46 protein-coding genes (1 of these 46 running past the window's edge) are annotated in these 57,671 nt (G+C 44.0%); 25 read left to right on the forward strand and 21 right to left on the reverse strand.

All coding sequences use genetic code 11. The features are described 5' to 3' along the window. A partial coding sequence (locus Q5866_RS11365) for a hypothetical protein (protein WP_303180313.1) occupies positions 1–226 on the forward strand: 226 nt, incomplete at its 5' end. Between the two features lie 81 nt (positions 227–307). On the opposite strand, the gene Q5866_RS11370 is transcribed toward Q5866_RS11365, so the two are convergent. Both Q5866_RS11370 and Q5866_RS11375 read right to left on the reverse strand, forming a co-directional pair. Continuing rightward, positions 308–619, reverse strand: coding sequence for a hypothetical protein (locus Q5866_RS11370; RefSeq protein WP_099290444.1), 312 nt, complete (start codon positions 617–619; stop codon positions 308–310). Positions 620–715: 96 nt separating this feature from the next. Beyond that, positions 716–1,099, reverse strand: coding sequence for a hypothetical protein (locus tag Q5866_RS11375; protein WP_303180314.1), 384 nt, complete (start codon positions 1,097–1,099; stop codon positions 716–718). Positions 1,100–1,193: 94 nt separating this feature from the next. Between Q5866_RS11375 and Q5866_RS11380 the strand changes: the two genes are divergently transcribed. Beyond that, the gene (locus tag Q5866_RS11380) at positions 1,194–2,219 is read left to right on the forward strand and encodes an AraC family transcriptional regulator (RefSeq protein WP_303180316.1); all 1,026 of its coding nucleotides are present in this window, start codon (positions 1,194–1,196) and stop codon (positions 2,217–2,219) included. Positions 2,220–2,312: 93 nt separating this feature from the next. On the opposite strand, the gene Q5866_RS11385 is transcribed toward Q5866_RS11380, so the two are convergent. From Q5866_RS11385 to Q5866_RS11400, 4 genes are all read right to left on the reverse strand, one after another. Continuing rightward, positions 2,313–3,926 carry a PKD-like family lipoprotein gene (locus tag Q5866_RS11385; protein WP_303180317.1) on the reverse strand — a complete coding sequence of 538 codons (1,614 nt, stop codon included), beginning with the start codon at positions 3,924–3,926 and terminating at the stop codon, positions 2,313–2,315. A 17-nt stretch (positions 3,927–3,943) separates the two neighbouring features. After that, positions 3,944–4,777, reverse strand: coding sequence for a DUF4843 domain-containing protein (locus Q5866_RS11390; protein ID WP_303180319.1), 834 nt, complete (start codon positions 4,775–4,777; stop codon positions 3,944–3,946). 12 nt (positions 4,778–4,789) lie between these two features. Next, positions 4,790–6,160, reverse strand: coding sequence for a RagB/SusD family nutrient uptake outer membrane protein (locus Q5866_RS11395; RefSeq protein ID WP_303180321.1), 1,371 nt, complete (start codon positions 6,158–6,160; stop codon positions 4,790–4,792). A gap of 117 nt (positions 6,161–6,277) precedes the next feature. Beyond that, entirely contained in the window at positions 6,278–9,388 is a 3,111-nt protein-coding gene (locus tag Q5866_RS11400; protein ID WP_303180322.1) for a SusC/RagA family TonB-linked outer membrane protein, read from the reverse strand. Positions 9,389–9,749: 361 nt separating this feature from the next. On the opposite strand from Q5866_RS11400, the gene Q5866_RS11405 reads away from it, so the two are divergent. The 3 genes from Q5866_RS11405 to Q5866_RS11415 all read left to right on the forward strand — a co-directional run bounded on the left by Q5866_RS11405 (position 9,750) and on the right by Q5866_RS11415 (position 11,721). After that, positions 9,750–9,902, forward strand: a complete 153-nt coding sequence (locus tag Q5866_RS11405) for a helix-turn-helix domain-containing protein (RefSeq protein ID WP_303180383.1) — start codon at positions 9,750–9,752, stop codon at positions 9,900–9,902. A 357-nt stretch (positions 9,903–10,259) separates the two neighbouring features. Beyond that, positions 10,260–10,520 (forward strand): helix-turn-helix domain-containing protein, encoded by a 261-nt coding sequence (locus tag Q5866_RS11410; protein WP_303180323.1) that lies wholly within the window; start codon positions 10,260–10,262, stop codon positions 10,518–10,520. Between the two features lie 229 nt (positions 10,521–10,749). Then, positions 10,750–11,721, forward strand: coding sequence for a restriction endonuclease (locus tag Q5866_RS11415; RefSeq protein WP_303180324.1), 972 nt, complete (start codon positions 10,750–10,752; stop codon positions 11,719–11,721). An 892-nt stretch (positions 11,722–12,613) separates the two neighbouring features. Here the strand turns inward: Q5866_RS11415 and Q5866_RS11420 are convergent. The 4 genes from Q5866_RS11420 to Q5866_RS11435 are packed head-to-tail and all read right to left on the reverse strand — an operon-like array spanning position 12,614 to position 18,753. Beyond that, the gene (locus Q5866_RS11420; RefSeq protein WP_303180325.1) at positions 12,614–13,555 is read right to left on the reverse strand and encodes a hypothetical protein; all 942 of its coding nucleotides are present in this window, start codon (positions 13,553–13,555) and stop codon (positions 12,614–12,616) included. Continuing rightward, positions 13,552–16,809, reverse strand: coding sequence for a hypothetical protein (locus Q5866_RS11425; RefSeq protein ID WP_303180326.1), 3,258 nt, complete (start codon positions 16,807–16,809; stop codon positions 13,552–13,554). Before Q5866_RS11425 ends, Q5866_RS11420 begins: the two co-directional genes overlap by 4 nt. Then, on the reverse strand, positions 16,784–17,461 hold the full coding sequence (locus tag Q5866_RS11430; RefSeq protein WP_303180327.1) for a hypothetical protein: 678 nt from the start codon (positions 17,459–17,461) through the stop codon (positions 16,784–16,786). Before Q5866_RS11430 ends, Q5866_RS11425 begins: the two co-directional genes overlap by 26 nt. Further along, a complete protein-coding gene (locus Q5866_RS11435) occupies positions 17,434–18,753 on the reverse strand; it encodes a hypothetical protein (RefSeq protein ID WP_303180328.1) in 1,320 nt (439 codons plus the stop codon). Before Q5866_RS11435 ends, Q5866_RS11430 begins: the two co-directional genes overlap by 28 nt. Before the next feature lie 1,250 nt (positions 18,754–20,003). Between Q5866_RS11435 and Q5866_RS11440 the strand changes: the two genes are divergently transcribed. The 3 genes from Q5866_RS11440 (at position 20,004) to Q5866_RS11445 (ending at position 21,747) form a co-directional block, all read left to right on the forward strand. Further along, entirely contained in the window at positions 20,004–20,387 is a 384-nt protein-coding gene (locus tag Q5866_RS11440) for an ATP-binding protein (protein WP_368502032.1), read from the forward strand. A 41-nt stretch (positions 20,388–20,428) separates the two neighbouring features. Further along, on the forward strand, positions 20,429–20,560 hold the full coding sequence (locus tag Q5866_RS21075) for a hypothetical protein (protein ID WP_368502033.1): 132 nt from the start codon (positions 20,429–20,431) through the stop codon (positions 20,558–20,560). A gap of 143 nt (positions 20,561–20,703) precedes the next feature. Continuing rightward, entirely contained in the window at positions 20,704–21,747 is a 1,044-nt protein-coding gene (locus Q5866_RS11445) for an alcohol dehydrogenase (RefSeq protein ID WP_303180329.1), read from the forward strand. Between the two features lie 227 nt (positions 21,748–21,974). Here the strand turns inward: Q5866_RS11445 and Q5866_RS11450 are convergent, their stop codons facing one another. After that, positions 21,975–23,126 (reverse strand): bacteriophage abortive infection AbiH family protein, encoded by a 1,152-nt coding sequence (locus Q5866_RS11450; protein WP_303180330.1) that lies wholly within the window; start codon positions 23,124–23,126, stop codon positions 21,975–21,977. A gap of 256 nt (positions 23,127–23,382) precedes the next feature. Here Q5866_RS11450 and Q5866_RS21080 point away from each other — a divergent pair, with 256 nt between their 5' ends. The 3 genes from Q5866_RS21080 to Q5866_RS11460 all read left to right on the forward strand — a co-directional run bounded on the left by Q5866_RS21080 (position 23,383) and on the right by Q5866_RS11460 (position 26,456). Beyond that, positions 23,383–23,463 carry a Fic family protein gene (locus tag Q5866_RS21080; protein WP_366842434.1) on the forward strand — a complete coding sequence of 27 codons (81 nt, stop codon included), beginning with the start codon at positions 23,383–23,385 and terminating at the stop codon, positions 23,461–23,463. Between the two features lie 24 nt (positions 23,464–23,487). After that, positions 23,488–24,255: a LuxR C-terminal-related transcriptional regulator gene (locus tag Q5866_RS11455; RefSeq protein ID WP_303180331.1), complete on the forward strand. Its 768-nt coding sequence runs from the start codon at positions 23,488–23,490 to the stop codon at positions 24,253–24,255. Between the two features lie 101 nt (positions 24,256–24,356). Next, the gene (locus Q5866_RS11460) at positions 24,357–26,456 is read left to right on the forward strand and encodes a UvrD-helicase domain-containing protein (RefSeq protein ID WP_303180333.1); all 2,100 of its coding nucleotides are present in this window, start codon (positions 24,357–24,359) and stop codon (positions 26,454–26,456) included. Here the strand turns inward: Q5866_RS11460 and Q5866_RS11465 are convergent. Continuing rightward, entirely contained in the window at positions 26,407–26,883 is a 477-nt protein-coding gene (locus tag Q5866_RS11465) for a YbaK/EbsC family protein (protein WP_099290462.1), read from the reverse strand. The genes Q5866_RS11460 and Q5866_RS11465 overlap by 50 nt on opposite strands. Positions 26,884–26,973: 90 nt before the next feature. On the opposite strand from Q5866_RS11465, the gene Q5866_RS11470 reads away from it, so the two are divergent. Continuing rightward, positions 26,974–27,744 carry an N-acetyltransferase gene (locus Q5866_RS11470; protein ID WP_303180335.1) on the forward strand — a complete coding sequence of 257 codons (771 nt, stop codon included), beginning with the start codon at positions 26,974–26,976 and terminating at the stop codon, positions 27,742–27,744. 260 nt (positions 27,745–28,004) lie between these two features. Further along, on the forward strand, positions 28,005–29,300 hold the full coding sequence (locus Q5866_RS11475; RefSeq protein ID WP_303180336.1) for an MATE family efflux transporter: 1,296 nt from the start codon (positions 28,005–28,007) through the stop codon (positions 29,298–29,300). Positions 29,301–29,420: 120 nt separating this feature from the next. Here the strand turns inward: Q5866_RS11475 and Q5866_RS11480 are convergent, their stop codons facing one another. The 3 genes from Q5866_RS11480 to Q5866_RS11490 form a co-directional block, all read right to left on the reverse strand. After that, on the reverse strand, positions 29,421–29,786 hold the full coding sequence (locus Q5866_RS11480; protein WP_303180337.1) for a VOC family protein: 366 nt from the start codon (positions 29,784–29,786) through the stop codon (positions 29,421–29,423). Between the two features lie 94 nt (positions 29,787–29,880). Continuing rightward, a complete protein-coding gene (locus Q5866_RS11485; RefSeq protein WP_303180339.1) occupies positions 29,881–30,684 on the reverse strand; it encodes a helix-turn-helix domain-containing protein in 804 nt (267 codons plus the stop codon). A 78-nt stretch (positions 30,685–30,762) separates the two neighbouring features. Beyond that, complete coding sequence (locus Q5866_RS11490) at positions 30,763–31,074, reverse strand: hypothetical protein (protein WP_186978626.1); 312 nt, start codon at positions 31,072–31,074, stop codon at positions 30,763–30,765. 279 nt (positions 31,075–31,353) lie between these two features. Between Q5866_RS11490 and Q5866_RS11495 the strand changes: the two genes are divergently transcribed. From Q5866_RS11495 to Q5866_RS11550, 12 genes are all read left to right on the forward strand, one after another. Then, a complete protein-coding gene (locus Q5866_RS11495; protein WP_303180341.1) occupies positions 31,354–32,403 on the forward strand; it encodes a tyrosine-protein phosphatase in 1,050 nt (349 codons plus the stop codon). Between the two features lie 45 nt (positions 32,404–32,448). Then, positions 32,449–33,885 carry a bifunctional UDP-sugar hydrolase/5'-nucleotidase gene (locus tag Q5866_RS11500; RefSeq protein ID WP_303180343.1) on the forward strand — a complete coding sequence of 479 codons (1,437 nt, stop codon included), beginning with the start codon at positions 32,449–32,451 and terminating at the stop codon, positions 33,883–33,885. A gap of 364 nt (positions 33,886–34,249) precedes the next feature. Further along, on the forward strand, positions 34,250–35,938 hold the full coding sequence (locus tag Q5866_RS11505; protein WP_303180344.1) for a TldD/PmbA family protein: 1,689 nt from the start codon (positions 34,250–34,252) through the stop codon (positions 35,936–35,938). Positions 35,939–36,119: 181 nt separating this feature from the next. Continuing rightward, entirely contained in the window at positions 36,120–37,910 is a 1,791-nt protein-coding gene (locus tag Q5866_RS11510; RefSeq protein WP_303180346.1) for a metallopeptidase TldD-related protein, read from the forward strand. Positions 37,911–38,138: 228 nt separating this feature from the next. After that, on the forward strand, positions 38,139–38,696 hold the full coding sequence (locus Q5866_RS11515; protein ID WP_303180348.1) for an RNA polymerase sigma factor: 558 nt from the start codon (positions 38,139–38,141) through the stop codon (positions 38,694–38,696). Then, positions 38,693–39,283, forward strand: coding sequence for a Spy/CpxP family protein refolding chaperone (locus Q5866_RS11520; protein ID WP_303180349.1), 591 nt, complete (start codon positions 38,693–38,695; stop codon positions 39,281–39,283). The genes Q5866_RS11515 and Q5866_RS11520 overlap by 4 nt, the downstream gene beginning before the upstream one ends. Positions 39,284–39,355: 72 nt before the next feature. Further along, complete coding sequence (locus tag Q5866_RS11525) at positions 39,356–39,643, forward strand: hypothetical protein (protein WP_099290472.1); 288 nt, start codon at positions 39,356–39,358, stop codon at positions 39,641–39,643. 41 nt (positions 39,644–39,684) lie between these two features. Beyond that, a complete protein-coding gene (locus Q5866_RS11530) occupies positions 39,685–42,531 on the forward strand; it encodes a TonB-dependent receptor (protein ID WP_303180351.1) in 2,847 nt (948 codons plus the stop codon). Positions 42,532–42,543: 12 nt separating this feature from the next. Next, the gene (locus Q5866_RS11535; RefSeq protein ID WP_303180353.1) at positions 42,544–43,749 is read left to right on the forward strand and encodes a DUF4876 domain-containing protein; all 1,206 of its coding nucleotides are present in this window, start codon (positions 42,544–42,546) and stop codon (positions 43,747–43,749) included. Positions 43,750–43,775: 26 nt separating this feature from the next. After that, positions 43,776–45,353 carry a DUF6850 family outer membrane beta-barrel protein gene (locus Q5866_RS11540; protein ID WP_303180355.1) on the forward strand — a complete coding sequence of 526 codons (1,578 nt, stop codon included), beginning with the start codon at positions 43,776–43,778 and terminating at the stop codon, positions 45,351–45,353. A 23-nt stretch (positions 45,354–45,376) separates the two neighbouring features. After that, a complete protein-coding gene (locus tag Q5866_RS11545) occupies positions 45,377–47,317 on the forward strand; it encodes a 4Fe-4S binding protein (protein ID WP_303180356.1) in 1,941 nt (646 codons plus the stop codon). Positions 47,318–47,567: 250 nt separating this feature from the next. After that, positions 47,568–49,739, forward strand: coding sequence for a S46 family peptidase (locus Q5866_RS11550; RefSeq protein WP_303180358.1), 2,172 nt, complete (start codon positions 47,568–47,570; stop codon positions 49,737–49,739). Positions 49,740–49,998: 259 nt separating this feature from the next. On the opposite strand, the gene Q5866_RS11555 is transcribed toward Q5866_RS11550, so the two are convergent. The 6 genes from Q5866_RS11555 to Q5866_RS11580 all read right to left on the reverse strand — a co-directional run. After that, positions 49,999–52,653 carry a zinc-dependent metalloprotease gene (locus Q5866_RS11555; protein WP_303180360.1) on the reverse strand — a complete coding sequence of 885 codons (2,655 nt, stop codon included), beginning with the start codon at positions 52,651–52,653 and terminating at the stop codon, positions 49,999–50,001. Positions 52,654–52,719: 66 nt separating this feature from the next. Next, positions 52,720–53,805 (reverse strand): redoxin domain-containing protein, encoded by a 1,086-nt coding sequence (locus tag Q5866_RS11560; RefSeq protein WP_303180361.1) that lies wholly within the window; start codon positions 53,803–53,805, stop codon positions 52,720–52,722. Between the two features lie 5 nt (positions 53,806–53,810). Next, positions 53,811–54,914, reverse strand: a complete 1,104-nt coding sequence (locus tag Q5866_RS11565) for a TlpA disulfide reductase family protein (protein ID WP_303180363.1) — start codon at positions 54,912–54,914, stop codon at positions 53,811–53,813. 18 nt (positions 54,915–54,932) lie between these two features. Continuing rightward, positions 54,933–56,018, reverse strand: coding sequence for a peroxiredoxin (locus tag Q5866_RS11570; RefSeq protein ID WP_303180365.1), 1,086 nt, complete (start codon positions 56,016–56,018; stop codon positions 54,933–54,935). A gap of 6 nt (positions 56,019–56,024) precedes the next feature. Further along, positions 56,025–57,113 carry a TlpA disulfide reductase family protein gene (locus Q5866_RS11575; RefSeq protein ID WP_303180367.1) on the reverse strand — a complete coding sequence of 363 codons (1,089 nt, stop codon included), beginning with the start codon at positions 57,111–57,113 and terminating at the stop codon, positions 56,025–56,027. Next, positions 57,110–57,671 carry the 3' portion of a hypothetical protein gene (locus tag Q5866_RS11580; RefSeq protein ID WP_303180369.1) on the reverse strand. 398 nt of this gene lie beyond the right edge of the window, so the window shows 562 of its 960 coding nt (coding positions 399–960); its start codon lies off the right edge, out of view; it ends in the stop codon at positions 57,110–57,112. The genes Q5866_RS11575 and Q5866_RS11580 overlap by 4 nt, the downstream gene beginning before the upstream one ends.

Raw genomic sequence — 57,671 nt, forward strand, 5'->3', positions numbered from 1 at the left:
AGAGCAAAGGACTGAAAATCCTTGTGTCCCCGGTTCGATTCCTGGTGGCACCACAGAAAGAGAAAGAGTTACAAAAGTGACTCTCTTTTCTTTTATCCTTATTTTGTGCGATTTTCAATGGTTTTGTCAACCAATTTGTCAACCGAAATATCAACCTATTTTTTGCCGCACCCACCTCAATAACAAGACTTTATTAAAAAAGGACAATCGAAAAATCCATGAATGAAAGTTTGTTTCAATTACTGATTTTCCGATTGCCCCTTGTTTAAACCATGTTTAAACCGGAAACTAACCTAAGATTCCTACTTTAATCCCAAGAAGTAATCTCTCTCACTAAAAGAGGGTGATCCGACGAATTTTTCACGTTCACGATAATTTTCATCTGCTCGAAAAAACGCCTTATCTTCTCGTCAATTCCGGAAACATAAATCATCTTTATCCCGCATTCCGCGAGCCATTGGACGAAATAATTCACGTTCCAGTTTTTCACCTCTCTGTTTTTTATAGAAACAACCTTATCATCCTCTGTCGTAATCGTTGACACCTTTATCGCTTTTCCTTCTATATTTCCACTAAGGTGGCAAAGTTGGTTATCTTCTAAAAACAATGCTGCTTTCATTCTTTCCTTTTAATAAATTGTATATGTTATGTTATAAAAATCACACCACTCTATACGGATAAAGGAGCAAAAAGGTTTATTCTTTACACGTTAATCTCATTTATCATTTGGCGTGAAAAGTATATAATTACAGGCAGAAATTATAGTTATTAATAATCCCCAAGCAAACGGATTGTCAACCATAAAAACAACAGACACGATTCCATTGATAAGCACAAAAATACTTATCAACAAAATCGGGTAAGCAAGAAACGTATGTGTTACATTCTTGGGGAGTAATAGCAACAATAACCACCCACTCAAAACAAGGGAAGCCCCACACATCAAACTCATATATATCACGCTATTAAAATCACTTCTCGACAAGCACTCCAAGCCGTCTTGTACAAGTGGCGTGAATGTCGCAATCTCGTGTATAACTCCCAAACAGACTATCATGATGGATAAAATCTTACTCGCAGGTACCAATTCTATTTTCATATTTCAAGTTTAAAAAATGATAGAACAAATGTATATCGTATATCATTTGCATTATTGACAATAAAGCCATAATTTTGTCCAAAAGCGACAAAGCATGTATATATCGGCAGGTTTATTGAATATACTCATCAAGCAATTTCAAACGCCCACAGCGGAATTTTCCAAGTTATTCGCACAAAGAAAGTTTAACCAAGATACATTGCTAAACCCGACAACAAAAATTGACGCGAACATACTGGGATTATACTTGGAACACGTGGTAAAACAAAGCGGCAATAACAGAATAGGCTTAGAAACAGGATTTTTATTACCCTTTGTCTTAATCGGCAGTATGTACAATATTTATAACCGCAGTAAAAATGTCCGGGAGATTTTCGAGAATCCCGCACCTCTCGACCTCACGGCTAATGATATTCTAACCTACACGAACAGGGAGGACAACGATTATTTCTTTTTTGAAATATCAATGAATCGTGAATTCGCTCAACTATACCCGATAGCTTCCAGGCAATGGATGGAGATGCAATACGGCATTTCGCTTCAATACGCGTATAGTTTCACGGGAAGATATTTATATCCCTCGCGGGCTCACTCGATATACCCCAAGGAAGGCACGATTGACAAACTCGAAGAGTTTCTATATTGCCCGATAGAGTTTAATCAAGACAAACTATCTCTCGCTTTCAAGCGTTCGGTACTGGATTTACCCATCATTACAGGAAACAAATCATTATATCCCGTCTTCGAGGACTACATGCACGAGATAAAACAAATGGATACGGAGCAAAGCAATAGTTTGGCAAGAACAGTTCGCCGCTATCTCATGCATAACCTTTCAAATACCGATTTATCTTTCAAACGCGTGGCAGAAAAATTCAACATGAGTGAAAGAAACATGCAACGCAAATTAAAATCGGAAAGCACATCATACCAACAGATATTAAATAACCTACGAATGGATTTAGCCCAAGAATATATCAGGGAAAAAGTACCTTTCACAGAGATTGCTTTTTTACTAGGATTCGAGAGTCAAAGTGCATTCAACAAATTCTTTCATAAACAATTTCATACCACCCCCGGTCTTTACTCCGCCTCTTCCGTGTCCAGACAGAACGGATGACCTTCGGGGTCAAGCATCGTTCTGGAAGTTCTGAAAAACAGAGAGGGGAACGCACACGTTCCCCCCTCCCGAGCATAATAATCACCACGTCACCTATCGACGCTCACGATACACGACATCTTTTATTCGCGCGAAACCGTCATATTCCACCCGTTTCGTCACGGTATTATTCACCCCGTCAACCGGATAGAATCCTAACTTGCCCCCGTTATTATCCGGGGCATCCGTGTTATAGGAAGCAACCATCAGTTCATATTGCCGAGCCATAAACTCTTCGGACTGATTGTTCAACTGACCTAAAGAACATTGGCGATACAGGTTGAATTTCAACATCGTCACCACTTCACGCTCCCCCAAAGCAATCGTACTCATCGGGTAAGTCGTGTTTGTTCCCAAGTTATGCAAATACACCTTATTCCCCACGGCATAAAACATATACGGGAATTGGGAATGAAAAGCGAAAGCCGTTGCCTTATCAAAATCGGGAGCATCCATATTCTCGTACTTGACTTCCTGCACGAAACCGTTACCGGACATATTAATCCCGTAAACGCGACGCCTTCCCCCGCCATCTTGCAAGACCGCGTACACCAATCCGTTAGAATAACGGGTACTCTCCATATGTACCAACTCCATGCCCGTCTTGAAACTGAACAAGCCGTTTTCCGGATCAGGCAACGGGGTTAAAGTCTGCATCGCATCATCATCACTGTAATTGTATTTCCACCCCACGAACCTCCGGTTATCCGTGTCATACAGCAAAGCTGTCGATGCGTTCCCCGGACGAGCCATACTCACGCCGACACACGGGGCAACCCTGTATTCCGGTGCTTTTCCCCGTTCAGAAGTATTCACGGGATACTCGAAAGCTGCCCCGGCAGAACCCAGCACTTGCGCGTAAGCATTCCCTGCATCCGTCACGCAAAAGCAAGCCAAGGCTCCCGCCGTACTGCTGTTATTCACCGACGTGTAGCACACGACACGCTCATCCGCGGGAGGAATGATAAAATCAATATTATTGATATCCCACGAAACATCCGTCTTGAAGGTTTCCCGATCCAACTTATACGTGCCCTCACCCGTCATCACGTAGATCACGTCATTAGGACTCGCGAAAAGATTCGGGTAAAAACCGATACCTCTGGCATGCTTCAAATCCGGCAATCCCAACGGCGCCAACAAGTCATAAGCCGGGATAATCCGTTCCGCGGAAATAACCGAAATCATATCCATCCGCACACGTTCTTCCTCCCCCTCGTCACAAAGCACCATCCACCCCTCGTAGGTCGGGGACGACACCTTTATGTCGAAAGTAGCGGAAGCCTGTATTCCCGAACGCTTGTCCGTCACGGTAAACCACCCGATATACGTGTCCGCCACGAAAGCCGCCAACGTATCCAACTCCAGTGTTTTCGAGGGATTCAAATCCACCCATCTCTGCCCGGACACCATGACGCCCCCGGACTTTTTCTCGATCCTGTAACCGAATTCGAAATTAGTGTTATCCGCCCCGATCTCCCCTTCCAGCGAAGAAACGATCTTCGGTTTCACGACAATATGATCGGAATTTCCCAACACCTCAACCACCTCCGGGATATTCTCGATAGTTATTTCCGCCACCTCGTGGTACTCGTAATTTCCCTTATCGTCAAAACAAGCACAAAGGGAAAAAGCAAACAAAAACAATATAATACGATTCATTTTCATAACATCATTTTTTAATATTATTCATACCGGGAATAATCCACCGCGTAGGAAGGAGCAAGCTGCATATACTTCCCGTCCGAATCCGATACCGGAGTTCCGGCATCCGCTTGTTCCTGCAAATACTTCTGCACGGTCATGGCAAAAAAACTAAAACGACCGTACTGCACCTTAGCCCCGGCATACCCCGCGTTACTCCAATCTGCGGGAGTCAAACCGCAAGCCGCATTAACAACCAGATACTTCTTGGGAGTCCAGTCCCCGAAAAAGCTCCCCCCGAACATCGACCAGTAACTCGGTTCCGTGTACATCTCGCTCAACGAGAAAGCGAACACATCCCCGTGAATCATCTCACCCGTCGCCGTATAAGCACTCGTGTTCTTGTACTCCGGGAAATAACACTTGAAATACTCGTTATCCTCCAAGCGAAGAGCCAAACGCACCGTTCTCTCCATCAAATCATCCGTGCGGTAAAAACGCACCCGCACGGATGCCGTACTGGCTCCTGCCGGAACCACCACCGTATCCAGATCCAACTCGTAATGCTTTCCCTCCACGGCTGTCGTTCCCGCCTCGTCTACCACCACTTTGAAAGGACGGTCATAATCCGCCACCTTTCCCATCGTCCGCACGGTAGCCGCAAGCATCACGCTCTTTACCGAGGCTTGCGCCGACACGAACGAATAAGAAAGCGAATCCGCGTAAAACTCCGTGGTACTGCCGTAAATATAACTCGTCACCCGTTGGAAATAAATTCCGGCATCATCCGTGGTAAAAAACGGGATATCCTGCTTCTCGCAAGCGCTCAAAATAAAACACAATCCCGCACCCCATAATATATTTTTCCATTTCATAATCTTATCCTTTTAACGATTAGCAATTTCACCGGAAGGCATTGGCAGCACGTAACGTTCCTCCCTTGCCCCGTAAGTACTGGTATCATACCCGTTTTCGTCACTGTTTATATTAATATACAAACGCTTGTACATGAAAAAGATTTGTCCTTCCCCTATAAACTCCCGCAAATACTCTCCCCGCAACCGTTTCATGAAATCATCTTCCGAAACCGCCGTCAAATTCGGCAATCCCCTCCGCGCACGGGCTTGATTCAGCCACTCGTACCGTTCCGCCAACACGGGCTCACATTCCGCCGCGATATAATACACCTCACTCAAACGAATCAATGACATGAAAACAGCATAGAAATACTCCGTTTCCGTCGTCCCGCTAGGCTGGTCGATTCCCTTGTACTTGATAAGCACGTGTCCGCTCTCTCCCACCCCGGAAGCAATCTGCCACCACGTCTGGAAACGGTAATCCTGTGTTTCTCCCGCGAAAAGACTCGTGTTCACGAAATCTTTCCGGGGATGCAGGTAATTATTCCCTGCTTGTTCCGCGCTGAAATAACCGGTATAAATATCCTTCCTGTCTTTCTTGTAAATACCCGCCAGCACCTCCGTCGAGAACACCCGGTCGGGATTCGTCTGGTTTGCCAAAAGCTTGTTCGGGTCTACCGCGGGAAAATGTTCATCCACCCTCTTGTCCGTCAGTAACTTTCGGGCAGCAGCCAAAGCATTCGCCTGTTCTCCCGCGTACAAGTACACCCTTGCCTTCAACGCCTGAACGGCATAATAATTCATCCGCAACTGGCGATAACGCGAATACACGTCTTGCTCTTCCTCGAGGGAAGCCATAGGCCCCTCCGCGATAACCGGATCACTATCCGCCAACAAACCCTCCGCCTCGTCCAAATCCCGCAAAATCTTCTCGTGAATCACCGAATCGGCAGGCAACAACGGCAAGGCTACCACTTTCGACGACTCGTTATAAGGGATTGATTCCGCTTGCGGTTGGAGCTTATAGACCGGACCGAACAAACGCAACATATCAAAATGCAAAAAGGCTCGCACGGCAAGCATCTCCCCTTTCAGCACCCGCGATTCCACCGTCGACAACACCCCCTCGCTCTTGTCGATATTCTCCAGTACCACGTTACAATTCAATATCGTGTTATAAGCCGCCGTCCACGTGTTCGACAACTCCGTTTCCACCGAATTATCCGTGTAAGCAAACGTGCTCAACGCCGTCAAATACGTGTTCACCGACAGCGGCTGATAACGTTTCGATATCACATCCACCAACTCGTAAGAAAGATTCTTCCCGTAAAGAGCCGCGGACGCCATCTTATTGTAAATTCCGTTCACCGCTGTATAATACCCGCCTCTCGTGGCGAACAACTATTTCTCCGATTGCTTGTCCTTGGGTTGCACGTCCAGAAAATCGGCACACCCGACACTGCACGCCAACATCAACCCGCTCCAAATTATATTTCGTAATCTCATACTCATCTGTTATTAAAAATTAAACGAAAGTCCTGCCTCCATACTTCTCGCGAAGGGATACGCTATACCCCTCTCCGACCGAATCGTCGATGCCCGGAACACGTCACGCGCGGATGCCTGTATCTTCAAGCTACTCAACCCGAGCTTCTTGATCCACCCGTCATAGAACTCGTATCCCACGTAAACCGATTCCAGTGTCAACACGTTCTCCTTCTGCACGAAACGGGAAGACATCGGGGTACTCTCCGCGCTGGCGATATCCTTGAAACGCACCATATCCCCCACTTCCTGCCAACGCTCGTACAGCGCACGCTTGTCTTGATTCCGGTTCAAGGCACTCCTCGAGATATTCTCCACCTTGCTGTACAACGCCTCGTTGAACACGTCCGCCCCCATCTGGTAACGGAAATTCAGACTCACCGACAAACCTTTCCAGTTCAACGAGGTACCAAGCACCCCCTCCACGTCGGGACGGGTATTCCCGCAAATCACCTCGTCGTCATAGGAAAAATCATAAGTATAACTGCCATCCTTGGCATAAAACAACTCTTTCCCGTTCGAGGGATCAATCCCCGCGGACTTCACCGCCCAAATATCATCCGGGTCTGCCCCGTCATAATACCTCACCGTGTTCGCCCCCTTTCCACTGGCGTTCAACGTGGAAAGCTTATTCCCGATCTTGTCAATCTTGCTCTTCTGCGTCCTCACGTTAGCCCGAATCATCCACGAGAAGCGTTCCGCGAAATTCTGGAAAATATAGTACGACACCGAAGCCGTCAAACCTTGCGACACCTGCTCCCCGGCATTCGTCATGTACGTCGGCGTACCGGAAGAAAGCGGGGTACTCACCTTAATCAATAGCGGGTCTGTCACCTTGTAATAATAATCCGCCGTCAGGGAAAATCGCTTGTTGAACAACGTCACGTCCAACCCGATATTCTTGTCCACGGTAATCTGCCACTCCAAATCCGGGTTCCCGACCTGTGACAACACGGCTCCCAGCCCGAAATAGTTCATCGCCCCGTATTGAAACGAGTACGTCAGCAACGACTGTGCCGAATCAAAACTCTGGTTCCCCGGGTTTCCGATCGACGCCCTCAACTTCAACAAGTCTATCCATCCCACGTGATTCATGATAAACTTCTCCTTGTGCAAATTCCATCCCAGTCCCACCGACCACGTCGTGTTATACTTCCGGGAGGTACCGAAAACCGACGACCCGCTCGTGCGCAAACTGAAATCCATCAAATAGCGGTCGTCAAAAGAATACCCCGTGTTGAAATACCCGTTCACCGAGCGGGACACGGACTCGTAATAAGTGGGCGTTCCGTTTTCGGGGTAACCGTTCGAGAACGAAGGATAAGAAAAATCACCCTCCGGGAACCCTTGCGCCGAATACCCTTGCGTGAGCGACTTATTGCTAAAAACATTTCCACCCGCCACCAGATTCACCCGGTGTTTTCCCAACAACTTCGCGTAAGTAACACTCAATTCCCCCTCCACCTGATTCGTCCGGGTATTTGCCGAGCGGTATTCCCCCTTCTTGATGGCCTCCACGTCCTCGTACCGGGTATCATTCCGGGAATAAAACTTCTCCGTGTCGTCATTCCCGTAAGTAATCCCCAACCGGGCACGCACCCGCCACTCCGCCGTGGGGAAATATTCCGCCATGAAATAATTACTCAACGAGAGGTTCTTCCCTTCGTCCCGGCTATTCTGACTGGCGTTCCATAACGGGTTTGATGCCTTAAAGAAATCATTTTTCTCCAACCATTTATCCACCGTCCCCGAATCATTATACTTCTTGTAATAAGGATTCGCCGCCGCGTACTCGCTGAAAGCCACGATTGGGTTCTTGTAGTCGGTCGATGTCAACGAGAACTTATTCGAGAACTGGAATTTCGACACCCGGTAAATCAAATCGATATTACCGCTGATCACACTCCGGTCGGACTTTTCCATCACACCGGATATTCCGTTATATCCCGCTCCCAGCCCGAACAGGAAATTCCCTTCACCCCCTTGCACGTAAAGGGAATGTTTTTGGTTTACCCCCACCCGCAAAGGCTCAGCCAACCAATAGGTATCCACGCCACTCTCGATAGCCCTCAATTTCTCGTTATACAACTCGTTCATCTCCACCTCGCTTACCGCCGACCAAGATGCGGGTTCATACCTTCCCGCCAATCGTTCGAACTCCAACTTCTCCCTAGCGTTCATCAAATTATAACTCGACAAATCCGGCATCGACAGATTCATGTTCCCGTTATAACTTACCTGCAATTTCCCCGCTTCCGGCTTCACGGTTTCCACCACGATCACCCCGTTTGCCGCCTTCGACCCGTAAATGGCTGTCGAAGCCGCATCTTTCAGAATCGTGATCGACGCCACCCGGTTAATATCCAAGTCATTAATTGCCGCCAACGTCGACTCGAAACCGTCCAGTATAAAAAGCGGCTGATTCGGGTCGGCATCCAATTCATCCCTCAACCCCAACATACTCGACTTCCCCCGAATCTCCATGTTCGGCAACCTGTTCGGGTCTGAGCCGAACTGGTTATCCTCGATAATCGCGAAAGCCGGGTCTAACGTCTTCAGGCTTTGCAGCACATTCTGCGTTCCCATCGTCTTCAATTCTGCTGCCGAGTACGTGGACGCCGATCCCGTGAAACTCTCCTTCTTGCGGGTAAAGATTCCCGTCACCACCACGTCCGCCAGTTCCACCTCGTCCGCCTGCATCACGATCGAAAGTTCCTTCCTCACCTCCCCACTCTTTAACCGTGGCAACTTCACGCTCACCGTCTTCATCCCGATAAAAGAAACCACTAGAGTAGCCGTGTCCGCGGGCAGTAACAACTTGAACTTTCCATCCACATCCGTGGCTGTCCCCACCAGCGTCCCCGCCAAACGTACCGTGACTCCCGGCAAAGGCACACCTTTATCATTCGTCACTTTCCCCTTTACCTCCTTACTCTCCACGCCGGTTGAATCCCTCCCCCCGGCATTAGCCAACAGCGGGAATCCCAACAGCAAAACCATAAATAACCGGATAATCACGATTACCGCCATCTTCCGAGGTAGTAACTTTCGCTTAAAAACTTTCCTGTCATAAGTTTTTTTCATAACTTTGATTGTTAATTAATTAATAAAATTGATTTACACAAGGGGGTGATATTCAACGTTTCTCAGGCATAGAATACACCCTCTATTTTATTTTTCCGTTTGCACGATAGCAACATTCCATTCAAGAAGAATCTTTTAATCTACAATCATTCATAATTTCGTAATTTTTTTTCATTTCATTTGTTATTAGTTACATTATTATTTGCTTTATCTCTCGCTCGCCTCTATCATATAAGATAGAGCACTTATCACATTATATCCTTTTCTTTGTTATTATCATTTATGATAGGATAACATGAACGAAAAAAATCTAATTCTAAAAATTGGTCAAAAAATAAAGGAAATAAGACTTTCCAAATCTATGACACTGGATGATCTCGCCGCCGCATCCAACATGGATAACTCTAACGTTGCCAGACTGGAATCTGGTAATACCAATCCAACCATACGAACTCTTTATAAGATCAGCCAAGGACTAAAAATCAAATTGAAAGAGTTAGTTGATGTTGAATAGCCGACCTCCTTGTTCACGAACTCAATTATTTCCATTTTTTCCATAGGCACTCCTATTAAAATAGGCAGGAAAAGAAACGGTTCCGCCTGTCCCGTTGCATAACACCTCAAGGGCTGTGGGTGCATTAACACTCCATCACGGGGGTACGGAACCGCCGTATGGAGATAACAAGCATAAAAAATGCCTGCTATGCTGTGGCATGATTCCCCGCCCTTGAGTATGTTATGCATCACAAATATATAAACATTTTCACAAAAAACAAACACATTATTCCTTTATAGCTAAGAACAAGAAAATAGGCGCTGTAATCCCTATTCATTTTTCAAGCATAACATTTCCTTTATAAAATTCAGAACCATGAAAACTACATTAAATATTTACACTACCGAGAAGGTAAAGCAAATTAGAAAAGAAAAGAAATTTACACGTGAACAAGTAGATATTCAACTTAGTTTTTCTTCTGGAGCAAATTATATTTCACACATCGAAAATGGTACAGATAAATCTTACAATCTATACCATTCAAATGAACTCGCTAAAATTTTCAATTGTGACATCGCCAATTTCTTCCCTCCTCCCCAAGAAGCCAACAGTTTATTAGGAATATCGAGATACTAAAGAAAAAATGAGAAAAAGAAATAAGAGCCTTTTCTGCAAATAATAATTATTCTCCAAAAGATAAGAAAATAGCTATTTACGGGGAAAAAGTATTTTTTAGGTGTTTACCTTACCTAAAAACATTCCTTCCCAACAAAAAAAATGAAGTGAAATAAATTAACAAGTTTATAAATTTATATCTTTGTAGGGTTAATCTGAAAAATTTGAAATATTAATTTAGTATCTAATCATGAAAACCTTTTTTTCTGAAAAAGGTTCCCCAAAAAAAGAAACTCCTATGTCTATACCAAAACATGATGAAATAAGGCTACCTGCATTACAATTATTAGAAAATAGCGGAGAACTTAAAACAAAAGATTTTATACAACCACTATCACAATATTTTAATCTCTCAGATGAAGACATTAACCAAATGTATCCATCAGGAAATGGTTATATATTCTACGATCGGATTACTTGGGCATTAAGTTATCTTTATATGGCAAAACTGGTTGATAAACCCAAACGAGGTACCTATAAAATTACTTCAACAGGTAAAGACATTCTCAAAAAACCTGCCCAAATTAACGAGTATATCACTACAACTTTAAAAACTAAAAAAAAGAAACAAACAACTTCAGAACAACTTATGATAGAAAATACAGATGATAATCTTACCCCCCAAGAAAGATTAAGCAGTTCGTATGAAACTATCAAAGAAACACGATACAAAGAAATCCTAGAGATTACACTAAGTAAAAAACCTATTGAATTCGAACGCCTTGTTGTAAAACTTCTTCAACAAATGGGGTATGGTGGCGAAATAAAGGATGCCGGAGAAGTCACCAAAATTTCAAATGATGGAGGCATAGATGGAATTATTAAGGAAGATGTACTCGGCTTTGGACGAATTCATATCCAAGCTAAAAGATACAAAATAGATATACCCGTCTCTCGAGAAGATGTTCAAAAATTTGTTGGGGCATTAGCCGTAGCACAATCAAACAAGGGTGTTTTTATTACCACATCTTACTTTTCAAAAGGTGCCATTGAATATGTAAAAAACCTAAACGGAACAAATAACATAGTATTAATTGATGGGAAAAAATTAGCTGAATATATTTATAATTTTGGCTTAGGCATGCAAACAGAACAAATCATAGAATTAAAAAAATTAGACACTGATTTCTGGGATTCAATGCAAGATGATATTATTTCATAATAACAAAAGCTCACATTCAATAATAGGATTTCTAATGCAATTCAAGTTCTGTTGAAATGTGAAAAGTGCCTATCAAGCAGGTATACCTACCTTAGGTTTTGAAGAGCATCACAGATACATAAACATTTTTGCAATAAATAAACAAACACATTCACACTATCTAGCAGGATATCAAAAATTCAACTATTCTCTCATAAATACAAATCCAACAACATGCCTATTTTACAAGATACGTCAAAGATTAAAATCAAGCCAGAAAAGTCTTATTAATATTGAATAGCCTGTATTCATCTCTTGTTTAGCTACATATAAATCAATATTTAGCTCTCGAAAAACGCTTCAAAAGAACCTCTTCTCTTCAATTAAAACAAACAACATCCAATAATGAGTTCATTGTCATTCATAAATAAAATCTGGGAATTTTTACAGTAACCTATAGAGAACCCACCGTAATTCTACCCCAATAATACTATAGTCATACCCAACTTTCAGGCTTCCTCCATTTATCTTGTGGAGCTCCTATTATTTCCCATATAGAAATCCCGGAGTAAAACGATTCATACGCCGCATACAGGTTATGTCTTCCCTAAAACTTCGGTAGGACTACTATAGGATTTCAGTAGTGAAAATAAGGCATTTCAAAAATTTTACTTTTTTAAAAGAGCAGAACAGTCAATTCCTTCACTAATTACATTGACTATTTCAGAAATTCTTTTAACCAATCCATTTTCAGCAGCGGATTTTTTTCATGAGTTCTTCCGTGATAATTTAAACCCACAAGTGTAATATTCTCAATACACATTTTATGATCATATGGATTTCACAGATTGCAATAGTATCATAACTCTTAACAAAATCTTCACCTAATTCCATATAAGATCTTTTATTAAAACTATTCAATTAAAAGCATTTCAAGCAAATTATTTGACTCCTCTTCAATCCACTGATCCTTTGTTATCAGTTGGTTAATCAGGTCTATTTCTTTTGGTGTAAAATAACTTGGCTCTAACCCTGAAAAAGTTATTGAATGATTCCATTTACTATTATGATGTGGCGAATCAACAGGCAACCTGTTTTGAATATTGGAAGGATAAAGTAAAATGACCTCTTTCCCTTTTAATTTTAACATATCCTTTATCCGACAATAAATCTTTAAACCATCATAATCCCAATCACAGGAATAATATAAGGGCTTGCAGAATTTCTTTGGACTAATATATTGTATATTCGAGGTATTATTTCCTCCAACATACCAGAGTTCTATGTTGTGTTGACGAGCAATATTTGGAGTTTTTAGGAAATCAAGATTCTCGCAAAGCACTAAAAATTCAGGATTTAGACAATCAACTACAAATCTCCATTGTAGTACTTTCGGGTCTTCCGATGGGAAGTTTTCAATATTCAGTATTTTGAGAACCATCTTCTCTAATCCCGGACGATTTTCTAAATACTTAGACCCTCCATATTTGAATACTTCACCGGAAAACGTACGGCGAGTAGTTAATGATTTTCTCGCCTCTTCTCGCTGGTCTGCAATAAGCATTAAAGTTTGGATATCTCTTATCGTACATGTTTTTCGTCCATCTGCTTCTGGATCAATAGAAAGAAGAAAGTCTTCGTATTGCTGGAAATCTTGCAGAAAATTTCTCTCATAATAATTCTTGTATCCGTCAAAAGCCACAAAATAGTTGCTGTTACCATGTTGGTAACCGATAAGTTTCCGGCTAAGAAGATACTTTATTTGACTGTCGGATTTATTTCCTGCTGGAATTTTCTTTTGTATATATAATGTATTCATGGCTTTCAAAATCCGCCATGTTAAATTGCTTTTCATCCCTCAATTACTTCCTTTAGGTTGTCTTTAATATCTGTTCTACTACGAATTACCATTGGCGTATAGTTAATGTTTACATCAACATCCGAATTCCGGTGAAGAATATAGATAAATTGCTCATCATAGCGTCCCAGCGGATTAATGGCAAATGTTACAATTTGATAATCATATTCTTGAGCTATTTCGTATAACACATCAAAATTACTCCCCAACCCTTCGGCTTCATCAATGGGCATAAAACGAATTCCAATATCCTTGTTATAATCTTTGCTACCAACAATAGATAACCGTGCAATACACAGCAATGCAATAGCCGCATAAGTTTGTCCTGTACTTCCTTTATTTGACTTTCCACTTGAATCTTGCATCTCAAGACTCAGCTCCATATAAGAATTGGGGTTTAATAAATCATCGATAGTTACATCATTATTTCGATTGTCTGTCAATTCTTTGAATGCTTCTAGAATTTTTTCGTCGATTGATACAACTGAGGATAATTTATCGGCAATTGATATTTCAAATAAATTAAGTTGTTCTCCTGCTCTTCTCTTAAAAGCAGATAACCAATTTATAGGAAATTCTTTGACGGAATTCTTAACCAAGTTAAGTTTGTAATTTCCGCTGATTCGCTTTTTTCCTCCATTAAAGAAACGATTTATTTTACGTACAATATCTTCTTGTATACTGACAGCAGAATATACATCATCCAGTAAGTCTTCTATTTTCCGTATTTTTTTAGAATTTAAATCTCTATTTTTATCGTTAATTTGTTTTAGGTGCGTTTCTATTTTATTAATAACTTCTTCTTCGATTACCTTTTCGTGTCCAAAAATATTCGGGAGCAAATGGGCAACTAAGTCTACAAAATCTTTGCTTTCACCTTCGAACAGATGCGATTCACTCGCAATAAAGTCATTAACGATTCCCTCAAATTGAGCATCATAAGCACTCTTAGCTTTAATATACGTTTCTTTTTCTTGCTGAATTTGTTCCTGTGTTATTGAGTTCATGTTTTCTTCATCGGCAGGCAACTCCTGATAAAGAGATTTATAGGTTTCTTCTTCATATTGTAACTTAACTGCAAGTTCATCAAACGTCAATTTGTCATTTCTAAGAGATTCAATTAAATCTATACTTTTTTTCTGAATATCAAATTCTGTTGCGAAAGAATCGACTTTATCATCACTATCATAATAAAAGTTCAAATCGTAACTATACGACTGATTGATTGCAAACTGTTGAGCAATATCTGATAGTAACGTACCATCGTTTTGAATGCTACATAACAATTCTTCAGCTTTCTTGATTTTTATTGGTAACTTTTCCAGAATCGACTTACCTTCATTTTGTGCATCAACAGCCTCTTTATATTTTTGTTGAGCTTGTTTGTATTCCCTTTCAATGATATCTTTTCGTTTCAAACAATCCAAGTAAGATTGAAATCTTTCCATACTTATTTCTAGCAACTTTACTTCTTCATAATTTGCTAATTCATCTTTTTTCTGATATACCTCAATAGCTCTGGCTGCATTGGTTAGCTCTAATAAAATATCGTTTAGACAATAAAGTTGCTTCCGTTCATCTAGTAGTTGCTTCTTTTGTTGTTCAATATTTTGCGATTGTAATTCAAAATATTTATTTATTACATTAGGGTCAATCGTATTAAATCGCTGTTCGGAAACATATTCAACATATTCCCAAATTCCATTCAAGTCAATCCAGAATCCATTCTTTTTTTCTTCAACTTTAAGTCCGTTAAATAAAACAGAAGGTAAAGGCAAGTAACGTTCTCGCTTTATCGGATTTTCCGGCTGCTTACGTTTTAATGTTTGAAAATGCAGCACTAAACTTTCCTCTATTTTCGTCAACGGACGATGGAGTGAAATAGCCCATCGCACCAACGAATCAGGGTTATTGATATCAATATATTCTGACAAAAATTCAAGATTTTCCAAACTTGACTTTATTTCATTTATTCGCATTGTAAAATACTCATTACCACTTTTCATTCCTTTCATCCATTCAGATTTTTCAAAAAATGATTGTACATTGTTATCTAATAGTTTTGATGTAAATTCTTGAAGAATGGAATTCCGCTCTTTCATTTTCTGATAATCCTCATAAACTGTTTCAATCGCTTTTTCATCAATTTTTAAATCATCAATCAATTTTCGTGCATCACCCAATGTCGTATATAGCTGCTTAGCAGAAAATTGAGCATCTGACGTTCTTTGCACATCTTCATCAAGACTATTCTTTATTTTTCGTACTTGAATGATATCCTTCGTTGCAGCATTTATCAGCTGTTGTAAGCAATAAGAAGCTATTAGGATTTTTTCTGAATTTGCTGATATCTTACCTGATAAATGTTTATACTCTCCACGATGGAACAACAATTCTAATGTAAGATATTCTTGTCTCTTGCTATTTTTAGTTTCTAACAACAATTTTAAAGAACATATCCGTTGATATTTTCTTGTCAGTAAGTTAATGGCATCCAAATTTTGCCCGTAAGAAAGAATTGTTGCCTCAAGGTCTTTGACTATTTGAACATATTTATTGTATAATTCTTTTCCTTTTTCTTGCCCAAATAAAAAATCCAAAAGACTGTTACTTTCTTTTGTATTTAAAGTTTTTCCCCGAGAAAAAGACTGAATAATTTTTGCGTAATCACTCAATAACTTATCATTAGCAGATAAATCCAAAGGAAGGATATTGTTATCGAACAAAATACGATGATATGCACTAATCCGTTCCCATCTTTTGAATATCAATTGTTTTTCCTCCATAACTTCTGTCAATTCATCCAAATCAAAAATCATATTATCATTTTTGAAATCAGACGCTTTCAGCGGAATGTGCATTGGAAACAATTTTCCGTTTTCAATTTCTGTACTCGTTTGTATAATAAATGGCTTTGTATATTTGCTGGTACTTTCAAAATAGACTCCAATAACAACAAACTGTTCACTAGCGATTTCAATATTCAAGAATGCATAGCCTATATTGGTTCCTTTTCCAGGAGTAGTTAAAACTAATCCATCCGGGTCGCGCCTTTCTTTCAACGTCGCTGTTGCCGATTTGAAAGCTGTAGAACCGACAAATATCAATTGAAGTAAATCAGCAATAATACTTTTGCCTGAAGCACTATCTCCCATGAAATCAGTTCGTGTTGGATGAAACTCATAATCGTTTTCTTGATGGTGAATAAGACCTATAGTAGATAAGCTATGAATTCGTGGGTAATTTTTCATCTTGACTTTCTTTTAATATTTCGTCGATATTGTTGATATATGGAGCAAACTCACGTGTAAGCCTATGAAATGATGGTAATATCTCAAAGTTGTCACCATCCATTTCAATCCATTTTATTTTACTGAATTCATCAAAGGCATTTTTGATACAAGCATCTATTTTCTCATCATTAAATTGTGTTGCCTTTTCCTTCTTTGCTTTAGCCAATGTTTTTATTATACCGGGCTTCAAATCGGGATAATCAATCTTTATTATCCGTTGGAACTTACTCAACGAGTTAAGCTCAATATTGCAATCAATATAGTAAACCTTGTATAGAAGTAAACCGACAATAATATTTTCTTTTGACATGAGATGCTTATGGTTTGTCGGAATCCTATTCTTCAAATCAGGACAAAATTTGAGGTAATAATATGTTTCGGAATCACTACCTCCGTGTTCAAGTTCAAGTCCCCAAAATTCACGGTAATATTGCTCCAATGTCGGATAAAACCGTCGAAGATATAAATACAATTCTTTCTGTTTCCCATAATCCTGAATGTGCACTCCGTCTTTTAATGCAAAATCAAGCGAAGCAAAAAGTTCTTTGCCTTGTTTGCAATCCAAAAAAACATATGGATTCTTTATTTCTGTTTCATCCAAATATCCCATATCGTATATTTATATTTTTCTTCCTGAATCATTTTTCCCGGATTAATCATAACCTGCCAACCGTTGTGCCTATCATAATATTCTATTGCCTGATATATAATACTGACAGCCAATTGCAAATCTTCATTATGAAGTTCCAGTATCTTGAAAAAAATATCAGACAGATGGTATTCTTTGACATACCGGGATTCCCGTTTTATCTTTTCTAACCATTGATTAATATGGCTTTGCCTAACCAGCATCATGTTACTTTGTTGATATGCGGCAGCTTCCTTTATTGGGTCATTGATATATGAAGGTGATAGATTCCGTTTCCCGGTAAAGAGTTCATCTCGTCTTTCAATTATTACAAAATTCGAAGGAGAAAAACGGGTAACAAAACTTTCATTCACAATAGGAAATATTAATTCTCCAAGAACGACCTGACTTTTATCTAGTAAATGAGTTAGAAATTTTTCGACTTTTGTATCAAATAAATGGCGATTCAATGAACCAAAAAATTGTTGTATTTTAGGTTGTATTTTATCAATGCGGGAATCAACCATATTAAGCAAAGTCCTGACGCTTTCAAAGTAATTGATTACATCGGATACTTTGTCATCGATTTCAGCATTTTCTCTTGCCGGATGTACCATTAAAATTGACTTTATGCGGTCTATTTCACGAAATGCACCACGTAACTCCCCGTTTTGCTTACGTATTTCATCCAGTTTACTTTCAATATCTCGCAAAGCGACAACTAAAGAATTATTATTGTTCAGTTTGGCCTTTTCACTTAGTTCTGCAACTGACTTATCAATTTGTTGATTTAAATAATCTATCTGTTCTTTTAAGTACAATTTGGCTTTATCAAAATATGCTTCCAGCCAAATTGTCAAGTCTTTTTCCTCTGTGATATCTTTTAGATTTTCATACAAGTTCGCACAAGTAATTTCAATTACGGTAGGATTAAATCTGTTTGATAGCATCTTAAATACTTTGTCGCATAGGTAAGATGCATATTCTTTAAACGTATAAGTTTGGTTTTCCTCATCATACAACAGAAAAAATTCCTGCAAAGCCATGATTTGAGAATTATAATATTTCCATTCTTGCCGTTCTCTTTTTTCCTTGTTTATAGTACTTGCTTCATCAAATGCCTTCCGAATATCTTTTTCTTTAAATACTCCTTTGTCAAAATACCCGTTTCTCACTCTCTCATACAACCATATAATAGCCAATCCTTGCTCTTTTTTGGGAAAAAACAATTCATAAGTATTATCTATTGCAATATAATCAAAAATTGATAGCATAAACTTTTTACTTTATGCCACCAAAGTTACAATTTTTATTAATATTTACGCTAAACTACCAATGATAAATACAAAAACTTTATGTTTCATCAAATGATTAAAATATAAAGTGGATAATTGACTTAGTTATTCTCGTAATCTTTCGCCTCCACAAGTAAATGGGAAACAATAACAGCGAAATAACTAGGAAAGCATGAGAAATAACTTATGGAACATTAATAATATTTATAACAACTCCTTAGTGATAATACACACTCTCGCATAATTGATTATACATCCGTTTTATCTAACATATTTTAGGAGCAGTGAAGTTATGAAAGTATATAGTTTTCCCAACGCATAATATATCTTAGTACTACCAAGCAAGTAGTATGTATTTCCATGTAGTAAATCATTTTGATACTCTATCATAACAATATCCTCCAGTGTTATCTCAACACCCAATTATTCAAATGATTTAATCAGTTTTTCCGTATTACTTAATTGCTTCATATTCTTTATTGCTCATTCAATTCAGACAATCATTTTCTAAGTCTCAGGATATATCATTTATTACTTTTTGTTTATACACCACATCTTTGTATTTATTGATACTCATACCATAATTAATTAGAACAAATTTCTTCTGATTGCAATACTTACACTCTTTGTCATACGCCCAATATATCATACAATATATAAAATCGTCATTCTTATTTATTTTATGATAGGTTGACCAATATATTATTTCAAGATTATTGGCATAAAACGAGTATTCACATATTTTCCCATTATCCTCAGCATCCATTTTATCTTTGTGTAAACAGGAAAAACAGATAATCATATAGTTGTTTTCCTCTACATTTCATTTCTATAATGCACTATATTTGCAGCATAATAGAAACAAAATAAAGACATAACCTTCCTAAGATTTAATATACCACAAGATTTTCTGAATGAAGTTTTCTCCTTATCGTAAATTTATAGTATTTTTGAATAACAAATTCATCCTTGAACGAGAAATCTTATGCACCCAATTGGCATCACTAAAGAAGAAATACAGACAAGGCAATACCAGTAGACGATATTAATAATTCATTAAAATTAGAATATGCTCACCAAACAAGAAATACTTCAACTCCTAAACGACACAGAATGTCATAGAGTAGAGCGAACAATATCCAAGAACGATATGGATAAGTTCTGTCAGGCGATATGTGCTTTTTCCAATGACCTTTCAGGTGACGGAAAGAATGGTTACTTGATGATTGGTGCATACGACAATTCAATTTTATGAATATGACGATCGTATTGAAATACAAAATCCGGGAGGACTATATGGTAAAGTTAGCCCAATAAACTTTCCCAATGTAAGTGATTATAGAAACCCGTTCATTGCAGAAGCGATGAAGGTATTGGGGTACGTCAATCGCTTTAGTAGAGGAGTATATAGGGTTCAAAAAGAATTACAGGAAAATGGTTATGGAGAAGCAATATTTGATTTCTCTCTCCATACTGCTTTTAGGGTAGTTGAAAATGTATCGAAAAAATACTTTGAGGAAGGCTTTGGAACAGACACTCAAAAAACATCCAGAAAACATCCAGAAAACATCCAGAAAACATCCAGAAAAATAAAACAACCCAACAACAAATAATTGATGCAATCAAAGCAAATCCAACTATTACAAGAAAGGAATTGATTTACCTGTTAAACAGTACCGAGGGAAGTATAAAACACCACTTATCACAACTAACCAAAAAGGGCATAATTAAAAGAGAAGGCTCCGACCGAACGGGTAAATGGGTCGTGACTGAATATCAGCAATAATAGCTATTAACTCAAAAACTAACACCTTTTTCTTCTAATTCAGTACTCTAAAATCTCTCCTTCGAGATTAAAAAACTATATTTGAAACCTGAAAGAAAAATGCTTCTTATCAATTTTAATATCAAAGTATATATTACGATTAAATGTTAGCATACACATACATAAGCAAAGGGAACTTCAGATTCCAAGAGAAGCCGATACCTCAAATAAAAGATTCACGAGATGCTATCGTGCGTGTCACGCTTGGAAGTATTTGCACGAGTGATTTACACATCAAACACGGTAGTGTACCTCGTGCCGTACCGGGCATTACCGTTGGGCATGAAATGGTGGGTGTTGTAGAACAAACGGGAGCCGACGTTACTACCGTGAACCCCGGGGACAGAGTGGTCGTGAACGTGGAAACCTTCTGTGGAGAGTGTTTTTTCTGCAAAAAGGGATTCGTGAACAACTGTACCGACCCCAATGGCGGTTGGGCTTTGGGGTGCCGCATTGACGGCGGACAGGCTGAATACATTCGTGTTCCCTATGCTGACAGCGGACTCAACCGCATTCCCGATGCGGTAAGCGATGAACAGGCTCTTTTCGTGGGCGACGTGCTTGCCACCGGATTTTGGGCTACACGTATTTCGGAAATCACGGAAGACGATACCGTACTTGTCATTGGAGCCGGACCCACCGGAATATGTACCCTGCTTTGCGTGATGCTGAAGAAGCCAAAAAGAATTATTGTTTGCGAAAAGTCCCCGGAAAGGATTCAATTTATTTGGGAACACTATCCCGATGTACTGGTGACCGAACCGGAAAGATGCAAAGAATTCGTGCTTCAGCACAGTGACCACGGAGGGGCTGATGTCGTGTTGGAAGTAGCCGGAAGCGATGACACCTTCCGTATGGCATGGGAATACGCCCGCCCCAACGCCATCGTAACCGTGGTTGCTCTTTACGACAAACCGCAACTTCTACCTTTACCCGACATGTACGGTAAAAACCTTACTTTCAAGACCGGGGGCGTGGATGGTTGCGATTGCGCCGAGATTCTTCACTTGATAGAAGAAGGCAAGATTGATACCACCCCACTCGTCACACATCGGTTCCCCTTAAACAAAATAGAAGAAGCATATCGTGTTTTCGAGAATAAACTGGATGGTGTGATAAAAGTAGCGATAACAGGGAAAGAAAGTTGAAATTAAAAAGAGGATAGATTTTCACCTATCCTCATAACCATTCACAAGCAGTTTTCGAATGCCTGACGCACCTACCAACAACTCTGGTTTTCACAAAGAAGTCCCACAAAAGTAGAACTTCAAATACGCCTATACAGTAGAATCTCATCCAAAAGATGCAATTAACAAGTCACGTACCACCCAATCGTATTGGGGTTCATGGGATACGCGAATAGGCGCAAGACCAGTTAACGTTTTAAAACCGACATACTGAACAACTGGTCATTTTCCGCTTCGGGTATTTTCAGTTGTCGGCAAAATCTTTTAATTCTACATTTATCAGCATCAGTATGATAGCTAAATTTCCATTTCAAATCTTCCGGAGCAACCACATGGTCAAGAATAGCCCTAAAATAAGGTAAATCCACGTCGCCCAGAGAATGTCCAAGTACCGTTATCTCCTGCAATTCCCGCAATGACTTGAAAAATTCCAGATTCCGGTCTATAATCTCTCCGCATCGTTTCACGTTTTCTTTATAATAATCCTCCAAACGCTTTTCAATCAAATCTGCGGCATAATACCTGACAGGCAACCGCCATCTACCTTTTGCTTCATCTTCCGCAAAGAATGTCAAATACACCAACTTATCATTAGCGAAATACCTCCCGTTTTTCCCTTTCAAATTAGGACGATACCTTCTTTTGTTTCTATTTTTATGAATCCACTCGTCAAAAACCGCCTCAGCATTCTCCGCACGATGTCCCAGCACCAACTTTCCAAACTTTTGTCTTCGCTCTCCATGTATATACACAATTTGCTCCCGAGGAATACCATATTCAGTTTCAAGAAAAAGTGTATAATTGAAGTTCAAAAAAGCCGCATTTCCATCAAGTTGTAGCATTTTCTTCCTAAACCCTTTCTCGTAATGCACGGTATTAATCCAGCGATGGAAATGATACTGCATCTCGACAGAACACTCCTTTACAATATCGCTTACCCGCCCTATTAGTGCATCGAAATTCGCGTAAAAGCCACCTTCTTCCTCGTCCAACTCAGATAAATCCTCATCCACGAAGTCAAATACCCGTTCCCGATTCAACTCGCCGAGGTATCTCTCGAAATCATTCCACAAACATTTACAAGCCCACGTATTCCTCGGCGCGGGCAAAGCACGCCCGTATTGCAGGCAAAGCAAGTAGTCTTTTATCGACTTAAAATTATTCATCATCGACCTTGGTCCGAAAAAGAGTTCAAACATCTTTAGCGCAAAGTCATCATGCCTGATTAAATACCCCCTGAAATCCCAATAAGTGGATTTCGCCCCGTGGTATCGATCAAATCCATTTCCTATCACGTAAAGATGTCTGACAGGTTCTCCGTTAATCAAGTTCTCAAGCATAAAGACAAATATATTAAAACAAATTCAACTATTATAATGTTATCTTATAAAGTATTCGTTTTAGCAGATTCTTGTTCCTATTTTCTCTATACAGCATATAATTCAAAGATTTTTACGTAAATTTGTCTGTCATTCAATCATAACACAAAACTGTTCTATAAAACATGACTTCTGAAACAAACCGTATAGATTACCCCGCAAGTTACCCGCAAGTTACCCCGCAAGTCAAGGAACTTATTAAAATATTGGATGGGAAATGACAATCCCCAACAAACCCAACAGTAAGTCACAAAAATACCGTTTGACGCCAGTAGGCAAGCTATTAAAAGAATTGTAATATAAATCATTAAACAAAGTCATCATGAAATCAACCAACATCACCCGGGAAGAAATGTGGGCAAGGCAATGCCTTGCGGCAGAGGATATTGATTATGCCGTGTGGGAGCGGGATAAGGCGATGTTGCACCAAATGGAGAGAATCAGCCGAAGTTGTTCGTTCGTGGTGGATGTTTATAAAGGCAAATATGTATACGCTTCCTCGAATTTCACGGATTTATTAGGGTATGATAGTCGTAAAATCTGTACACTGGAAAGGCAGGGAGATTACTTGGAATCCCGGTTCCACCCGGATGATTTCCCTCAATTGGAAAAATTACAAATAAAACTAAGCCGGTTTATTTATAGCCTACCTCCCGAACAGCGGAATGACTATTGCAATATTTACAGTTTCCGGGTACGCAATGCCAAAGGACAATATACACGGGTAATCAGCAGACAACAGGTACTGGAACGTGAACGCACGGGAAAAGCGTGGTTGATCGTGGGGAATATGGATATCGCCCCCAACCAGAAAAAGCACGAACAAGTGGACTGCACGGTGCTCAATCTTAAAAACGGGGAGATATTTTCTCCGACTCTATTATCCCTGCCGCGAATTGACTTGACCGAGCGGGAAATAGAAATATTACACTTGATACAGAGAGGATTTCTGAGCAAGGAGATCGCTTACCAACTCGGCATCAGCATCCACACGGTGAATATTCACCGCCAGAATCTGCTTCGCAAACTAGGCGTGCAAAATTCTATCGAAGCAATCAATAAAGGATTGGATTTAGGGCTTTTAAAATAATTGCTATAAAAGATAGCTATAAATAACTATTTACCGCCTCATCCTGTTGAATTAACTTTGTACCTCTTTTCGTGCATTTTTATTTAACTAAGGAGAGGTATATGGTTTTCAACAAAACAGAAGAACAGGAAAAAGAGTATTTACGCCAGCTCATCGGTATCATCAACGATACAATAAACAACACGGACAAGTCGGTAAAGGAACACGTGGACACGTTGCAGGAGTACAAGGATTACATCTGGTCGAATAAAGACATCGATCCTCACGAGATACGTTCCATGCGGGAGAGTATTCTGCGGCATTTCGCGTCGGGTGAAAGCGTGATTGACAAGCGTCGGCGGCTAGGGAAGATTCTGGAAATTCCCTATTTCGGGCGGATAGATTTCAAAGAGAAAAAAGAGGGAAGCGAAACCATGCCCCTCTACATCGGGATACACACGTTCTATGATCCCAATCAAAAAATGAACTTGATTTATGACTGGCGGGCGCCCGTTTCGAGTATGTTTTACGATCACGAATTGGGGGAAGCGGCTTATTCTTCCCCGGCAGGAGAGATTAACGGGGAGATTTCGCTCAAACGGCAATACCGCATCCGGAACGGGAAGATGGAGTACATGCTCGAAAGTTCCCTGACCGTCCATGATGATATATTGCAAAAAGAGCTGAGCGCCAATACCGACGACAAAATGAAAAACATCGTTACCACGATTCAGCGGGAACAGAACCGGATTATCCGGAACGAGGAAGCCCCGGTACTTATCATACAGGGAGTTGCGGGGTCAGGAAAAACGTCTATCGCGCTACATCGCATCGCCTACCTGCTCTACGCCCAGAAAGGGGATATCTCTTCCAAGGACATATTAATCGTTTCGCCCAACAAGGTTTTTGCCGACTACATCTCCAACGTGCTTCCGGAACTCGGCGAAGAAACCGTACCCGAAACCAGCATGGAGCAAATTCTATCGGGGATTCTCGACAATAAATATAAATACCGGAATTTCTTCGAGCAGGTGACGGAATTGCTCGACAAACCCGCTCCGGACTTTATCGAGCGGATACGGTACAAGGCTTCTTTCGAGTTTATCTCGCGACTGGACAAGTTCATCCTGCACGTGGAGAATACCTATTTCAAAGCGACAGACGTACAACTCACCCGACTCGTCACGATTCCGGCTGAATTTATAGAGGAGCAGTTCCGCCGCTTCAACCGGTACCCCATGCGCCAACGGTTCGAAACGATGACGGATTACATTCTGGACATGATGAAGGTCAAATACGGTTTCACTGTAACCACCGCAGAAAAGAACCTGCTGAAGAAGGAAATACAAAAGATGTTCACCGGGAATAACGACCTTCAAGTGTACAAGGATTTCTTCGAGTGGAGCGGGCAACCCGATATGTTCAAGACACGGAAAAATCACACGCTGGAATACGCCGATTTGGCACCCTTGGCATACCTGCATATGGCACTGGACGGGAATACCGCCCGACACCGGGTGAAGCATCTCCTGATCGACGAGATGCAGGATTATTCACCCGTGCAGTACAAAGTACTCCAAAAACTATATCCCTGCCGGAAAACCGTTCTCGGCGACGCCTGCCAATCGGTAAACCCTTACGGTTCGTCCACAGCCGACATGATCCGGAAAGCGTTCATCACGGGAGAAGTAATGAAATTATGCAAAAGTTACCGTTCGACTTTCGAGATTACCGATTTCGCTCAAAAGATTCTGACAAACGAGGAACTGGAACCCGTGATACGACATGGCGAACACCCCGCAATCCTCCATTTCAAGAACATGGAAGAAGAAATATCCGGTATCGCGAACATCCTGTCAACCTTCAAGACCTCGAACCACAAATCACTGGGAATCATCTGCAAGACCGAGGCACAAGCCATGGAAATGACGGAAAAACTTAAAGCGTACACCTCCAATATCTATTTCCTCTCCAACCGGAGTTCCGCTTTCGCGAAAGGCATCATCGTCACGTCAGCCCACATGGCGAAGGGGTTGGAATTTGACGAAGTCATCGTTCCGCGGGTAGACGATAAAAACTACTCCACCCCCATCGACAAGAGCATGCTTTACGTCGCCGTGACACGGGCGATGCACAAATTGACTCTCACGTATCACGGGAAGCCGAGCGGGTTTATTCCTCCCTCCACCCCTTGCACACGTCAATCCAAGCCGTGTAGTTAGAGCAATCTTCCAACTCCTTGATTGACAATTCGACGGCACTGTTACTTGTTCCCGCCGCCGGATAGACTATGTCAAAGCGCTTGAGGGACACATCCAGATAAACTTTCGTTCCCGGGGGAATGGCAAACGGGCATACTCCACCGGGGGCGTGCCCGATATACTGTTCCACGGACTCTCCCGGTATCATCTTTGCCTTGTGATGAAAATTCTCCTTGTATTTTTTATTATCCACCTTGGCATCCCCGGCGGTAACGATTAAAATGGCTTCCTCCCCTGCCAGAAAAGACATGGTTTTAGCTATCCGTTCCGGCTCACACCCCACGGCGACAGCCGCTTCCTCGACGGTGGCACTCGATTGAGCCAATACCATTACCCGTTGTCCCAAACCGAGGGTGTCGAAATATTGTTTTACTTTTTCTAGTGACATAAGCGAACCTCTTTATTTTGCACGACAAAGATAAAAAAGCCATTGCATTATAGTATCTTTGCCGATAACAAAATCACGAAATACAAACTTATGGAACCACGATTCATCACCCTAACCCAAAAGAACATTGCCCAAGAACACATCTGTTGTGCCTTTTCCGACAAGAAATGCAAGGACAGCTACGAGCTGAAAAAGGAATGGCTGAAGAGAGAATTTGACAACGGGTACGTGTTCCGGCGACTCGATGAACGAGCGAAGGTTTTTATAGAATACTGCCCCGCGGAGAAAGCATGGCTCCCGGTAGATGCTCCCGGTTACCTGATGATCAACTGCCTTTGGGTTGCCGGACAATACAAGGGCAAAGGATATGCCAAAGCGTTGCTGCAATCCGCCATTGACGACGCCACGGCACAAGGCAAAACGGGATTGGTGACCGTGGTCGGAACCAAGAAATTTCATTTCATGAGTGACGCGAAGTGGTTTTTACTACAAGGGTTCGAAACGGTCGAGAAAACCCCTTCGGGCTTCAGCCTTCTGGTGAAAAGATTGAAACCGGATGCGGCATTACCTAAATTCCACGCGAACGCGGTCAGTGGCGAATGTCCGGATAAAGAGGGACTGGTAGCCTATTACTCGAACCGTTGCCCGTTCACGGAATACCATATCCGAGAGTCTTTAACAGCAACAGCCCAAAGTAGAAACATTCCGTTGAAAATAATCAAACTGGAAACCATGGAGCAAGCCCAAGCCGCCCCGACTCCTGCCACGATTTTCAGTTTATTCTACAACGGCAAATTCGTCACGACAGATATCAGTGCCTGTATAGATAGCAGGTTTGATAAATTATCACTACATTTGTAACATGTAACATTGACAAAAGAATATTCATCCATTTATGAAACTCTGCATATAGCTACGCCCCGGGAATAGCACTTACCTAAAAAAAGCTATTCAGCACAAACGAACCATACCGGTTCGGTAGAGAGTTTTATTTTCAATTATTTACGAATTTCGAAATAAGATTTCGAGTTTATAAAACACCCGCGAGGTTCATTACTTTATGAACTTTACGAACCTTATAAACTTTTGACTCTACATATTTCGAACCATCGAATGAAGAGATGAATTATACTTATAAACAAATCTGGCTCATCAACTACCCGGTGATGATGAGCATATTAATGGAGCAATTAATTAATATCACCGACGCCCTTTTCCTCGGGCACGTGGGAGAAGTCGAACTGGGTGCGTCCGCTTTGGCGTGCGTTTATTACATGGCGATCTATATTCTGGGTTTCGGGTTCAGTCTCGGGTTGCAAGTCATGATCGCACGCAAGAACGGGGAACAGCAATATGAAAAGACAGGCAGGACATTCTTTCAAGGACTGTTTTTCCTCTGTGGATTGGCGGTGGCGTTAATCCTCGTTTCGTATTGGATAACCCCGCCCGTCATGCAATATTTTATCAGTTCACCCCAAATCTATCAAGCGGTCATAGATTACTTGAACTGGCGGTGCTTCGGGTTGCTTTTCTCCTTCCCATTTTTGGCATTCCGTTCTTTTTATGTCGGGATTACCAAAACCAAGGTATTGACACTGGTAGCGCTCACGGCTGTCATTATCAACATTCCATGCAATTACCTGTTTATCTTCGGGCTTGATTTAGGCATAGCGGGAGCGGCAATGGCATCCTCGTTCGCGGAAGCGGGTTCATTGCTTATCATTCTTATCTACACGCTACGCGTGACGGATAAAGTGAAATACGGATTACAAATGGTGTATGACGGCAAGCTATTAAAAGCGGTACTGCGATTGTCCGGATGGAGCATGATGCACTCGTTCTTCAGCACAGCCCCGTGGTTCCTGTTCTTTATCGCCATCGAGAGATTGGGTGAAGTGCAACTGGCGGTATCCAATATCACCAGAAGTGTTTCGACACTCTTTTTCGTGATTGTCAACTCGTTCGGCGCCACGACGGCTTCGCTCGTGAGTAACTTGATCGGCGAAGGGAAAGGGACTCAACTTTTTCCGCTCTGCCGCAAGATACTGAAACTGGGGTACGCCATCGGGTTGCCCTTGATTGTGCTTGCCCTGCTTTTCAGCCGGCAAATCATGGGATGCTACACCGACAACACGCGCTTGATTGAAATCGCGTCCACCCCGTTTATCGTCATGTTACTGAATTACCTGTTTGCCATACCCGGGTTCGTCTACATCAGTGCCTTGACCGGCACGGGAGATACCCGGACAGCATTCATCTTTCAAGTGACGACGATAATCGTTTACCTGATATACCTGTACGTGTTGAGCTATTGCTTCACGACACCGCTGGCGGTATACTTGACGGCTGAATACCTGTTTGTTGCCATGTTGGGAATACAATCCTACATCTACTTGAAAAGGAAACAAATATATTAGTCCATAAGGTTCATAAAGTCCGTAAGGTCTATAAAGTCCATTAAACTCTGCTCCAAGAACTCCCGTGACCTTATGGACTTTACTGACCTTATGGACCTTATAGACCTTACGGACTTTTAACTATTTCTCCTTGTACACCCCGAAGCGATTCCCCTCGCTATCCGTGCACACGGCGAAATATCCCCCGCATTCCGCCTCTATTCTGGTCTTCGGGATGACGACATCGCCGCCTTTTTTCCGAACCCTCCGGATGGCTTCCTCTATATTGTTGCAACGGAAGTGTACAAGCACTCCTCCCGCCGACGGTTTAAATTCGGGAGCCCAAGCGACGGCGCCGACAGTTTGTCCGTCCTCGATAAAGCACGCCATTTTCTCGTGCTCGCATTCAAAAACGGCGAGTTGCAGGTCAAATACGGTTTCATAGAAATCGACAGCCCGTTTGAAATCGACAGCCGGAATCTCGAAAAATGCAATTAAGTTTTTCATCTTGTTCTTTTTTATTGGTTACTACTATGCCTCTATAAAGACAAGGCAAAAATAAGAACACCGCCTCTCCCCGGATAGAAAAAAACGGACATCCTTACATATGGGAAAAATAATCGGAATAAGGTACGCAAATAGTCAAATATTCCGCCGGGGTGTACCCGGAAAAGAATTTAAACTCTTTGATCATGTGGGACTGATCCGAAAAACCGCAAGCGTACGCGACTTGAGCGAAGGGGGTAGCCCCGTCCTGTTGCAACATAAACAAAGCCCGCTGCATCCGCACGATACGTATAAACTCCTTGGGTGTCGTCCCCATGTAATCCATAAACACCCGACGGAATTGTTTATCTCCCAGACAAGCGACATCCGCCAAGCGAGGGATATCGACACTCGGGCAAACATTTATCTCGTGCAAGGCGGCAACAACACGTTTCAAGTTATATTCCGGGAACGTATACAGGCGGCGAATCAAAAAACGCTCGATCAACCGGATACACTCGTCCTGATCGGTCGTGTCCGTTACTCGCGTTGTCAATAACTTGAAATCCTTATCCTCCACGTCCTCCATAGCCACGCTCTGCCCGTGAAACAAGCGTACCGGGATATGGAGAAAGGCTTTGGCGGCATAAGGCTGGAATACAACCGTGAGCATCTCTATCCGCCCCGTCGAGAGGACATCCGAGAAGCCGAACGTGTGACCGCAAATCATCGCGCGAGGTTGTAATTTTCCTTCTTTCAATAAAAACAGGGATTCTCCTTTATGAAACACCAATTGCACACAACCGACAGGCAACACCCGTTCGGAAACAGGCAGTACCGCGTCCTCTTCCAAAATCCAATAATGCCTCACGTATCGAGCCAACTCCGGGGCGGGCTTTATCATTCTGAATGACTGCATACTACCGGTATATTCTTTTAAACAACATAACAAAGATAATGTTTTACGCGTTTGCTATATTGTAAAAAAGGGACATTTTCAGTCCCTTGATGTAATTTCTGCCAATAAAAGCGTTCGATCCGATTTCTCCTTCACGTTCACGATAATCTTGACTTGTTCAAAAAAACGCATAATCTTCTCGTCAATACCGGAAACGTAAATCATTTTAATTCCGCGGTCAACTAACCAAGAAACAAAATTATTAAAGTTACGGATCTTCACCTCGCTGTTTTTGATAGAAACAACTTTATCTTCCTCCGTGGTAATAGTTGAAACTCTGATTTCCTTCCTGCGGGTATTCTCGTCAAGATGGCAAAGTTGATCGTTTTCAAAAAACAAAGCTGTCTTCATAACTTTATTTTTAAGGGGTTATACATGGGTTACTGACAAAAACCGCACCACGAAACCCGTGTTATGAAAACATTAAGAATTTATTGTAAACTTTTAAAGATACATGACAAGTCACGGGTATCCTTCGGATGTCGTTTATCGGCAGCCCAAGCTACCGTGAGCAAAGCGTCCCCGCAGGGGGCCATTGACCTTATAAACTTTATAGACCTTACAGACTTGACAGACTTAATTATTTTTCGCATATTTGTAAACACCAACACGATTAAAATACAGAACATTATGAGAGTAGCCATAATTATTATTACCACGACCATCGTATGCCATTCATGTAAAGACAAGACACCTGACAAAACGCTCGCGAACGGGTATGCCACGCCTGATATGGCAGAGATTACTGTCAACAAAAACACGAAAGAAACGACAATAACCTTACAAGTCGATGGAGATTGGGCACTATTCGAGGCTTCTTCCATCGATGCGCTCGACACGCTACAAACCCCGATTGGCAATGGTAATTCCAGTAATACAACAACCAACAGCATAACCATCCCCTCCCCGGAGAAAAAATATTACCGGCTCGTCACCCCGCGAGAAACGTTCACCTTCTCCGAGAGGCAACTCCCTATGGCGGGCGGGTATAACTTTCGTGACTTGGGCGGATTCCCGACTCAAGACGGGCGGCACGTCAAATGGGGTAAACTATTCCGTTCCGACGATTTGCACAAACTGACGGAAGCCGATTTACATTACCTGTCAAGCATTCCCGTCACCTCCGTCGTGGACTTCAGGGGACCGAAGGAAATCGCCAATGCCCCGGACAAACTACCCGGCTCAACCCGCCATGCCTACAAGCTATCCATTGAACCCGGCAACGTGCTCACCCTCGTGAATTTCTCCGATCTCGGTCCCGAACAACTCGACAGCCTCATGACTCAAATATACGTGCATCTGGTCACCGAGGAACCATTTATTGAACGGTACAGAACATTCTTCCAATTATTGCAAGACAGCACGCGAGTCCCCCTGCTCTTCCATTGTTCCGCCGGGAAAGACCGCACGGGTACGGCTGCCGCGCTCATCCTGTACGCCTTGGGGGTGGACGAGGCGATCATCATGGAAGATTATCTCGCCTCCAACCATTACCTCGGCGACAAATACGCCAAGGAACTGGAACAAAACCCCGGTCTTAAACCCGTGCTCACGGTGAAACGGGAATTTCTGCAAGCCGCGATCGACCGGATAAAACAAGATCACGGCAGCGTGGAGAACTTCCTCGTGAAGGTATTACATGTAGACATCCCCAAATTCAAAGCACGCTACCTGTATTAATATACGCTGATTTTGACTATATTTGCCGCCCGATAAAAAGATACGATGAAACACGAGCGGGCAAACAAACGGGTGAACTTCTATTCCGGTATTCGCTACCGGTACATACTCTTGTACATCTTTTTGCTGCTTGTCGGTTGCCGGACAAAAACGGCGGAAAAGGAAATCGTCATCATCTCCACCAACGACATTCACGGGCATATCGACCAATTCCCCAAGTTGGCGACATTCGTGGAACGCGTGAAAGCCGAACACCCGAACGTGATTCTCGTTGACGCGGGCGACCGTTTCACGGGCAATCCTTACGTGGACTACGCCGAGGAACGGGGCAAACCCATTATCACGCTCATGGATGCGTTGGGGTATGCGGTCGCCACACTGGGAAATCACGAGTGCGACTACGGGCAGGAAACTCTACGCCGAAGAATAAATGACGCCTCCTTCCCCATCATTTGCGCTAACATCAACTCCTCCCGTGCCGCGTTGGACACGATAGCTCCCTATCATTCCATGACGGTCAACGGGCTTGAACTATGCTTCATCGGGCTGACGCAAACCACGAACGGGCTTCCCGACGCCAATCCCGATCATTTCACCGGAATCACTTTCGACGACTACCGACAGACTGCTGCCCGGTACAAATACTTGAAACAAAACAGCGATGCCCTCATCGCCATCACCCACTTGGGAGTAGACGCCGATTCCGTGCTCGCGATGTCCATGCCCGAACTGGACGTCATCATCGGCGGTCACACGCACACCTTGCTGGACACAGCCAAGTCCATAAACGACGTCATGATAGGACAGTCTGGAATCGCGCTGAAATATGCCGGAGTCACGATACTGAAATTCTCCGGCAAGAAGCTGATTCACCGTTCATTCCGCTCCGTCAACATCGACACGATTACCCGTCCCGAGCCCCGAATCCTCGATCTGGTAAACCAATTTTACGACAGACCGGAATTTAAAAAGATCATGGGGCATACATCCCGCCCGTTGTCCCAAGAGATGACAGGACACATCGTGACAACCGCCACGCGGGAAGCCACTCGCGGCGACTTCGCTTTCTACAATCTCGGGGGCATCCGCAAAACCCTTATCCCGCCGGGCGACATCACGCTGGAAACCTTACTCGAGATAGAACCTTTCGGCAACCATATCGTCATTCAGGAGATGACCGCCGAAGATATAAAACTCCTCCTGCTGAACCGCTTCAACGAACTTCGAAAATACCCGTTCACGGACTTGCTCATGGCGGGAGGTACCTTTTCCATCACCCGCGACAGCACGGGCAAAGGCATCGACGTCCTCTTGAAAGACCATTCCGGCACCCCGCTCGCGAACGGAAAGCGTTACCGTGTCGCCTTGAATAATTACATCAACGCCGAGTACTCCTTCCCGGGCAAAGGCAAGGGGATACACTCGGGCATTTCCGTCATGGAAGCCCTGCTCGCCTACCTCAAGAAACACCCTTCTCTATAAACACCTCCCCGTTTCCCGGTGCAATACAACACTTATCCCCGCATCGAGCTACCCGCAAGCCTCCCGCTACCCCCTGTACAAGGCAGGAATTACCCGAAATAGCCAAGATATCACGTGTGTTAAATTTACTTATTTACCACTAAAACGTGGGCGATGAGTGGGCGAACATCAGGCGAACATCGGGCGAAGCCTTTAGACAACCACCCAAAAGCTGCCTAACCCCCACCCATCGAGCCAGCTTATCCCTTGTCCCGGGGTTATAAATGTATAGCTATAACTTTTTTTTACCCCATCCCGCGCAAGTTTTTCCAACCGAGGTTGTCCAAACCCGTGACGAACAAGAGAAAAACTAACAGCATAAACCATGAAAAGAACCCGTATTATTATTTTAGGGATTATACCCATCCTCCTTATTCCCTTTATATCCGGCGCACAGGATCAGTTCACCGACTTTCTGAGAACAGAACTCCGTGCCCAAATGGACGAACTGAAGAAACAAGAGTTCCCCCCGTATTACATGAACTATCGGGTAGTGGACGAGCAATTTGCCCGCGTGATTACCTCCTTCGGGGTATTGACCGCGAAAGAGAGCAACCGGGAGCGTACGCTGGTGCCGCAAATCCGAATCGGGAATCCCGAATTTGATAATTTCAAGATCAAACAAATGGGTTCCCCCATCTCCCGTTTTCACGGACCGTCATACGCCGTACTCCCTATCGACGACACGAACGGGGACAACGCCACGCGGCAAGCCATCTGGAACGAGGTGAACAACCGTTACAAGTTTGCCATCGACGCCTACCAGACCGCGAGAGCCGAAACCACGATCAACGTGGCGGAAGAAGACAAGGCACCCTGTTTCTCGCAAGCACCCGCGGAAAAATACTACGAGGCACCGCTCCCCGCCAACCGGACAGCGGTAGACCTTGACGCGTGGGAAAAACGACTGAAGGAAATCTCTGCCGTGTTCAAGAAACATCCCAAAATACTACGGGGAGATGCCTCTTTCCGCTACACGGTGAAACGTATCTACGTGCTAGACTCGGAAGGAACGGAAGTCGTGCAGAACCTCACTTACGCCCGCATCATGGTACAAGGTGCCGCGAAAGCGGACGACGGCATGGAATTACCGCTCGTGCTTTCCTATTTTGCCCATTCGCCGGAATCCCTCCCCTCGAACGAACAAATCATGAAAGACGCCAACCTCATGGCGGACAAACTGATCGCCTTACGGGACGCGCCGATTGTCGACCCGTACACGGGTCCCGCCATCCTGTCGGGGAGTGCCAGCGGGGTATTCTTCCACGAAATATTCGGTCACCGCATCGAGGGACAACGCATGAAAAGCGATAAAGACGCCCAGACATTCAAGAAAATGATCGGGGAATACGTGTTGCCCCCTCACCTCCAAGTGTTTTCCGACCCGACACTCAAGAACTACGCCGACCAAGACATGAACGGCTACTACAAATATGACGACCAAGGCGTGAAAGCCGAGAGAGTGGATGTCGTGATCGACGGGAAACTAAACGATTTTCTGATGACAAGAACACCGCTCGACGCACATCCCCGCAGCAACGGTCACGCCCGTGCCGACATCGGTTACGACCCCGTGTCCCGCCAGTCCAATCTCGTGGTGGAAAGTTCCGACCCGAAAACGGAAGAAGAACTGCGCCAACTATTAATCGCCGAGATCAAAAAACAAGGAAAAGACCGAGGATACTTCTTCAAAAGCGTGACGGGCGGCTTCACCATGACCAACCGTCGGGGAGCGAATGCCTTCAACGTAACGCCCCTCGAAGTGTACGAGGTGTATGCCGACGGTCGCCCCGACAAACTGGTGCGGGGAGTAGACCTCATCGGGACACCCCTCTCCATGTTCTCGAACATCATATACGCCGGTAAAGCACCCGAAATATTTACCGGGACGTGTGGCGCAGAATCGGGCGGCATACCGGTAACCGCCACCTCCCCGACCATTCTCGTACAGAAAGTAGAAATGCAGCGCAAAGCGAAAGCCTCCGACCTGCCCCCTATTCTGGAAAAACCATGAAAGTCCATAAGGTCCATAAAGTCCGTAAAGTCCATAACACTGGAGTCCTTCGGACTATATTTATCAGCAGCAACGCTGCCGTAGGAGAAGCACCCCACAAGGGTCAATGACCTTATGAACCTTACAGACCTTATAGACTTTATGAACCTTATAAACTTTATGAACTTTAACCCTTAATGTCATGAAAAGATTTATCCTCTACATATTATTTCTCTTCCTTATCGGAAGCCTGTCACCCGTTTCTGCCCAGACGGCCAAAGACGACGTTATAATCCAAGCCATGCAGGACGAATTGCAGCGCAACATGGAGCAATTGAGCCTGCCCAAGGTGCAGAAGCCGTTCTTTATCTCGTACGCCACGGGAGTATCCCGCAACTTCGAGATCTCGGCTACCTTGGGTGCGGTTACACGCTCGACGGAAAAACCGGAACACATGGTCGGCTCGGTCAAACTACTACTGGGCGATTACAGGGAAAACAGTGACAGCCGCTACCTCGGCAGGCACACGAGGGTAATCCTGTCCATGGAACCGGATTACGACCTGCTTCGCCAAGATTACTGGCTCGCGACGGATAACGCCTACAAGAACGCCTCCCGCGAGTGGATCACGAAACGAAGTATGCAGAAAAGAAACGTCCAGTCCGGAGAAGAAACACAACTCCCCGATTTACAACAAATACAACCGCAAGAAAAAATCATCACCCCCCAAATCCCGTTTGTATTCAACCGGGAGCAATGGGAAGAAAACCTTCGGGAATTATCGGCAATCTTTGCCGACTACCCCGAATTGTACAATTCTTCCGTTCAACTGTCGGGCATGGACATGGAAGTCTACCTGACTACCTCCGAGGGAACGGTGGTAAAACAACCCGTGCGGGTGGTTACCCTTCGGGCAGAAGCCACAACCCGCACGGACGACGGGATGCAAATCAAGGACGCTTTCGGGATAACGGCACGCGTACCGAACGAATTGCCCGCGTTGGCGGAATTGAAAACCCGAATCGGGAATTTCGCCGAACAACTTGCGGCACTGAAAAAGGCGGAAACTATCGACCCGTATTACTGCGGTCCCGTGTTATTCGAGGGAAGTGCCGCCGCGTCCATTTTGAGAGAGAATCTATTGAGTCAGGAAGGACTGTTCGCCTACCGGATGCCCCAAGATCCCAGAACAGCGTCCCAGAACAAGGTCAATTCCATAGCCCCCCGCATGGGACTAAAAATCATAGACAACCGCCTGACCGTTAAGAATTACAGCACGTTGAGCAAATACAACAACACCCCGTTACACGGAGCCTACGAGATAGATGCCGAAGGCGTGATACCCCCTCAGGAAGTCACGCTGGTTGAAAACGGGATACTGAAAAACCTGTTGAACGGCAGAGTTCCCACGCTCAACTGCGAGAACACTACCGGAAGTTCGCGTTACATCGCTTCCGACCGGGAAATCGCGTACAAAACGGCACCGGGAACCATACACGTGTCGGCAAAAAACGCCGTGAAACCGGAAACACTGAAAAAGAACCTGTTGAAAATAGCCAAGTCGGAAGGTCTGTCACACGCTTACATCGTGCGGAAAATAGCCGGAAACGCCACCCGTATCTACCGGGTGAATGTAAAAGACGGCAGCGAAACACTGGTACGCACGGGAGAAATCATGCCCATCACCTTGTCCCATTTAAGAAGATTAAACGCTATTTCCAACAAAGAAAATGTCAGCAACTATCTCTTGGACGGAGAAGTCATATCATCAATGATCTACCCGTCGGCACTGTTGCTGGAAGACATCGAGATCAAAAAAGCGGAAGTGAAGAAAGAAAGCGAGCCGGCACTCCGGTTCCCGTTGATATCGGGCGAAAGCGTAAAAACGCTTTGCCCTTGGAGGCAAAAGTCCATAAAGTCCGTAAGGTCCATAAAGTCCATAAGGTCACAGGCGTCCTTCGGACAAGGTTTACCGGCAGCTACGCTGCCGTAGAAAAAGCGCCCCGCAGGGGTCCATGGACCTTATAGACTTTACGGACTTTATGGACCTTCGACTAAAAAGATTATCCACTTCAAATAATTCAATTATATTTGCACCATATGCATACACCAATACCCTAATACACAAAACAATACAACAGACAGCTAAAAAGCCGCAAAGACAAAAGATATCGCATCCGGCGATATACCCGATTGACAGTTTTTGACCCAAAAGTTGTACATGTGTGAAACATTGAGAATAAAAGCAATCCTTGAAGGAGATCAACGAGCCTTCAAGGATCTGGTTGACGATTATAAAGTGATAATCGTCAACGCCTGCTACGCTTTCGTTCACGACAAAGACGATGCCGAGGATCTGGCGCAGGAAGTATTTATCCAAGCCTACGAATCCCTCGACAAATTCCGGGGAGAATGTAAACTCTCCACGTGGCTGTACCGCATTGCCGTGAATAAAGCGATCAATTACAAGAAATCCGTCCGGTACAGGATGAAAAGAATACGTCTTGAAGGGGACAACCCGATGTCCATTCCCTCGAAAGACGAATTGGCACAGGAAAAAATAGAAAAAGAAGAAATCATATCACATCTCCACCAAGCGATCAACAACCTGCCCGAAAGGCAACGCACCGCTCTGGTTTTAAATAAATATGAAGAACGCCCGTACAAAGAGGTCGCCGAAATCATGGGTATTTCCCTCGCTTCCGTCGAATCCCTCCTGTTCAGGGCAAAAAGCTATTTGGAAAAATATTTCAGTAACTATAAAAACGATTTGACATGACAACGGGTAACAAGAACAAGCTATTTTACTGGTTCAACATCATCTTCCTCATGATAAACACCTCCCTTGTGGTCTTCTTGTGGTCGAACACGAGCCAAGAGCAACCGACCGAGAACACGAGCCAAGAACTGAACATGGAGTTTTTAAGAGAGGAACTCGAACTGACCGACGAGCAATACGAGCAACTCATGGAAATGGATCGCCAAGTGCTCAAAAGACACGAAACCGTTCTGAAATTACTGTGCCAGAACCGCTACCGTCTTCTGCACGAACTCGCGAAACCCGAGCCCTCCATGGAAGAACTGAACAACACGGCGAGGTCTGTCGGTTTCCTACACCGGGCATTGAAGAAGCAAACCATCTATCATTTGCTGAACGTGAAGAAGATATGCACCCCGGAGCAATCCAAGAAGCTGAATAAAATCTTTATCGACATTTTAGAGATTGACAAACACTGCCCGGAGTGTAAAACCAAATGCAGCAAAAGCGAGAAAAAAGAAAAATGCCGTCGTTGCACGGGAACTTATCCCTATGACAATCAAGCCGAAGACCGACTCCGACAGCAAGAAAAAGATTCTTTACTATAAAAAAACGGGCATCTAACGCAAGTTATCCCGTACCCCGTTGTCAAATACACAAATACCTAAATCTCAAGCGTCATGAAGTGGGAAAATATAATTCAAGAAGATAGAATCAAATCCGTGTCACCCGATTTCACGGAACAAGTGATGAGCCGCCTTGCCGGGTTACGCAAGTACGAGTTCCGATTCAGAAAACGTTACCTCGGGATGAGCATAGCGGCAGGCATCATTATGGGGATGATCATGCTCGGGCTGCAACACCACTTGGGGGAATCACGAGATCGTGACACGATGCTCAAAGAATGGATCGGTCAATACCATCTCGACGACATGAACCTTGAAAAAATGGACATCAATCTGTTTTAACGGAAACCTAATACCAACTTAACCTACAAATACAATTAACTATGAGTCTTTATCGTTTCATTTTTCTATGCTTGTGTATCTTCTTCACAAGCCAACTTCCTGTAACAGCACAGGAAGCGGAAAAAAAGGTAATATTCGAGGGAACTATCCTCGATTCTAAAACCGGAGAAACCCTTCCGGTCGTGGTTATCCATATCAAAGAACTGAACATGTGGACGACTTCAAACCTCGAAGGCGCCTTCAGTTTCAAGAATATCAAACCGGGAACCTACACGGTTACCGCCTCGTGCCTCGGGTACAAGGATTACGAGATGAAAATGGTGCTCACGAAAGACGTGACCAATTACAAGCTCCGGCTGGAAGAAGTATCCCTCGCCATCTCGGAAGTGACGGTAACCGCCAAATCCGGCGGTAAACTGAACAGTTCCTACTCGATCAACAAAACGGCAATCGAGCACTTGCAAGCCACCAGTTTGACGGACATCATGCAATTGCTGCCGGGAGTATTGACCTTCAATCCCTCGCTGACAAAGATCAACCAGATCACCATCCGCGACTTGCCCCCTATCACCAACGGAACGGCTGTCCCGAACACGACCAACGCGCTGGGTACCGCCATTATCATCGACGGGGCGCAACTAACCAACGACGTCAACATGCAAACCCGCTCATCGGACAACAACGCGTTCTCCACGAGCAGCGAAGGGGGTATCGATACCCGCCAGATCCCGATCAACAATGTAGAATCGATAGAAGTCATCAGCGGTGTAGCCTCCGCCGAATACGGCGATTTGACTTCCGGAGCCGTTATCGTGAGGACGAAAGCGGGACGGGCACCCCTTGAAGTCGGTTTCAAAACCGACCCGAACATCAAGCAGGTGAGCGCCACGAAAGGATTCGCCCTCGGCGGCAACAAAGGATTTTTCAACGCTAACATGGACTATTCCTACTCCAACAAAGACAACCGTTCCCCCTCCACCACGTTCAACCGGATCACGCTGGGGTTAGGCTATTCCAACACGTTCAACAAAGAACGGACACCCCTCAGCTTCAACGCCAAATTCAACGGTCACATGACTCTCGACAAGCAAAAAGAAGATCCCGACATGAAACAGGAAAGACTGTACAAGGCGGAAGACAAACAAGCTAGCCTCAACCTGTACGGGAACTGGATGTTGAACAAATCATGGATCACGAACTTGAAATACACGGTAGCCGGATCATACGGGAAACAATACAACTACGAGAAAAAATGGAATTCAGGAAGCATGCAACCCACGACATCCGCCACCGAATCGGGACCCAACGTGGGGACATTCCTGCCTGCACAATACTTCAGCACCTTCTGGGTGGAAGGAAAACCCTACACGGCACAGGCGAAATTGGTTGCCAACCTGTCCGGTAAATACGGTGCCGTCTACAACAGTGCCCTCGTCGGAGCCGAATGGAGAGTAAAGGGAAACAACGGTGACGGCAAACAATACGGGCAATATCAACCCGCGTCCGGACTGCGCCCCCGTTCATTTAAAGACATTCCCGCCATCCACGAGTATTCGTTCTTCGCGGAGAACAAGCTGACCATTCCCTTGAGCAAACAGCAATCTTTCGAACTCTCCACCGGGGTCCGCCTGTCGAACATCAGCACGGACGCCGCAGATTACGACGTGATGGTCGATCCCCGTTTCAACGGACGACTGGTACTCTACGACCAGAAATGGAAAAAGAGCGGTTTGCAGCACCTCAGTATCCGAGGCGGCTGGGGTATCCAACACAAGATGCCGACCATGTACTACCTCTACCCCGACCCCAGATACACCGACAGAATCGCGTTCCAATACATAAACGGCGATACGACACTGGCAGTATATCACACGCAGGTCACCCCGACCGATAACCCCGATCTGAAAACCCCGATCAGCCGGAACACGGAATTTGGCGTGGATGTCAACCTTTTCGGCATCAGGGCAAGCATGGTATACTACCGCGAGAACTTGAAAGACGCTTTCAGCACCAGCAAACAAGTGATCCCGTTCCACTGGACACGCTTCAAGAATCTCGACATCGTAACCAAACCGGAATACATCAACGGTGAAATCGTCTATGACGGCGGAAAAACCGTCGAGTCCTATCAAGACTCTATATTCATTTCCTACGACAGTCCCAGCAACGGAAACCGCATCAAGAAATGGGGAATCGAGTACACGCTTGACTTCGGTATGATTCCCGCCATCCGTACCTCGCTGATTGCCAACGGAGCCTACCGCTACGAAAAAAGAACAGACCAGAGTCCGCTGATGCGCGATAAATCCACCACCTACTACGACTACGCCGGAATCTACGCGGGCACGGACAACGGGGTGGATAACGGAAGGATAGCACAACGCTTCAATACCAATTTACAGATTATCACGCACATACCCAAGTTACGTTTCATCGTGAGCCTCACCATGCAATGCGTGTGGGTAGACAACAGTAAACGTACCTTCAGTTACAACGGGAAAAACATGATTTACATGAAAGACGAAGCCGGCAACATCGTCCCCGGTAACCCGAACAAGGATTCGCAACATTACAAGTACATCAACCCGACCCATTACATGGATTTGGCGGGTAATATCCGCGAGTTCACGGACGAACACGCCAAGATGCCCGAATTTCAGAACCTAATCCTCAGCTCCAAGCCGAAATACTTGTTGCAGGATAACTTAGACCCCTATTTCATGATGAATTTGCACTTGACGAAAGAAATCGGGAAACACACCACGTTCTCGTTCTACGTGAACAACTTGACGAACTCATCCCCGAAACGTTATTACCGTTCCACGGGACAATACCAGAGAATGAACTCCGACATCAGCTTCGGCGCAGAACTCAAGTTAAAATTCTAAACTCCGAATACCATGAAAAAATACATATACTCCCTTCTGGCACTATTCTTCATGACAGGCTGCCTTAAAGACGAAAAGATACACACGAGTCTACAACTTAGTCTGGACTTCCCGGAAGAATTTGCCGACATGGACAGGACTCCTATCGTGGTGACTTTACGAAACACGTCGAACGGCGTGCAATACAAGAGCAATTGCGACGCGAATGGTATCGCCTCGTTTAGCGCGGAATACGGTTTCTACGAAGCGAGTTTCCAACACAAACACATTGATAATGAAAGTGGAGTCATCCACATTTTCAACGGGCGTTTCGAGAATATCGTTCTTTCACAAGAAATGGAATCCCAAAACGCCACTCCTTACCCGATGGAGATCATCGCGGCAACTTCGGCTCAATTGATTATCAAAGAATTTTATCACTACGGATGCATCGGCAACGACGGGAAGAATTACACGTATGACACGTACCTGTGCATCTACAACAATTCGAACCAAGTGGCTTACCTCGACAGCATCTGCATCGGAATGGTTACCCCGATGGTAAGCAACTCCCCGAGCAGATTCATGGTAAACGGCAGCCTGCCCGATTTCTTACCCTTGGACCAAATGGCTTGGCAATTCCCCGGAACCGGCAAGGATTATCCCCTGCAACCCGGCGAAGAATGTGTCGTCGCTTACTCGGCAATCAATCATAAAGCCCTTCATCCCAATTCCATCGACCTGTCAAAAGCAGACTACGCCTTCTGGACAGAAGAATTTGACATGAGTTCCAGCCAAGTACAAAAACCCGCCATCGGGGTAAAACACATGGAGTGTATTTGGAGAACAAAGAATACGACTAAAGCATTCCCTATCGCCAATACCGCCAAAGCCATGATATTGTTCCGCATAGAAGGACAAAGTGCCGCGGCATACGTGGCAAATCCTGATAATATCACGAAAGCCCCGGATCAACCGACCGGATTGGACTATCTGAAAGTGCCGCAAGAATGGGTACTTGACGGCATCGAATGCGTTACCAGCGCGGAAAGAAACAACAAACGCATACCGACCAGCGTGGACGCCGGCTTCTTCTTTATCGAAGGCGGGGCTGCCGGATGCGGATTGGCTGCCATCCGGAAAGTGGAAGAAATCGCGGACGGAAGAATAGTCTATCAAGACACCAATAATTCTTCCTTGGATTTGGAATCCGGAACACCGACATGGAAAAACAGATAAGGTCATAACCCTAAAACGCAAGCATTATGAAATTCAATAAAATATATACCTTAGGTTTAAGCCTTCTCTTAGGCAGCACACTATCGCTCTCTGCCCAGAAAGAGGATAAAAACATCTACAACATGGAGCGTTTGAAAGCTGACAATCCATGGATTAGCTCGTACAATGCCGCCGGATTGACATTCAACCGATTCTCAGACTTCTCGTTAGCCGAAATCGGTTTTCAATACGACAAAGGGGATTTCAGAAACGTGATAGACCCGACGTCAGCCTTCGGCACGAAAATATTGGCAGAATCTTACCGGAAAATCGACAAAGTCTACTTTTACGGGAAATTCGCTTTCGATTATATTCATCGGCAAAACAAATCGTGGTCGAGCGTACTCGATCCCTACGCGACCCCGTTCTTTCTTGCCGACTCCGTACCGGGACGCCAGACTCTCGAATCTTATATTCTGGACGCGGGAGTGGGAACCACGTTTGGCGAACATTGGGCTGTAGGCGGATACGTTCATTATCAAGTAGCTTCCAACTCCAAGAAAAAAGACGTGCGCAACACCAACACGTACATGGAATTTGAAATCTATCCCGGTGTCATGTATAAATCGAAATATTTCAACTTGGGAGCCAACTTCCTCTACCAACGCTCGACAGAGAAAGTGACTAACAAACTTTTCGGGGAAGGAATCAATCACGAAGTATTCTACTTCGAAGGCATGTGGTTCTACACCTCTGTCACCACGACAAACAACTACTCGGAAGACCGTAACTACACGACCAACATTTACGGGGGCGCAGCCCAAGTCGAACTGGCAACCGGGAAAGTGAGATTCTTGAACCAATTCACGGGGAAGAAAGCCGACCAAACCATCTGGATCAATCATGTACAGGGGCAAAGAGGCGGACAAATGGAAAGAACCACTTACTCGTACAACGGACACCTCGATATTGACGGGGATAAATTCCACCACGTGATCAAAGGAGAAGCCCATTTCAACGAAACGCAAGGCTTTGAAAATATGCAGAAATCCGAAATCGTGGACGGGTACACCACTTGGACTCAATACGGGAAGAAAAATAAAAACACGCAAGACGCCACCACTTACGACGTGAGCTACACGCTCTACCGGGATCGGGCGATGCTCGATAACTTGTGGAACGCCAGCGCGGGAGTAAAAGGTTTCAACGTGGAAAACACATACCGCCTCTACCCCGTGGAATATTCCCAGAAATGGGAAAACACGGAAGTGTACGCCGCCTTCAACAAGAACTTCCAATTCAAGAAAGGGATGTTCGACTGCGGTATCGGACTTGCCTACATGACGGGCGACGGCACAATGCTGAAAGTAAAGAGCGTGTCGGACGAAATCACGGGAGAAGACCTTTACAAACAGCGCACCGATCTGCTGCAACGTGAATTTGATTACATCACGGCAGACAAATTCACGGGACAACTGAAAGCCCGCTATACCTACTTCCTGAACAAAGAAAAAGGCATGAACCTCTACGCGGACGCCCATGCCACGTGGAAGAGGGCATTAAGCGGCAGTTTCAAGGACGACGACCGGACAGCGGTCAAAATAATGTTGGGATTTTCATTCTAATAATATAAAACTAAAGAAAAGTCATGAGCAAAATTAAAAAGAATTTATGGAGGCATGTATTACAAATAGGTGTGATTGCCCTCATTGTCGGATTTATCGTGAAAGTATTTTTCGGGGGGAAGCCGGCGGATGTTGAAGCTTACTGCCCGCTAGGCGGACTGGAATCTCTCGCCACCTTCCTGAATTCAAACACACTCGCCTGTAGTATGTCTATCGTGCAAATCATGATAGGTATCGTATTGGCTGTCGGAGTCATTCTATTCAGCAAACTGTTTTGCGGGTACGTGTGTCCCCTCGGCACCATCACGGAATGGCTGGGCATACTGCGCAAGAAAATGAAGATTAAATACGAGATACCCATGGGTTCGGTAGCGGACAAAGTACTGCGGGTATTCAAATATATCATCCTCTTCTGGATATTCTACATGACTATCACCACAAGCGAACTCTTCTGCAAGAACTTCGACCCCTACTATGCCATGGCAACCGGATTCAGGGGAGAAATCACGGCTTGGATGACCGTTATCTCCATGCTCCTGCTCTTCCTCGGCAGCCTGTTTATCAATATGTTCTGGTGTAAATACATTTGCCCGCTGGGAGCGTTGAGCAATATTTTCAAATTTACCCTCACCTTCGCCGTGTTGGTCGTACTTTCCCTTATCGTCGGGGCTATCGGGTTATCCATGCCGTGGGTATGGTTGCTGGGAGTTGCCTGCGTGATATGCTACATCTACGAGATCGTGTACTACGAGAGCAAGGTATTCCCCTTGTTGCGCATCACGAAAGACGAAACGACGTGTACCAATTGCGGCGCTTGCAGCCGGAAATGCCCGCAACAAATTGACGTGAAGAACATGAAAGTGGTCAAACACGTGGATTGCACCCTGTGCGGGGAATGTATCGCTTCCTGCCCGGAGAAATCACTGAATATCAATCGCCGTTCCGGCTTGCGCTGGGTTCCGGCAATTCTGGTTGTCGTCTTGTTCTTCCTCGCCTTGTGGATGTCCCAACATTGGGAATTACCGACCATCGACGAGCGTTGGGGAGATGAAGCAAAAATCGAACGCCTCGAATCCTTCGAACGGGACGGAATGCGCACGGTGAAATGTTTCGGAAGTTCGAAAGCATTCGCGAACAAGATGCGCACCGTGCCGGGAGTTTACGGGGTAACCACATACGTGAACCGCTTCGCCGTCGTGATTCATTACGACCCGACCGAAACCACGAAAGAGAAAGTCGAGGAAAGCATGTTCACCCCGACAAAACGCAAACTGAACACGCCCCCGGCAAACGTGCAGCAATTGAAAGTTGTCACCATGGAAGTGGATAAACTTTTCGACCGGATGGATATAACTTTCTTGGGCAACATCATCAAAGAAAAAGAAGGATTCTACGGTATCGTATCCGAATACGGCTGTCCGGTGAAAGTGATATTGTACATGGACGTGAACAAACCCGTTGATAAAAAAGAACTGCAAGGAATCGTGGAAACCCGCAAATTCGAAATGCCGGTTCACGGGGGCGGGGTCAAAGAAATCACTTGTAACTACGAGTTGACTAGCGTATCCGATCAAGTAGACACGATAGGACGCCAAGAATTTTTGGATTACATGTTCCCAAAAACATCTTCCGCGTTCAAAGGCAACAAGGATAAATATGACGCGAACGTCGCCACCGCCGTTTACGAAATGGACTACCCCGGCATCGACAAACCGTTGATTCAACGGCAACTCCCTTACTTGGGCAGCTTCCTTTCCAACAACCCCGGTATCCTTGCTTACGAAACAGCACTCCGCGGCGATATGTCCGTCATCCGGATTACCTACGTGAAAGATGTCCTTGACGACGAAAAGATATGGGAATATCTCCAATCTCCCCAATGGACAATTCACTTTAAAGACGGCACCGTGAAAGATATGGATCCTACCCTCAGTTTCAAACAACAGGGAAAGACCGTAGAATGATTCTGTGATTGTCGATTAAATAGAGGTGTGTTTTGACACACCTCTAGTCCATAAAGTTCATAAAGTCGAGCCTCCGGCTCTTAAAGTTTATAAAGTCCGTGATTAATAACGTGATGATATCCAATATGTATTCATGGATTACTTGTACATTTGACCTTACGACCTTATGGACTTTCAGACTTTATGGACGAGAGGGCGTGTCAAAACACACCTCCTATTACATTTTTCTCAAACCATTAAAATTATCACCATGTCACCAATACGTCAGATTAAAAGTCTGTTACTCGTCTTATGCCTTGCCTTCCCCACTCTTTCGTTCGCGGACGAGGGGATGTGGCTCGTGCAACTCATGGCACAGACCAACTACAAGGCAATGAAATCCCACGGGCTGAAACTGAAAGCCTCGCAGATATACAACGAGGAACAACCCTCGATAAAAGACGCCATCGTTGCCATCGACTACGGCACCTGCACGGGAAGCATGATCTCCCGACAGGGACTGATGATTACCAATCATCATTGCGCCTACAACGATATTCAAAAACTAAGTTCCCTCGAACACGATTACCTGCGGAACGGTTTTTGGGCAAAGAGCCAATCGGAAGAAATCCCCCTGCCCGGCAAAGTGGTTTTATTCCTCGACCGGGTGATTGACGTCACTGACGAGTACCGGGAAGAACTGAAAAAACATGCGCCGGAAAGAGAATACCCCATCTATTCCATGCGAAAAGTAAACTTCATGCTTGAGAAACGTTATGCCAAAGAAGGCTACGAGGTATCCTGCAACGCGATCATGAAAGGCGATAAATATTACCTCTACTTCTACCGCATATTCAAAGATGTACGTCTGGTATTCGCTCCCCCCACGTGCTTCGGGGCTTTCGGGAAAGACACGGACAACTGGACATGGCCCCAGCACAAGGGTGATTTCACCATGTACCGCGTGTACGGGGACAAAGACGGCAACCCGGCAGAGTACTCCCCGGCAAACACCCCCATCACCCCCCGTTATGTACTGCCCGTATCCATGAAAGGAGTGAAAGAAGGGGATTACGCCATGATCATGGGCTACCCGTACACCACCTCCCGCTACACGCCCTCGTGGGGAGTTAGCGAAAAAATCGGACGTTCCAATCCCGCCATGATTAAGGTAAGAACCAAAAAACTCGACATCCTTAACGAGGCGATGAACGCTGATCCTGAAGTCAATATCAAGTACGCCTACAAAGCATTCTCCATCAGCAACCCGTGGAAATTCACCATCGGGGAAAGCGAATACGTGAAACGCTACCAAGTGGCAGCCTTGAAAGCAGAAGAGGAACAACGCCTTGACCGCTGGATTAAAGCCGCTCCCGACCGTCTGGCACGCTACGGCAACCTGCTGGAAGAACTGAAAAACACGTACGACATCACCGCCCCCTACATCTCGTCGGACGTCTACTACAAGGAAGCCATTGTCAACGGTGCCGACATCATGCGTCTTGCCATGCGGGTACGGGGGTTGGAGTCTTCCATGCTCCGGGAAAAGGTCACCACGCTCGACCCGAAAAGCACACAATGCGAGGGTTTCCGGGATTATTGCGAGAAATACTTCAAAGACTACGACGAGGCGACGGACAAAAAAGTATTTGCCGCCCTCTTCCCGCTCTACGTGAAGAACGTGAACCCGGAACATTTACCCGCGGAAGTCACGAACCTCGTGCAGGAGTACAACGGCGACTACACCCGGCTGACGGATTCACTTTACGCCCGCTCTTTCTTGGCAAACCAAGAGCGCCTGTACGCGGCATTGGAGAACTTCAATCTCGAACTGTTGGCAAACGATCCGGTGTACTCGCTCTCCCGAATCACGCGGGAAACGAATCAAAATCTACGGGACGGCATCCGGGACAACGAGAAAAAAAATGCTTACTTACGCACACTCTACACGAGAGCCCTGCTCGAAATGAACCGGGATAAAACTCTTCCCCCGGATGCCAACTCCACCATGCGCATCACGTACGGCAACATCGGCGGCTATTCGCCAAAAGACGGAGTCACCTATTCTTACCGTGCCTCTATCGACGGCTACAATGAAAAATACGTGAAAGACGATCCGGAATTTGACCTGACACCCGAAGCCTTGGCAGCCATCCGCACGGGGAATTGGGGACGTTACGCCGATAAAGACGGCAAACTATACACGAGTTTCGCCTGCAACTTGGACATCACGGGAGGCAACTCCGGCAGCCCCGTCCTGAACGCGAAAGGCGAAATCATCGGTCTTGCCTACGACGGCAATTGGGAATCCATGGCAGGCGACCTGTATTTTCATCCCGACTACAATAAAAGTATCTGCGTGGATATCCGCTTCGTTCTCTGGATTTTAGACAATTATGCCGGGGCAACAAATATACTGAAAGAAATTTCCATTGTTGAATAATAAAAAATTACTATATTTGTATTTGTCAAGGAGTGAGTAATCTTGATACGAAAAGCACACTACGATTATTTAATGTTTTTAATCAATCGGTCACTGAAGCACGCACCAAAAAAAGTGATCTTAGTTTGATTCCTTGACATAGCGACCTCGCGACGAGGTCGCTTTCTTTTTACTAACAAAACAATATCAATCATCAAAAAAGGAGGTTATCCCGAAAGGGACAACCTCCTCATCTTATAAAATAAGCATAAAATGCTAATTACTTTTTCTTCATTTCTTCCAACACGGATATCAAACCTTCATAATGCACTCTATCATCACGGTTCGCTGATGCTAACTTACCCTTCAACAAAGTAACAACCCGTTTCAACATGGCCTGATTATACCCAAAGCTATTGTTAATAGCATCAATTTCCACCTCACCTTGGAAAGGCGAAGCTCCCTGTCCAAACTGCACGGGCAACCCTTCAGGTGCCAAAACGTTCATTCCGAATTCTTCCTCAATATTCTGGGAATGACTATGTAGCACCTCCATCAATCCTTTAGGACACAACTCGTAAGCCTCAATTTCTGCCAAAGATGGATTCAAACTTTGAATTCCTTTATTACTTAGGTACTTAGTAGAGATAGCAGCCATATTCTTGAAAATATTTTCTTGAATTATTCTATCTGCTGCAGTTAATTTTCTTCCCTGAATCGTGGGAGCAAATACGCCGGCATACAAATCGTCGTAGAATTCACCAATTGTATAAGGATTTTTCTCTTTTGAAACATGAGAAGACAAAATTACATGTCCTCCTTTAGCAACGATAGCCTTACTAATTCCGGCAACAATCTTTGCAGACGGATATACAGCCAATCCCGTTTGATTGATTAATTCGGGAAGATTAATCCAGTCACTATTTCTCAATTCTTTAATCACCCATGCCAACGCTTCCTTTTGTTTTGCACGCGGCACAGATACCACAGCCGCACCAGCCGTACCATCTTTCACTTGTGTCAAATGCACACCACCAACCTGATACAGCACATTCAACAAATAACGCGTATACTGCGACTGAATAGCTTTGTAAAGTTGCATTCTATGAGTGTAATCCACATCATCTTCAATCCACTCGTTCAAATGGCTCAAGATATATTTCAAATTCTTGATCCCGTAGGTACTTGCTTTCAACGGATCATCACCCAAATCTTCTTCCAATGCACTCGGGTCGATACGAAACATCAATTGCTGACGACCGTAACGATAAAGAGGATCTCCAGCCTTCTCGTCAAGCCATTTTTGTGTAATCTCGGCTTCCTCCCACATATCCTTCGCTTCCGGAACAGGAGAATACAACCACTTAATCACGTAATAATCATACACACCAAGTTCGGGAGGTGTCAATTTCACTCCTTTATCTCCCGGTTGCGCTACATAATTGAAACGAGCGTAATCCATGATAGAAGAAGTTGTCCCGTATTTTTGAGTGAAAGAAGCGGAACGCAACGAATCCACAGGAATTGAAGCAGAAGCTGACATATTGTGCATCAACCCCAAAGTATGCCCGATCTCGTGAGAAATAACATAAACGATAGACTCGTCAAGAACATCTTTCGGCATCTTAGAGGCACGAACGCGAGGATCAAGTTGCGCGGTTTGAACAAAACGCCAGTTATTAATCAACTCTACAATATTATTGTATACAATCACGGAAGCATTGATAATCTCTCCGGTTGTCGGGTCTACCCACGACGGTCCCATGGCATTTGCCACTGCATTCGGGCAATAACGGATACACGTGTATTTCAAGTTATCCGGATCGAAATTAGGATCATCCTTCGGGAAATCTTTTGCAACCATCACGTTTTTGAAACCTATCTTCTCGAAAGCCTTATTCCAAATCAAAATTCCCTCTTTAATCGGACCTTTCCACTCGTCAGGAAAAACATCATCCACATACCACACGATCGGCTTCACTGGTTCAACAAGCTCTCCGCGCTTCCAAGCTTCCATATCTTTGGGTTCCAAACGCCAACGGTTCGACAAAATATAAGTATCAAATCCGTCTTTTTGTTGAGATATTTTCCGAATAGGCAACTGCATTCTATCACTTGCAGAGTTCACCGTGAAAAAAACTCCGACACGGGAATCCTGAATGCGAGGTCTCATTTTAGCCTCCGGCAACAAAAGGAAAGTAATCACCGAACGAGTCGACACCTGTCCAAAATCTATTTTGCCAAATAATGTTGCGATATAAGCCTCTACCGGCTGAGAAACTTCCACAGATGCATTATCTTCAAATGCTTTTATACCTTCAAAAGAAAATTTACTTGAAACTGGAGATGAAGTTATCATTCCACCGCTAACTTTCGGGGCAAGTTCTTTATCCTCCTTTATAAAGGAAGTCACGTCAATTACCACGGCAGAACTATCCGAGTTATACGAATGAATCGAGAACGATTTTGCCGGTATATCGATATAATTCTTTTCCATGGCCTTCTTTACCCAAGGTTTATCTTCTCCCGCGGTAGCCGCCAAATTGGGTTTATTGAAAACAATTGCAGAATCTTTTTTAATCACGCGATAGAGCTTAGGATCATTGTATTTATAACCCACGTTAAGTAATGAAGGCTCCGAAGTAGCGGACACGGTTCCTCCCACTAATATTTCACGATTCACATATTTCAAAGGATACTCCAGATAAATCTTCTGTCCCACTTTGTGAATCGTCAAAAAATCACCTTTCGCGGTAACGATTCCCGGGCTTTTCATCAAAGTTTCGTATTTATTCTTCTTCTTGACAACAGGTTGTTTCACCTCCTCTGTTGCTTCTTTTTTCTTCTTTTTTTTGAACAACTCCCCTGCATAACTCTCTCCCGCGGAAGGAATAAGCAAGGACAGTAACATTGCTAATACAAAACAATTTTTCATTTTTAAAAATTTAAAATTAAACATTGTGATAACATAAAAACAAACATCTATCATTAAAATAACATCCTATATTCCAACTCGTTTGTAGAACAAAAGACTTTTCACGAACACCCGTTTAAACAACGACTGATTAACGGGAGAAATAAACCACCCGGAGCGCAATACACCGTCTACTTCCACGAAAATATAACGCGGAAGAGCCCCTATCACGTAATCTTTCATGAAAGCACTTTTAGTCTTGTCACAAAACAAGTTTATCATCCACCCCGTTGGTTTTTTCCCCGTCAATATTTTTCTCCATTTGTCCATATCTTCACTCGCGCCCACGGCAATATTCACGAACTCGATACCGCCCTCTCCCCATTTTTCATTCACTTTTTTCGCTTCAGCAAACGTATCCAACTCATCAGCACCATTCACGCTATCCAACGCCCACACGCAAATAAACACACATTTTTCCTGAAAGTCCGTCAATCGAAACGTATTTCCCTTGTCATCCGGCAACACGATTTCGGGTGCGATCGCATTTTCCCGAACAGGAGTGTACATCTTCTCCAATTCATTCACCCGCTCCACAATTTCCCGGTTTTTCATACAACATCTGAAAACTTCAAATACAGGCTCCAGATCTTTACTCATCCCATTCACTTGCAACTCCCGCTCCAACAATCCGAACGCGTAAATCTGACGCACTTTTTCACTCTTGATGCCATACAAGCACTCCTTCATACGCGTATAACTTGTACTCCCCTTATTCACCCGGAAATACCAATCCAACACGTTCTTCAAATCCCCCGGTGACAACAATTCCAACTCGGGAACATCCGGATCCGTACTCAATTGACAGGGGCGCAATTTTTGCAAATCTGCAGGTCTCCCACCAATCGCCTCCCAATACCGAAAAATATTTTCCCGCTGGTACGCGTGCCACAACAACGTGGCTTGCCCTCTCTCTTGGGTATCATCAATCCCACGCACAAGTTCGTTAGCCCGGGCATCCATCCCTTTCAACGCCTGCATATAGCTGTCTATTGAAAGCGTCCCGTCCACATTCTCGTAAATCTTCTTTATTTCCGGGTAAGATGTTTGGGCATGCAACTCCCCTTGTAGTAGCACCAAACACGCTACTATACAGCATACTACACTTCTCATACTCATTATTTTAACATCTCCAACAATTTATTCCGCAAAACTTCTCGACGCAAAGATTTCCCCGCGACAGTTCCATCTTTATCTAGTACCACAATAAAAGGAATACTTCTAATATCCAAAGCTTTACATATTCCTCGTTCCAAATCAAACCCGTACCGGTTACGAACACTTAACCACTCCAACTTCTCTTCCGCATTGGCTCGAGCCCAAGCCTTCGGCGAATTATCCAACGACACACTCACGAACTTCACGCCTTTCCCCTCCAATTCTTTATACAACGTCTTCAAATATTGAAGCTCCTCCCGACAGGGACCGCACCAAGATGCCCAAAAATCAATCACGTACACGCTTCCGCCCCAATCCTTCAATGTCAACGAATCTCCTGCTATCGAACACACTTCTATTTCGGGAAATTTCTTCCCGTTAGCCACACTTTCCACCCGCTCCAATTTCCGTTTCAACGCCTTGCCTATCTCCAACCGCTTCACTCTCTCCGACAACAATTCATACATCTTTATACCCTTATCGTAATCGTTCTTCATCTCCATCAATGCAATATGGGCAGAAGCTATATTATCCGGATTCTCCTCTATAAAAATACAAGTTTCCTTAAACCTCAACTGTTGAAGTTCATCTTCAGCTTCAAACGAAAATATATTTTCCATGCTAACATTCTTTTCCGACATCTCGCTTGCTTGCTTTTCCAACATCTCGCTTACTTGCTTTTTCTGCATCTCGCTTGCTTTTTTTTCCATCTCCATTTCATATTTCTTGAAACAGTCTTGGGCGGGCGAACCTTTCAAATTCTTCAAATGAGTTCCTTCAAGAAATTCTGCGACCAACTCTTGTCCGTCCAATAGAACCGTCATCTTCTTATCATTCACCTGCAAAACATAACATCCCGGTTCCTCCAACTCCCCTTTCAAAATGAACTCATAATTATCCAAATCCGCAGATGCCAAAACACGTGATTCGGAATCATTCGCGCGAATAAACACCGTCCCATACTTCATACCCGGTACACGCCCTTTCATCGTAAAACAATATCCCCCGGCTTCTGAGCATCCCCACGCGCAATACAACAGTATAGCTATTATCACTAATCTCATAATCAAACAAATTCTATTTTACTTCAACATATCGAGCAAATTCAGAGTTTTCTTATCTCCAAATTGATGAGAAAACTCGGGCATCCCCGGAGCTATATACCAGGCATCTCTCAAAGAACCATCCTTGTTGACAAACACGTAACGAGGCAACCGGGATATACAATAATCCCGCACGAAAGAACATCTTTCCACATCACAGAAAAGAAAGTCTACTTTACCCGCCTTTTCATCCACCTGTTTTCTCCACGCCTCCCGTGCATCCGCTTTCCCCAAACAAACACAGAGGTACACGAACCGATCGGTATTATTATATTCATCGGGTAAATCCATGAACCGACTTATTGCCTCGTTCTCCTCCATTCCTGCCGAAAAGACTCCTATAAACACATGTTTACCCTTGAAACCAGAGAGTTTCACGCTCTCCCCCTTTCGGTTTTCCAACACGAATTCAGGAGCGGCAGCCCCCGCTTGAAGCGGACGGTATTGCTCCACCAACGCTTCCACCTCTTTCACGGTTTCCGGAGTCTTGGAACACCAGCGCACATTCTCGCAAATCTCAGCCACTTTCTTCCCGTATCCCTCTTGTTCGAATGTTCTCCTCAAAAAGGGCAACACGTAAGCATTACGTATTTTCTCACTTTTCACGTTAAATAACACGTATGAACAACCACTCAAATTCATTCGAACCACATTATACACCTCCAAATAATCATCTATCAACTCCACCAGCATCTCTTGCGGCAACAACTCCAAATCCGGACTATCCAAATCAAACCCCGGATACAAACGCTCTAGTACACCATGTACAACAGTTCGCTCCGCCCTTCGTTTTCTCAAGAAATCACAAGCATACGCAAAAACCTCTTTTATCTCTCTAATCCGCATACCCCTAGTGTCATTTTTCGGAAGAGTATTCATTAATTTCTCTGTTTGAGCATGTGCGGCACTCAAAGCCTCCTCAAAACCGGCAATATCATTCGCATCAATCACCTGTTGATAATTCTTTGCCATTTCAGCAAACCGTTCATCTTCTTGCGCGAAAAGTATGCATGGCATCAACCAACAAACAAACAATAATATACTACAAATAAAATATACTCTCATCTCGTACTATTCTTGTAACAACTCCATGATTTTCTTTTTCAACTGCCAATTTCTCAAATTACGAGCAACGATACGACCATCTTTTATCAATAAAATATATGGTATACTATTAAATTTAAACTGCTCTCGAACACCTTTTCCTTTCTTAAAACCGTATATATTCCGCACGCTTTTCCAAGGAATCTGTTCCTCCACACACGCTTTCTTCCAAGCCTCGACCTTATCATCCATGGAAATACTAATCATATTTACCCCGAATTTATGCACTTCCGGATACATCTCTTTCAAATAAGCCATTTCTTCGCGACAAGGTGCACACCAAGATGCCCAAAAATCAAGCACCCATATCCCCGGAAAACGTTCTATCACCTCTGTTTTTCCTTCTTCAGTTTCCACCTCGATCGGGGAAACTTCACGTCCCAAAGCTAAACCAGCAAATACCTGCGTTTCTGCATACAATCGTTTACCCAATGTCAACTGCTGCATTTCTGGCGAAAGCAACGCGTACATTTCCATCCCTCGCTCGTAATCCCTATTCAGCATACCCAATGCCTGATATACCGAGAAAATACAATCAGGATACGCTTGTATAAAATCACGAACAACACCGTATTTTACTCTTTCCAACCCGAAATACTCAATTGTTTTTTCGTCCAAATTAACTTTATCTTCCGGATGTTTCCGCGCCTCCCTATACTCCCGTCCGATTCGTTCCTCTTCCGGCTTGTACTTCTCCTCCATCCATTTCTCGAGCAACAGATTCATCTCCCTTACTTTCCCCTCCGTCAAGTTTACCCTTTCATTAATAATATCAATAACAACCTTCGTCTTCCCCTCATCCAATAGCAAAGGATGTTCCCAGTGATTTATTTTCAATATATACTCTCCCGGTTCCGGCAAATTTCCTTTCAACGAGATTTTTCCATCATCTATCTCGGAAGAAAAAAGAACATTTCGGGCGGAATCGGCACTTACAAGAAGTGCCGTTCCGTATTTACATCCTTTAATCTCTGCCGTCAATTCCATCCGACAGGTACCCGGTGCAGTACATCCCGCCCAAAATAAAATCCCCAAAATCACTCCATATCTTATCATAAATCCGACCGTTTCCCAAGTGTTTCCTGCAATTCCGATACAATCGATTTCATCAATTTGTATTTCTCGACACACAATTTAAACTCACCATACTTCTCTTCAAACGCCGCATCATCTCCCAGCAACACTTCTTTCACGTAATCGGCAATATCCTGAATTACCGTAGGACAAGTATATTCTGTTAGTTTACCGGTCTTTTTATTTACTGTAAATTTCTTTCCTTTATCATACGACAAAAAACCGAATTTACGACAATCTTCATCCCAATCCGTATCTTTATTCGTTTCTTTCATGGACACTTCATACAACGGTTTATTCATTACCTTATCTACTTTCCCCACGGAAAAAGAACAAAAAACTGTCAGATTATCAGACTCCATCCCATTCATGTAAGCCGCATACTCTTCCGCCAATACAGTTGCGCCCAAACTCTTTTTATCTATTTCTGTCTCCTTCTTCTCATACAAAGCAACACAAGTTGTTCTTCTTGCTTTAAATACATCTTTCAAATAAAGTGTATTCTCATTAACATTACTTTTATTTATTAAAGAATCAACC

Origin of the sequence: uncultured Butyricimonas sp. (genome assembly GCF_959596855.1) — a bacterium.
In the GTDB taxonomy this organism is placed as follows: domain Bacteria; phylum Bacteroidota; class Bacteroidia; order Bacteroidales; family Marinifilaceae; genus Butyricimonas; species Butyricimonas muris.

Excerpts from the sequence above, each read along its gene's own strand:
- Q5866_RS11370 (WP_099290444.1), bottom strand. The coding sequence starts at position 619 with ATGAAAGCAGCATTGTTTTTAGAAGATAACCAACTTTGCCACCTTAGT.
- Q5866_RS11375 (WP_303180314.1), bottom strand. The coding sequence starts at position 1,099 with ATGAAAATAGAATTGGTACCTGCGAGTAAGATTTTATCCATCATGATA.
- Q5866_RS11380 (WP_303180316.1), top strand. The coding sequence starts at position 1,194 with ATGTATATATCGGCAGGTTTATTGAATATACTCATCAAGCAATTTCAA.
- Q5866_RS11385 (WP_303180317.1), bottom strand. The coding sequence starts at position 3,926 with ATGAAAATGAATCGTATTATATTGTTTTTGTTTGCTTTTTCCCTTTGT.
- Q5866_RS11390 (WP_303180319.1), bottom strand. The coding sequence starts at position 4,777 with ATGAAATGGAAAAATATATTATGGGGTGCGGGATTGTGTTTTATTTTG.
- Q5866_RS11400 (WP_303180322.1), bottom strand. The coding sequence starts at position 9,388 with ATGAAAAAAACTTATGACAGGAAAGTTTTTAAGCGAAAGTTACTACCT.
- Q5866_RS11405 (WP_303180383.1), top strand. The coding sequence starts at position 9,750 with ATGACACTGGATGATCTCGCCGCCGCATCCAACATGGATAACTCTAAC.
- Q5866_RS11410 (WP_303180323.1), top strand. The coding sequence starts at position 10,260 with ATGAAAACTACATTAAATATTTACACTACCGAGAAGGTAAAGCAAATT.
- Q5866_RS11415 (WP_303180324.1), top strand. The coding sequence starts at position 10,750 with ATGAAAACCTTTTTTTCTGAAAAAGGTTCCCCAAAAAAAGAAACTCCT.
- Q5866_RS11420 (WP_303180325.1), bottom strand. The coding sequence starts at position 13,555 with ATGAAAAGCAATTTAACATGGCGGATTTTGAAAGCCATGAATACATTA.
- Q5866_RS11425 (WP_303180326.1), bottom strand. The coding sequence starts at position 16,809 with ATGAAAAATTACCCACGAATTCATAGCTTATCTACTATAGGTCTTATT.
- Q5866_RS11430 (WP_303180327.1), bottom strand. The coding sequence starts at position 17,461 with ATGGGATATTTGGATGAAACAGAAATAAAGAATCCATATGTTTTTTTG.
- Q5866_RS11435 (WP_303180328.1), bottom strand. The coding sequence starts at position 18,753 with ATGCTATCAATTTTTGATTATATTGCAATAGATAATACTTATGAATTG.
- Q5866_RS11445 (WP_303180329.1), top strand. The coding sequence starts at position 20,704 with ATGTTAGCATACACATACATAAGCAAAGGGAACTTCAGATTCCAAGAG.
- Q5866_RS11450 (WP_303180330.1), bottom strand. The coding sequence starts at position 23,126 with ATGCTTGAGAACTTGATTAACGGAGAACCTGTCAGACATCTTTACGTG.
- Q5866_RS21080 (WP_366842434.1), top strand. The coding sequence starts at position 23,383 with ATGACAATCCCCAACAAACCCAACAGTAAGTCACAAAAATACCGTTTG.
- Q5866_RS11455 (WP_303180331.1), top strand. The coding sequence starts at position 23,488 with ATGAAATCAACCAACATCACCCGGGAAGAAATGTGGGCAAGGCAATGC.
- Q5866_RS11460 (WP_303180333.1), top strand. The coding sequence starts at position 24,357 with ATGGTTTTCAACAAAACAGAAGAACAGGAAAAAGAGTATTTACGCCAG.
- Q5866_RS11465 (WP_099290462.1), bottom strand. The coding sequence starts at position 26,883 with ATGTCACTAGAAAAAGTAAAACAATATTTCGACACCCTCGGTTTGGGA.
- Q5866_RS11470 (WP_303180335.1), top strand. The coding sequence starts at position 26,974 with ATGGAACCACGATTCATCACCCTAACCCAAAAGAACATTGCCCAAGAA.
- Q5866_RS11475 (WP_303180336.1), top strand. The coding sequence starts at position 28,005 with ATGAATTATACTTATAAACAAATCTGGCTCATCAACTACCCGGTGATG.
- Q5866_RS11480 (WP_303180337.1), bottom strand. The coding sequence starts at position 29,786 with ATGAAAAACTTAATTGCATTTTTCGAGATTCCGGCTGTCGATTTCAAA.
- Q5866_RS11485 (WP_303180339.1), bottom strand. The coding sequence starts at position 30,684 with ATGCAGTCATTCAGAATGATAAAGCCCGCCCCGGAGTTGGCTCGATAC.
- Q5866_RS11490 (WP_186978626.1), bottom strand. The coding sequence starts at position 31,074 with ATGAAGACAGCTTTGTTTTTTGAAAACGATCAACTTTGCCATCTTGAC.
- Q5866_RS11495 (WP_303180341.1), top strand. The coding sequence starts at position 31,354 with ATGAGAGTAGCCATAATTATTATTACCACGACCATCGTATGCCATTCA.
- Q5866_RS11500 (WP_303180343.1), top strand. The coding sequence starts at position 32,449 with ATGAAACACGAGCGGGCAAACAAACGGGTGAACTTCTATTCCGGTATT.
- Q5866_RS11505 (WP_303180344.1), top strand. The coding sequence starts at position 34,250 with ATGAAAAGAACCCGTATTATTATTTTAGGGATTATACCCATCCTCCTT.
- Q5866_RS11510 (WP_303180346.1), top strand. The coding sequence starts at position 36,120 with ATGAAAAGATTTATCCTCTACATATTATTTCTCTTCCTTATCGGAAGC.
- Q5866_RS11515 (WP_303180348.1), top strand. The coding sequence starts at position 38,139 with ATGTGTGAAACATTGAGAATAAAAGCAATCCTTGAAGGAGATCAACGA.
- Q5866_RS11520 (WP_303180349.1), top strand. The coding sequence starts at position 38,693 with ATGACAACGGGTAACAAGAACAAGCTATTTTACTGGTTCAACATCATC.
- Q5866_RS11525 (WP_099290472.1), top strand. The coding sequence starts at position 39,356 with ATGAAGTGGGAAAATATAATTCAAGAAGATAGAATCAAATCCGTGTCA.
- Q5866_RS11530 (WP_303180351.1), top strand. The coding sequence starts at position 39,685 with ATGAGTCTTTATCGTTTCATTTTTCTATGCTTGTGTATCTTCTTCACA.
- Q5866_RS11535 (WP_303180353.1), top strand. The coding sequence starts at position 42,544 with ATGAAAAAATACATATACTCCCTTCTGGCACTATTCTTCATGACAGGC.
- Q5866_RS11540 (WP_303180355.1), top strand. The coding sequence starts at position 43,776 with ATGAAATTCAATAAAATATATACCTTAGGTTTAAGCCTTCTCTTAGGC.
- Q5866_RS11545 (WP_303180356.1), top strand. The coding sequence starts at position 45,377 with ATGAGCAAAATTAAAAAGAATTTATGGAGGCATGTATTACAAATAGGT.
- Q5866_RS11550 (WP_303180358.1), top strand. The coding sequence starts at position 47,568 with ATGTCACCAATACGTCAGATTAAAAGTCTGTTACTCGTCTTATGCCTT.
- Q5866_RS11555 (WP_303180360.1), bottom strand. The coding sequence starts at position 52,653 with ATGAAAAATTGTTTTGTATTAGCAATGTTACTGTCCTTGCTTATTCCT.
- Q5866_RS11560 (WP_303180361.1), bottom strand. The coding sequence starts at position 53,805 with ATGAGAAGTGTAGTATGCTGTATAGTAGCGTGTTTGGTGCTACTACAA.
- Q5866_RS11565 (WP_303180363.1), bottom strand. The coding sequence starts at position 54,914 with ATGAGATTAGTGATAATAGCTATACTGTTGTATTGCGCGTGGGGATGC.
- Q5866_RS11570 (WP_303180365.1), bottom strand. The coding sequence starts at position 56,018 with ATGAGAGTATATTTTATTTGTAGTATATTATTGTTTGTTTGTTGGTTG.
- Q5866_RS11575 (WP_303180367.1), bottom strand. The coding sequence starts at position 57,113 with ATGATAAGATATGGAGTGATTTTGGGGATTTTATTTTGGGCGGGATGT.